The organism is Brumimicrobium salinarum (assembly GCF_002844555.1).
Lineage (GTDB): Bacteria > Bacteroidota > Bacteroidia > Flavobacteriales_D > Crocinitomicaceae > Brumimicrobium > Brumimicrobium salinarum.
On record NZ_PJNI01000012.1, the window covers coordinates 57,672 to 112,252 of the forward strand.

Genomic DNA, 54,581 nt, shown 5'->3' on the forward strand with positions numbered 1-54,581 from the left:
CCTTTCGTAATTGTTCCTGTTTTATCGAGAATAATAGCATCTACTTTATGTCCCAACTCCAAACTTTCAGCATCTTTGATCAGAATGTTGTTTTCGGCACCTTTCCCAATTCCTACCATAATAGCTGTAGGAGTGGCGAGTCCTAAAGCACAAGGACAGGCGACAATCAATACCGCAATAGCCGTGGTTAATCCATGAGAAAATGCTAAATCTCCTCCAATACTTAACCAAATAATAAAAGTTAAAACAGCAATTCCCATAACGGCAGGTACAAAAATACTGGCTATTTTATCTACCAGTTTTTGCACAGGAGCTTTACTTCCTTGGGCTTCTTGAACACGTTTAATGATCTGAGATAGCATCGTATCTTTCCCTACTTTTTTGGCTGTAAATTGAAAGCTTCCTTTTTGATTCACTGTTCCGGCGAAGACTTTTTCCCCTTCGCTTTTCTCAACAGGTACTGGTTCTCCTGTAATCATGCTTTCATCAACAAAAGAACTTCCTTTAATCACTTCTCCATCCACAGGAATTTTTTCACCTGGACGAATGATAATGGTATTTCCTTTTTCTACTGCCTCTATTGGAATTTCTTGCTCTTCTCCGTTGATGATGGCTCGTAACTTCTTGGGTTGTAATCCCATTAACTTTTTTAAGGCTGTTGATGTATTCGATTTCGCTTTTTCCTCGAAAACTTTACCCAACAAGATAAAAGTAATAATCACCGTAGCTGCTTCAAAATAAACGTGCGCTTCAATTCCGCGACTTTCAAAAAATGAAGGAAAAAAAGTGGTGAAAACACTAAATATAAAAGCAATCCCTGTACTCAGTGCAACCAATGTATCCATGTTGACTTGCTTGTTTTTGGCTTGTTTCCATGCATTGATGAAAAAACTACGACCAAAAATGAATAAAACAGGAACAGCAAAAGCTAAAGAGATATATTTTCCGGGTTCCCAGCTCATAAAAAACATCCCCAAAATAAAAACAGGTAAAGTTAGAATTCCCGCCCAAAGTGTTCGTTTTTTAACTTCTTGATATGCTTTATCGTGCAGTTCAGCTTGTTCTTCTTCGGCGTTATCACTGCTGATGATAATATCATATCCAGCACCTTCCAAGTTCGATTTTAATTCTTCTTTACTGACTCTTTCTGTGTCATAGGAAACCAATACTGTGTTTGATGCGAAATTTACTTCTGCACTTGAAACACCATCCGTTTTGTTGAGAATGTTCTCTACACTTGAAGCACAACCCGCACAAGACATCCCTGTCACTGGAAACGTTGATTTTTCTATCGTTTGTGTGCTCATAAATTTGAATTTTTGTTGAATTACAAAGTTCGATATATAATATAGGAAAAGTGTTACGTTATTTTGCGAAAAGAATATGATTTTTTGCTAGGGTGATTTGGTAGGGGCGGTTTGGTAAGGGCGGTTTGCGAACCGCCCCTACCAATCAATCCCCTTACGGTCTGGATCTCTTAACTCCTTAAACTGCGAAAGCGTCATTCCTGTTTCTTTTTTGAAAACTCCCGAAAGATATGCAACACTATTATAATTGAGTTGATGTGCAATCTCAGCTGTGGTCATTTCACCATAAAACAATAACTCCTTTACTTTTTCAATCTTTTGAATTATGATAAAACGATTAATGGTGATGCCTTCAACCTCGGAAAATAACCGACTCAAATAAGTGTAGTCATAATTTAATTCTGTACTTAAAAAATCAGAAAAGTTAATTGATAAAGGCTCTGAAGTGTGATGAATTTGTTGAATGATTGCTGTTTTAATTTCAGAAATCAACTGTGCTGTTGTTGAAGAGAGCAATTCAAATCCTAACTCATTTAGTTTTTGACTCAGTTCGTCTCGAACTTTATCAGTCAGATCTTCTTTTAGAAAAACCTGTCCCAACTGTACTTTTTCAGTTTGAATCTGCATTTCTTTTAAGGTGTTCTCTACCGCGGTAATGCACCGAGGACAAACCATGTTTTTTATGTGAAGCGTTTTTGACATTTGCTAGGGTTCAAAAATACAAAATCTATTGCTCAAAAGTGTTTTTAATCAAAATACAAGAAATAGTAAGCCTCAACATTGTCTAGGTATGCACCGTCAAATCCAGAATCGATAATTTTTTGGGTGTAAGAATTGCTGCCACTGTAAATAATTTCTTGCCATTCTTTTTTCCAAAATTTCACCCAAATTTCATCATCATATCCATCGTATTTCTTTTTCAGCCAACCTGGAGAATGTAATTTCCATTTGTCCTTCCAGTAATACCTATATTTCTCAGCTGCCCCGATATTCATGTAAGCAATTACCACTCTTTTTCCGCCATTTTGTTTCATTTTTAACGAATTGACTTCGCTTTTTGTAAGTTGTTCACCTTTGAAAAAAGCATCAATAAGAAGTACATCATAATTTGTTGTACGCAAAGCGTTCAGATAAGCAGTTTTTGAGGTAAACTCGCTATCATTAATTAAATAAAGATAGTTTTTCGCCTCAGAAAATGTAGCAATATGACTTGTATTCTCATTGATTAAGGATGATGGAATTTCTTGATAATCGTAATTCCCACTTTTTCGTGAAAAACAAATAAATCCATTGCTTTGATTTTTTTGAACAGCAGCAGAATAACTATCCGTATCATTTACATAATCTGCTACCAAAATTACTTTCTGCTCACTTACTTTCTGTGCCATTTCTAATGTTTCAGGATTAGAAACAGAAGTGGAGTTATAAAACAGTTCTTCGATTCCAAAGCCATCGATGGCGTTCAAGAATGCTTGGTTTACCCCGTCTTCTGGAGCTAAGTCATTAAATACCAATTCAATTCCATTTTGAGGGATGATTATGAAATTTGGAATTTGCTTTCGCGCATAATTTGAAATTTCTATGATGAATTCTTGCATTTTCAACCCTTTCTTGTCTGACCTTTTTTCTTTTGAGCAAGAAGATAGAATAAAGATGTAACTAATTAATACAAGAAATTTTGTAGGGATATTCATGGCGGTAAAAATAGTTATTTTCAACTTTGAATTCTTTTTACTTGTTTTTTCTTTTAAACCAGGAAATATCAATGTCAAAATTGATACCTTTCATCACATCTTAATCCGATTTATTTTGAAAAAAGATGATTTAGAATTACATTTAGCATTCACTTGCAATTAAAATTATGAAACCATTCTTAAAAAATTACGCTCTAATTGTGTTAACCTTTATTTTTTATAACACTTTTTTGGCGCAAGAGAGTAAAACTCAACTTCAGGCTATACTTCTTGAAAACATTGACAAATATGATTTAACACAAAAAGACATACAGTCTTGGGAAATCACAGACAATCATAAGGACAACTCTCTTGATATCAACTATTATTATTTAACGCAAACGTATAACAACCTACCCATACACAATGCTATATCTGTGATCGCAATAAAAGATCAGAAGATGTTTTTAACAGCTAATAATTTTATTGCTAATCTGGAACAAAAAATAGAAACTAGCACAGCTTCAATATCAGCTAAAGAAGCAATTATATCTGCTGCAAACGCATTAGACTTGGCATTTACGGGAGAAATCAAAGCAAAAAAGACTGAGAAAAATCATCAAGTTTTTAGTGCAAAAGGTTTATCGAAAGAAGATATTAATGCGCGACTAAAGCTTTTCCTGACTGCTAATGAACGGATAAAAATTGTTTGGGATTTAGACATTTACCAATTAAACCAAAAACACTGGTGGAATGTGCAGATTGATGCACAAACAGGAGCGCTTTTAAATAAAACAGATTGGGTTGCTCATTGTAACATCCGTTCGGGTTCTCATAAAGGACACAATCATGCATTAAAGGCTTCTTCCTCTACTCCTGCACCACCTTCATCTGTTCTAGGTGCGAGTTATAATGTATTTGCCATTCCTGTTGAAAGTCCAAATCATGGATTACGTTCAATAGTTGTAGATCCTGAAAACCTTTCTGCATCTCCTTACGGATGGCATGATACAGACGGAACACCAGGAGCAGAACACACAAATACTTTTGGAAATAATGTATATGCGAGTGAAGACCGTGCTGATCTTGACCAAATAGGATATGCCCCTGATGGAGGCACAACTTTAAACTTTGACTTTCCGCTCGACTTAACCTTGCAACCACAAGCCAATGAAGACGCAGTTATTACCAACCTATTTTATATGAATAACATTATGCATGATGTGTGGTATAACTATGGGTTTGATGAATCAAGCGGGAATTTTCAAAAAAACAATTATGGGAATGGTGGTTTAGGGGATGATCATGTTTTTGCCCAAGCTCAAGATGGTGGGGGAACCAATAACGCCAATTTTGCAACACCTCCAGATGGGAACAATCCTGTAATGCAAATGTATCTTTGGTCTGCACCTTCACCTGAATATCTTACTGTTAATTCTCCATCTACAGTAAACGGTCAATATACTTCCATACCTGCTAATTTTGGACCTGCCATTCCATCAACTCCTATTACCGCAGACTTAGTAATGTATGATGACAATACTGCTAATCCATTAGAAGCTTGTTCTCCAGCTGTAAACGGCAGTGCATTAAATAATAAAATTGCTATTATTCGCCGTGGAACATGTTCATTTGTCGATAAAGTAGCGAATGCTGAAGCTGCAGGTGCACTTGCAGTAATCATTGTCAATAATGTTGGAGGTACAATTACAATGGGAGGCACAGATCCTGGAATAGGAATTCCCTCGATTTCCGTAACTCAAGTTGATGGAGAAGCATTAATCACAGAAATTCAAAATGGTGCGACAATAAATGCAACCATTGTAGACGCTTCTCCTGTTCCACTAGACGGTGATTTTGACAACGGAATTATAGCTCATGAATACGGCCATGGAATTTCCAACCGGCTCACAGGTGGCGCATCTAATTCTTCCTGTTTAAATAATCGTGAACAAATGGGAGAAGGTTGGTCCGATTGGTTTGCACTCATGCTGACCATAGAACCAGGAGATCAACCAGAAGACATTAGAGGAATAGGGACTTACGCAACAGGTGAGCCAACAAACGGAGGAGGAATTCGTCCTCGACCGTACAGCACAGATTTTAATATTAATGAGGCAACCTATGCCATAACCAACAACACAGGTGCCATTTCAAGACCACATGGAATTGGATTTGTTTGGGCTACAATGTTGTGGGATTTAACTTGGGCATTGGTTGATAAACATGGAATGGATCCAGATGTCTATAACGGGTCTGGTGGAAATAATATCGCAATGCACCTTGTTATTCAAGGATTAAAACTTCAGGGATGTAACCCTGGGTTTATTGATGGTAGAGATGCAATAATTCAAGCTGACCAATTGTTATATGGTGGAGAAAATACATGTTTAATTTGGGAGGTTTTTGCCAATAGAGGTCTAGGGTATTCTGCAGATCAAGGTTCAAACGACAGCAGAACGGACCAAACGGAAGCTTTTGATTTACCTCCATATATTGGAACTACTTACGGAACAGAAACTATATCAGCTTGCGGAAGCTATATTTGGCCAACAAATAACCAAGAATATACAGCAAGTGGAACATACGATGAATATTTATTGAATGCGAACGGTTGTGATTCAATTGTCACCCTAAATCTAACCCTGAATACACCTAGCTCGTCAACTATTTCTGAAGAAGTCTGTAATAGTTATACTTGGCCAGCTAACGGTCAAACTTACGTGTCTTCGGGAACGTATACAGAAACATTAACTGCTACAAATGGTTGCGACTCAATAGTTACTTTAAACCTGACTGTTAACAATCAATCTACCTCATCTTCAATTACAGAAAATGTTTGTGAAAGTTTCACCTGGTCGGCAAACAGCCAAACTTATACAAGCTCAGGAACTTTTGTAGAAAATTTAACTTCAGTTAATGGTTGTGATTCAATTGTCACCCTGAACCTAACCGTAAATACACCTAGCTCTTCAACTATTTCTGAAGAAGTCTGTAATAGTTATACTTGGCCAGCTAACGGTCAAACTTACATGTCTTCGGGAACGTATTCAGAAACATTAACTGCTACAAATGGTTGCGACTCAACAGTTACTTTAAACCTGACTGTTGGAAGCACAATCACGAATGCAATTAATGAAAACGCATGCGAAAACTTTACTTGGCCAGTGAATGGACAAACATACACAACATCGGGAACTTATACGGAAACCCTCAATACAATTAACGGATGTGACTCCATTATCACCCTCAATTTAACCGTGAACAATGACATATCATTATCAGAAGTTGAAGAAGTTTGCGGAAGATACACTTGGCCTGTAAACGGACAAACATATACAGAATCCGGAATATACACTGAGGAGTTCACCACTGCAGCAGGATGTGATTCTTCAATCACATTAAATTTATCAGTTTCGAATATTGATGCACAAGTTATTATTGACTTTGATGACAAAACGCTAAAAACTGCTTCAGGATATGCAAATTATCAATGGGTAGACTGCAAGAATGGATTCACACCTATTATTGGTGAAACAAACGCTACTTTTTCACCAACAGAAAACGGTAGCTACGCTGTAATCATTAATAATGGAAACTGTGCTGACACTTCAGCATGCACGAACATTAATATCTTGGATGTCGAAAATCTAATTAAAAACGAAATAAAAGTGTATCCAAATCCAACAAATGGATGGGTTAAAATAGATTTCATGGAGAACTTAAACGGCTCTACTTTAAAAGTATTTGACATAACAGGAAAGTTAGTGCAACAGCTGAATATCCAAGATCAAAAACAAGTTCAATTTCACTTAGAAGGAGAAACTGGCATATATATTTTAGAAATATCCACAATAAATAATTCGATTTATAGAAAGAAGCTAAAGAAATTACAATAAATTAAAATCTAAAATATACATGGATAAAACCAGGTTAGGAATTCAACAATGGTAGAGTTCAATAAAAAAACAGCTTTTTTTACACGCAACGTTTGATTCGTATTTTCGTCTGCAGGTAAAACATAATATGTGAAGTTAATTTTAGGAATGGTGTGTTTAATGCTGACTACACTTGGATTGAGTCAAGCATCGAAAAAGGTTTTATTTATAGGCAATAGTTATACATCGGTAAATAATCTGCCCAATTTAATTTCCTCTCTTGCCGATGCTGCAGGGAATACCTTGACTTATGATGCGTATACTCCTGGAGGTTCACAGCTAAATCAATTGTGTTACCAAAAGGTGTGTATTTTATACGCACTAAAAATCAAAGTCAGAAAATAATCGTTTTATAAAGGTACTATAAACAAAAGCTAGTTTTGTAAAGTATTAATTCTGATTAATATTTTTTTCGCATTCGATTTCAAATAACTAAAAAGAGTTTAAACAATTTATATTAGTTTTGTTCTATTATTTATATCAATATTGAAGTATGCGATTCCTTAAAAAGCTTGGAAATTTTATTATTAGCAAAAAATTCATCTTTAATTTCATATTATTTGGATTGGTTTGGATATTGATAATTTGGGGAAGCACATCTTACTTTAACAGTTATACCAATCACGGAGATGCTGTTGAGGTTCCAAACTTACTCAATAATAACGTAAATGATGTTTCTCAACTAATTGGCGAAAAACCACTAAAATATGAGGTTTTGGATTCCATTTACAACCCAGATCTTGTTGAAGGAACTGTGATTTATCAAAATCCTATGCCTACAGATTCTTCAGGATTAAAAGTAAAATCTGATCGTGTAATTCAAATAAGAGTCTCCAAAAGATCAAGATTAGTTTACGTGCCTGTTGTGGTAAGTAAAAGTAACCGCTTTGCAGAAGCTGTATTAATGTCTAAAGGTCTCCGCACAAAAGTACGTTACGTGCCAAGTAATGAAGATCAAGGAAGTGTAATTGCTCAAAAATTTGAAGGGAAAAACATTATGACTGGGCAACAAGTACCTATCAATTCAGTGATTGAGCTAACTGTTGGAAAAAGGACTGTTGGAAAGATGATAGGTATTCCAGATCTATCGGGTTTAACAATAAATGAAGCAGAACAACGTTTTGTAGGCAGTTCAAGTTTGCGTTTGTATTCTGTTTGTTCAGGATGTGAAACAAAAAGTGATAGCCTAAATGCAAGGGTTATTCGACAAACTCCAGTTGCATCAGACAGTAGTAAAATCCCTGAAGGCTCTACTATTACTATTTTTGCTTCACCAAATGCAGACACTCAATAATAACTAATAAAATTTGGCTATGAAGTATTTACAACTACTCATTATTGTATGTATAACCCTAAATTTGAATGCGCAAGACGGTATAAGCAGAATAACTGTTAACCCAGATCTTTTTGATAAACAACCAACCGTAGAGAAAGCTTTAAGTAATAGTTTTGATAGCACCTTTCACTTCAGAACAGACACACTTACATTGCCTTTTTTCGATGATTTTTCTCGTAATAAATTCCAAAAATACAACGCGACGTTCGGCGATGCGAATGTATCAGAACAGCTATTTCATAGAATGCTAGACGAGAACACTTCCATTCCATTACCTCCAAATGCAAAATATACAACTACACGAACTTACAAGTTAAACTATGATCCCAATACAAGTTTAACCTCTAGAACTTACTTTGATTCTACGCGTTTCTTATATGATGACTTATCTGTTTTTGAGCCCAATCACATTCAAACCTATGGATATCCGCCTTATATAATTTATGACACAGTAGGTGCAAGCAGTATAGATACAGTTTGGATGGAAGACATAGAATATGAGCAAGATTCAGCACGAATTTTCATAGCAACCATATCAGAACCTGAAAAATTATGGTTAAATGAACAAGCTTATCACAATTATAGGTTTGCAAATAATCCCTGGTCTCTGGGAGTGGTTACTTTTGATGGTTTAGATGAATATGGATATCCTTATAATTTTGGAAGTGGAATGAGCAGTGGCGCAGATACCTTACTTTCAAAACCTATTGACTTATCCATTCACACACCTAGCGACTCAATTTATTTTAGTTTTTTATTCCAAATTGAAGGTTTTGGAGATCCTTCAGAACCAGAGGATGATTCATTATATGTTGATTTTTATTCGCCTGTAACAGAAACATGGAATCGGGTTTGGCGAAATGAAGGGGGAACTACTTCAAATTTTAAAGTAGCACACATTCCAATCAAAAACACTGAGTATCTCGGTAAAGGTTTTCAATTTAGATTTATAAACTACAGCTCTCCCGCAGGTGCTTTAGATCATTTCCATGTTGATTATGTTCACCTTAGAACATTATCTGGATACCAAGATACGCTCTTCAAGGATTTTGCAATTGTTTATCCTATTTCAACCTTACTAAAAGATTATATTAGTGTGCCTTGGAAACATTTTAGAAATCATCCTACAGGTAAGATGAGTGATGCTGTAGAAGTTAGTGTAAGGAACGGAAGTGAGCTCACAGAAAACAACCAAAATGGATCTGTCAATGTATATTATGATGGTAATTTAGAAGGTTCATACACACTAAATGCCTCACTCTTATCAGGTGGAAATATTAACTATGCACCACGTACAAATTACAGTAGTTTACATGACTTCTCAAATGGTTACACTTTTGACCATACAATTAGCAATGATACTTTGGCACATTTCGATTACGAAGGAATAGCAGAAGCTCAATTTCCAAACAACCCAATTAACGACTCTACTTTTGGTAAGCAAGTTTTTGAAAATTATTATGCGTATGATGATGGAACCGCAGAAAAAGCCTATGGTGTAACAGGCATTCAAGGTTTGTTAGCCCATAAATTTAAAGCGTATCAAGCAGACTCTTTAGTGGGAATACAAATTCATTTTGTACCAACAGTTACAGACGTATCTAACAACTTATTTTTATTAACAGTTTGGGACGACAACAATGGTGAGCCTGGAAATATTCTGTATGAAGATGAGTTCTTTAAACCGAAGCAACCCAAATATCTCAACGGAAGAAATAAATTTAAAACTTACTTTTTTGAAGATACAATGAAAGTCGCTGTAAACGAAACATTTTATATTGGAATGCGACAAATTGATGAACAACGGTTAAATATTGGATTTGATGCTAATCACCAACACTCTGATAAAATATTTTGGAGTATTGATGGTGGCGGATCATGGAATAACGCAAGTTTTTCAGGAGCATTGATGATGCGTCCCGTCATATCTAGTAAAATGGATTATCAATTAGGTATCCAACATTTTGAATCAAATGAGTTGCATTATGATTTCACAGTCTACCCGAATCCAGCGCGTTCATTCATAAACTTAAAATTAACGCATGAAGAAATGGAGTCGACATTTGAAATTAGGGACTTAAACGGAAGAATAGTGAAACAAATTTCGAGTACAACAAATAATATTGATATTTCAAATTTAAAAAAAGGACTTTATCTCATCCACAGATTAATTGATCAACAGGTGGTGAAAACAAGAAAACTAGTAGTACATTAAAAATGAAAATAGACAACACCGAAGGGAACCTCGAAGAAAATGAAAACGAGGAATTGTATGAACACCATAAGTTTATTGCAGATAAAGGTCAAGAAGTATTAAGAATAGATAAATTCTTGATGGATAGGCTAGCGAATTCTTCTCGTAATAAGATTCAAGTAGCTGCGAAAAGCGGAAATATTCTAGTTAATGGAGAGCCTGTTAAGCAAAACTACAAAGTAAAACCCAAAGATGAGATATCTATCGTATTGCCTTACCCAGTAAGAGAAACAGAGTTAATTCCAGAGGATATACCTATTGATATTCATTATGAGGACGACACATTAGTGGTAGTTAATAAGTCCGCAAACATGGTGGTTCATCCTGGATATGGAAACTATTCTGGCACATTGGTAAATGCACTTATTCACCACTTCGATCAACTACCAACCAAACCGAATGATTATTATGGTCGACCAGGTTTAGTTCATCGATTAGATAAGCATACAACGGGCCTTATGGTAATCGCGAAAACAGAAAATGCATTAACACATCTTGCCAAACAGTTTTACGACCGAACAACAGAGCGGCGCTACCAAGCTTTAGTCTGGGGGGATGTTAAAGAAGATGAAGGAACGATAACTGGCAACTTGGGGCGTTCTCCAAAAAACAGGAAATTAATGACTGTATTTCCTGATGGAGATTACGGAAAACATGCAGTCACCCATTACAAGGTTTTGAGAAGATATGGATACGTAACTTTGGTGGAGTGTAAATTAGAAACTGGAAGAACACACCAGATTCGTGCGCACATGAAATACATAGGTCATACCTTATTTAATGATTTAGAATATGGCGGTAATAAGATTTTAAAAGGAACAACTTTTACGAAATATAAACAATTCGTTCAAAACAATTTCGCACTGTTAACAGGCCAAGCTTTACACGCGAAAACCATTGGATTTACGCATCCTAAGACAAAAGAGTTTATGCGTTTCGAATCAGAATTACCTACGGATTTTAAAAATGTTCTAGCCCGTTGGGAAAATTACCTCTCAACTCGAAAAGAATAATTTTTACTATCAATAACAACCCCGTTTAATTTTACAAAACTCTGTTTACTATTTAATTTCTTTGGTTTAAAATAAATCGGCAACATAATTAATGTCAGATTTTTGCAAATTCTAACAATTTTGTGTTATTTTTATCGCTTATTATCATGTTTGATACAAATAACTCGTTTTATATTTGTTAATAAACTTTAGAATTACGTTATTTCGATAAAATTTCGACAAAAATTGCTTTTATGAAAAACATTTTACTATCAATCTCATTACTATTTTCAGTAGTAGTGTTAGCTCAACCCGCTGCTGTGGTAAAGGCGGATGCTGCTTTCAAAAGTGGAAAATACTATGAAGCCGCAGAATTAGCTGTAAAAGCTTACGAAAAAATATCTCCTAGAAATGAGCGCGCATTAGATTTAAAATCATCTTTAGCGTATAAAGCTGGTTATTCTTTCGAAAAAGCTTTTGATACAGAAAAAGCCATTGAATGGTATCAACGTGCAATTGATTTACGTCATTATGAGGAAAATCCTTATGTATACTTTAGAATAGCAAACAACTATAAGAAACAAGGATCCTACGACAAAGCAAGAGAAAATTACGAAGAATTTTTAACACTAGTTCCTATCGATAAACAAGCTCAAAATGCTTTGGCTTCTTTAGAGGAGGCTGTCGTTATGAAAGATAACCGAACACGATACACGGTAAAATCGGAGACAAAAATTAACGATGCAGGATTAGACATGGCACCATCCATTTCAAGTAGAAGAGGAAATGCAATTGTTTTTGGTTCTACACGTTCTTCTTCTGTTTCTGGAGGAACAGACCCAATTACTGGAGAAGGTTTTTTTAATATCTGGGAAGTCGAAAAGGAAAGAAGCGGAAACTGGACGGCTCCAAAACTTTTTGAAGCAGATAGTTTAAATACAGAGCATAACGAAGGAACAATGGTTTTTGACGGAAGATTTAGAAATATATTTTTCACCAGATGTCCGTCTGTACACAAAAAAGCATTGGGTTGTCAAATTTGGATGGCAGAAAAGAAAGGTCGTTCATTTGGTCTTCCTGAGAAATTACCTTTAGCACCAAGTGACACGATCAGTGTTGGTCATCCTTTACCAAACGAAAATGGAAGCGCTCTAATCTTTTCATCAGACATGCCTGGTGGATTTGGTGGTAGAGATCTTTGGTACACAGAATACGACAGAAGAGCGAAAACTTGGTCGAAACCAGAAAACTTAGGTGCTGCTGTAAACACAGCTGGAGACGAACTCTTTCCTACTTTTGCGCTGAATGGTGATTTATTTTTCGCTTCAAATGGACACAAAGGATTAGGTGGTTTGGACATATTCCGTGCAAAGAAATCGGACGATCCAAAAGTTTTTACAGCTCCAGAAAACTTAGGAACACCATTAAATTCTGATGCAAATGATTACCATTTAATAGAAATGGATGAAAGAAATGGTTTCTTCACTTCTAATCGTAGTGGTTCTGTAGGTTCAAAAAATCTACCAGATATTTGGTCGTATGAATTACCTCCCAATATTTTTGACCTAAAAGTAATCGTTACAGAAGTAGGAGGTGTTTCGAGAATTGAAGGTGCAACTGTTGAAGTTACTCCTGAAGGAGGAACTGCTTTCACAAAAGTTACCAACGAAAATGGTGAGGTATTCTGGGATAAAAAACCAGACGGAACACGATTCATTAATGAAGAGACTGATTTTGTGGTAAAAGTTCTTACGACAGAAGGTTACCACGAAAGTGATAACATTGAAGTGTTCTCAACAAAAGAACTGAAATATGATCAAAACTTTATTCTTGAAATGAATTTACTTCCAAAAACACCAATTGTACTTCCAGAGGTAAGATACGATTTAGGTTCATCTGTATTACAAGTTAAGGAAGGTGAAATCAACTCAAAAGATTCTTTAAACTATGTATACGATCTATTACAGGAATATCCTGGAATGGTTCTTAAACTTGTTTCACACACAGATGCACGTGGTTCTGCCAGAACCAACGAACGATTGGCAAAAGCTCGTGCACAATCTTGTGTTGACTATCTTGTTAATGAAAAAGGAGTGGATCCAAAAAGACTTATACCAACAGGAAAAGGAGAGAATAGTCCACGAATTATCTATAAACAAGACGGTAAATACCTTCCAAACAAACCAAGTGGTGAATTTGAAGCGATTGAATTGAAGGAAAGCTTTATTAATCAATTCAAATCTTCTGATAAAGAATTGTTTGAACAATTACACCAGTACAATAGACGTACTGAAGCAGAGGTTGTTAGGATGGACTTTAATGAATCAAAATCAGAGTAGACAATAGCAAAATTGTAACATAATTCAAAAAACCCCAAGTATGAAAAATAACTTGGGGTTTTTTATTTCGTTTCTTCAATAGTTTCTGTTACAACAAAGCAAACTTTAAAACCTGCTCCATGAACTCTTCTGGTGCTTCGGCATGAATCCAATGTCCAGCCGATTCAATACAATAAAATTCAGCAAGTGGAAAAATATTTCGGATAGACTGATGATCTTCAGCTAAAACATAATCCGATTGTCCACCAGAGATAAACAACACATCAAGCATAGTTTCGATATTCGGTAATGCTTTCACAATTTCAGGTAACTTTTCTTCAAGTACTGGCAAATTTATTTTCCATGAAAAGCTATTCTGGTCTTCCCTATTCAAATTTTTAAGTAAAAACTGACGAATTGCTCCCACCTTTATTGTACTCTCTAACTGTTTATTGGCTTCAGAACGAGAAGTGATTTTATCTAAATCTAATGATTTCAAACCGTCAATGATTCCATCGTGGGAAATAGGATATTCTTTAACCCCCATATCTACAACAATCAACTTTTCAACCATGTCAGGATAAAGTTGAGCAAAACGCATAGCTGTTTTTCCACCCATAGAGTGCCCCATTAGAATGATTTCTTCAAGGTTATGTTGTTGAACAAATTCATGCAAGTCCTCAGCCATCAAATCATAATTAAACTCATTGCTCCAATCAGAATCACCATGATTACGTTGATCTAAGAGATAAACGCTATAATAATCAGCAAGCCTTTTACCATGTGTATGCCAATTATCAGATGAGCCAAATAAGCCATGTAGAATGACAAATGGTTTCCCTTTTCCGTATTTCTTATAGTTTAATTTCATTCTATTTTAATAATTGTTTGTATTTAAAAATTGTTTGTTCGAGTCCAAAATACAATGCATCAGATATAAGAGCATGCCCGATACTTACCTCTTCTAACCCAGGGACAGAAGTCTTGAAAAAGGCCAAATTTTCTAAACTTAAATCATGACCTGCGTTTATGCCCAAGCCTAAATCATTAGCGAGTTTCGCAGCGACTACGTAATCTTTAACAGCCTTATCCTTATCTATATCATAAGCATCAGCATAAGGTCCTGTGTACAATTCAATGCGATCCACTCCAACCTCTTTAGCACCACTAATGTTTTCTAAATTGGTATCAACAAAAATTGAAGACCGCACCCCTATTTCACGTAACTGATTACAAATATCTGTTAGTTTCTCTTTGTGCTTTACCGTGTCCCAACCAGCATTTGATGTTAATACGTCTGGCCCATCTGGAACTAATGTTGCTTGAGTTGGTTCCGTTTCTCTTATTAAGTTCATGAAACGATCATTCGGATATCCTTCAATATTAAATTCTGTTGCTACTATTTTTTTCAAATCATAAACATCTTGGGTGGTAATGTGTCTTTCATCTGGTCGTGGATGAATTGTAATTCCATCAGCACCAAAACGTTCACAATCAATGGCTACTTGAGCAACATTCGGTGTATCTCCACCTCTAGCGTTTCTAATCGTGGCAATTTTATTAACATTAACGCTTAATTTCGTCATATTCTAATTATTTTTTACAAGCAAAGTTATATACATTAACGCAGAATTACTACTTTGGTCAATACAATGATAGGAATTGAATTAATTACAGAAGATATTCTCCCGTTAAAGCATTCGGATTTAGGAGAAAAAGCACTTTTATGGCTCGAAGAATTGAAGGTGAGTCATCTTCCAGTACTCAAGGGTGAAAGCTTTGTGGGCCTTGTTTCTGAAGATGATTTATTGGATCAATCTGATTTATCAAAATCTTTAACAGAACTATTTGACCATTTGCCTCGCCCTTATGTAAAGGGAACCTCTCATATTTATGAGATCCTTAATGTGGCATCAATAGAGCATATTTCTGTTGTTCCCGTCTTAGATGATGAAGAAAACTACCTAGGAAGCATACAAATTGCAGATCTAATGCAATCAATTGCTAATACAGGCAGCATAAAAGAAAAGGGTGGCATAATTGTTCTTGAAATGAGTGATTCTGACTATTCCTTAGCGCACATTTCGCAAGTCATAGAAAGTGAAAACGCTAAAATACTTAGCTCATTTATCACCTCAAATCCACAATCGAAGAAATTGGAGCTAACATTAAAAATAAATCGAATAGAATTGGGTGGAATTTTAAGATCTTTAGCCCGATACGATTACCATGTAAAAGCAAGTTTTCAAAGAAACAATCATGATGAAGACCTCAAAGATCGATACGACGAATTAATGAACTATCTTAATATATAAATATGAACGTAGCTGTATATTCAAGGAAAATACTCAAGCATGAGGTATCCTTTTTCAAACGTTTTTTCACACATTTAGAGCAAATTAACTGGAATGCGATAATTGAAAAGGACTTTTATGAACAACTCAAAGCTCAAGTGGGACTAAAAGAAGGGTATGACACTTTCAATAGTCATTCAGACTTTGTTTCAGGAATAGACATTGCAATAAGTATTGGTGGAGATGGAACATTTCTAAAATGTGTTAGTTATGTAAGATCAAGCGGTGTTCCAATTTTAGGAGTCAACACAGGTCGGTTAGGATTTTTAGCAGATACCAATACTGGTGATTTTGAATTAACGTTAAACCGTCTTCTAAAACAAGACTATGTTTATCAGCAACGCTCTTTAATTCGTGTAGAAACCGAAGAGAATATTTTTGGCGATCAAAATTTAGCATTAAATGAGCTCGCAGTCCACAAAAAAGATACCGCATCAATGATTACCGTAGAGGCATATTTAGGTGGAGAATATTTAAACTCATATTGGGCAGATGGACTTTTAGTAGGTACTCCAACAGGTTCAACTGCGTATAGTTTAAGTTGTGGCGGACCAATTATTAGTCCAGGTTGCAACGTTCATTTTCTAACTCCTATTGCAGCCCACAACTTGAATGTTCGTCCAGTTATTGTTCCAGATCACATTCCAATAACCTTAAAAGCGGTTGGAAGAGATAGAAATTTTTTATTAACCCTTGACTCATTGTCAAAACCTGTAAAAAATGGAACTGAAATAACTTTATACAAAAGCGATTTCAACATCAATGTTATAAAGTTCAAAGAGAATGATTTCTTTAAAATTATTCGTGAGAAAATGTTGTGGGGAATTGATCAAAGAAATGAATAACAATAAAACGGCAGAATTAGCGTTATTTTAATGTCCATGAAAAAAATGTTTAAATCAATAGTCTTTGTCTTTTTAATGCTTTTTGTCGTTGAAAACCTTAACGCCCAAAGTCAAAACTTTAGGTCCAGATCTTCTCTCGGATTTATGGTTGGTGGCAGTTACTATATTGGTGATTTAAATCAATATGAACATTTTAAAAACACAAATCTATCTGCTGGTATAATTTATCGCTATCACCTTAATTCCCGTTTAGAATTAAGAGGAGCGTTACGATATGGAAAGGTAGAAGGCTATGATAAAGAAGCGAGTGATCCACTTCAAAAAGCACGAAATCTATCATTCGAATCAGATATCTTTGAAGTTTCAGGAGGATTAGAATTTCATTACCTCAATTACAAATTGGGAAATGAGAAATACTTTTTTACACCTTATATGTTCATTGATTTAGGCGTGTTCAAAATGGATCCACAAACAGAATACAACGGTGAAATGGTGAGCTTACAATCAATAGGCACAGAAGGACAAGGAAGCAACTTGTCTGACAAAAACGCTTACTCGTTAATTCAATTGGCCATTCCTTTTGGAATCGGATTTAAAGTTAACCTAGGCGACCGCGCTGCACTCTCTCTAGAGTATGGAATACGAAAAACTTTTACAGATTATTTAGATGATGTAGGAGGAGGAAGTTATGTAAACAATGAGGCATTAGCTGCACAAAATGGAAACATTGCTGCAAGTTTATCAGATCGATCACCATCAGATGTTAACTTTACTGGAAGCAGAGGGAATGCTGAAACAAAAGATTGGTATTCTATGTTCGGTGTAATGTTTACCTTTTCACTTGGGAATCCAGATAAGTGTTTCTATCGTTAGTAGCAGCTGTATACTTCATGTCAATGTTTGCTTTTGCAGAAAAAAACAAAAACAATAACGACATGTAAGGCGCTTTAAATCTTACCAAAACGTTAAATAAACCAGAAGTATAACCAACGAAGAAGCCAAGAACGAGTGAAAATAGCAATGCATAAACTAAAAACTCTTGTTTACGGATAAATTTAAAGTGTTGAAGAAGGTTTCCTGAATTAAAAAAGAAAGTGAATGTAAAAAAGACCAGTAAAAGTCCCTCCAAGCCACTCACCAATAAAAATGCACTATTCGCTTCCCAAACAAAAGGTCTGTAGAATGCTGTTATTAATGAAATAGGAGCTGCTTTAATCATTCCCATAGGTGTATAATCCTCAATCCCTAAACTATAACGATAACCCGTATATAACTTATTCTGCTCAAAGTCTCTTTGTATAGTGGAAACTTCTTGGAGATATGGATTATCAAGTAAATTATCGGAGGGAATAGTTTGTAAATAAAAAACAACCACAATTCCGATTATTCCCACATTCAATAGACGTGTTGTCCATAATAGAACAGGTCGATTGCTCATTTTTTTGATAATCGAATGAGTAAAACAATCATAAAAGGTACGAATGTAGCAATCAACATAAAATCCCTTACTTTAAATAGTACAAAAACAGAGACGACAATCAAGAAGAATGAAAATAGATGCATTGGTTTTTTGTACAACAACTTAGAAAAAAGAAGTGCGACTATAATTTGAAAAGCAGCGACAACAAAAGTATCCTTTGAAATCCCAGTACACCAAAAAGCAACTGTAGGTATAAAAAGTGTAGCAAAAATGATTACCCACGGCTTACAAAATGTAAATCTTCGGGTAAGTTCAAAAAACTTCCATGAGCTAAACCCAGCTATCAAAGCACAAAACAAGGTCATAGCGATATAACTGTTAAAAGTAAAAAAGGTGAAAAAAGATAATATTTTACAAATAAAAAAACTCTCAGGCTCAAAGTAAATCCAACTCGGTGGGTAACCTGTTCGGTGATTAAAATTTTGAGAAATAGTTTCTCGTGAAGGAGTTTGAAACAGTTCTGCAAAGTAAGCCGATGGACTATCCCAAAATAAATTATTCAAATCTATTGCGCCTTCCCAATACGCTAAAGTATCCCCTCCTTCGGCTAATATCTTGGTATAAGTTAACGCAAATAATAACCCAAAACCAAGTTTAAACAACATGGCTGGCATAAACCATTTGTAGTGCGGTTTTTCAATGTTTTTCAATCGAATGGCCCACAATAAAACGATTAATAAGAACAGCCATCCTCCACCAATCATAAGATCAAAAACACCAAAGAATTCAGGCTTCAAAATTCAAGTCTCTAAAAGTTTATACAAATCGTTGATCTGCTTCCATAACTGTCCCACAGTTGTCACAGGTGCGCAATGATTCATCCGTGTAGAATGATTTAAATCGAGGTAAGAAGTCTTTTTCTATATCCTCCAACTTGAATTTATAAGTTTTTAAAGGATGGTTACAACTTTCACAAAACCACATTAGTCCATCTGTAAGATCGGTGCCTTTGCGAACCCTCTCAATAACTAAACCAACAGTATTTTCGCCACGAACAGGAGAGTGAGGTGTTTTAGCCGGCAGTAAAAATATTTCCCCTTCTTTTATGTGCACGTCTTTGGCTTTTCCATCCTCTTGAATGCGCACAAGAATATCTCCTTCAAGTTGAAAAAAGAACTCTTCCGACTCGTTGTAATGATAATCTTTTCTTGCATTCGGACCACCAACAATCATTACAATAAAATCTCCTGCTTCAACATACAAATTTTTATTACCTACAGGAGGTTTAAGAAGTTCTCTATTATCTTCTATCCACTTAAATAAATTGAACGGAGCTTTCATAAACAAAATTTTTATCTAAAATAAAGAATTTATACAACAACAAGAGAATAAACAAAAAAAACAGAGGAAAATCTTCTCCTCTGTCTTCAATACTTATGCTGTAAAATGTAACAAAGAACTATCCTTGTATCATTTTACCCAACTTTTGCTGTAATTCTTGATCTTGTTGAATGGCTTGATAAACTTCTTGATAACGTTGAACCGTTAGACCACGTTTTTTTATCATCTCTTGTACACGGCCTTGAAAGGCTTGCTGCAATTTTTGAATTTTAACGCTGATGGCTTGAATTTTTTCTTTTTCACCTTCTTTTACTTCCACTTCAGCTGAAGGATTGTTTTGAGCATTTGCCACTTCATTGAAGCGATCAACATCCATCCCTTCACTTTCGATAATTGTTACTGCTTCACTTTGCATTTCTTGACTTTCTGACTGAACTTCGGTATAAATCTTAGCAAATTTTTCAAGTTCTTCATTCGAAACATCATTTGAGGGCGCCTCTTGCGGTGCTATTTGAACGGGTTCTTGTCCGATTGCTGTTGAAGCTCCAACTAATAATCCTACTGATAAAATAATTGTTGTTAATTTCATATACATTCTATTTGATTAATCCTCAAACGTAAAGGTTCAGTCAGGATATAAAAAATAAATTCTGTAAAGTTCTGTTAAAATACATCTTTTCGTTATGACATCTGAAAATTTTGAATTAAAACGGAGCCTTGTACTTTATAATTAGAAAATGAATAGCAAGAACTTTCAAATAGTTTTAAAGGAAATTGAAAAAAGTTTGACAAATAAACAACCCTATCTTAATGAGCTTCGTTTCATTATCAGTTTGTTTGGGTTTTTATTGAAGGGGTTCAATTTATACAAACAAGCATTCTCTTGCAGAGTGGACTCAAGAAAGACTTAAAAATGCGGTCATAGGCCGATTCAACAGTTTTTTTTGAGTCTTTTTTTTGTCAAGTTTAACATGGATGCCAAATTTGACTAAATTTGTACTTTTATAACTTAATAAAACATGAAACAATCTATATTTATTTTCATTACAAGTTTACTTGCTACTTATTCATTTACTCAGCAGCAATTACAAAACCCAGGATTTGAAGATTGGGAGAATCTCGGAACTGCAACAGCAGAACCAACAAACTGGAGTTCTTTAAAAACAGGAGATGCTTTAGCTTCAGCTGCTCCAGAGGTTCTTAGTCAAGTTTCTGGTCGAAATGGTGGATTTGCTGCACAATTAAAAGTAATAGATTTTGGCTTCCCGTTTCCAACAGCTAATGGAATCATGACAAATGGACGTATTCATGCAGATCTGGATCCAGAAAATGGTTATGTATATACCATTGCCTCCGATCAAAAATGGCACACTTCTTTTACAAGTCGTCCTGATAGTATAGCAGGATGGTATAAGTATGCTCCACAATCGGGTGACCAAGGAAAAATAGAAATCATCCTACATACTGGTCCTAATGCTCGTTTACCTAGAACTGCTGGAGCAACAGCAAATGAAATTGGTAACGCTCGTTTTGATTTCACAACGACTCAAACTGACTGGACACGATTTAGTACTCCTTTTAGATACTACACTCAAGATGCACCAGAGTATGTGCTTACAACCATTACTGCTGGTGACAGTACACTATCCGAAAATGATACAAAGTTAATAATTGACGATTTAGAACTAATTTATAACCCTACTCTTCCAGGGGATACCATTCCGCCAAGCGACACTTCAGATCCATCAGCAGGACTACCAAACTACAATCTCAACAACGTGAGCATCAATGGTTCGCATGGTTACTTATACTTCGACCAAGCATTGGGTACTAATTCACGTTATAGCGTTGCAGATCTTACAGGTAAAATTGTTCAAGCTGGGAATACACAATCAAAAGTGTTATTTAGACATGAAGAAGGTATATATTTCATCTACGTAACTACGGAAAATAATTCCTTTAGACGTAAGCTTTATATCACTCAATAACAATATATATCAGCTTCTATGCGGATTTTCTTTTCTTCTTTCATCTTGATCATGCTTGCAGTTACCACTGTAACAGCCCAAGAAGGAACAGTTATCGGAAAGGTAAAAGACCAATCAGGTGAGCCTTTAATTGGTGCATCGATTATTTTTCGTGGAGACATTACGCGAGGTGCATCGACTGATTTAGAAGGAAATTACACCCTCAAATTGCCAGTTGGGGAACAAAGACTAATTTGTCGATTCACCAATATGGTTACCGATACTTTCCGGGTAATTATTTATGAGAATCAACTAACAGAGCATAACGTTACCTTAAAGCCTTATGGTGATGTTACAGAGCTTGAAGAAGTAGAAATAAAAGTTGGGAAGTTCGATAAACGTCCTGAAGACATAACGGTTTCTTTGGAAATTATTAAACCAGAATTAATTGAGAGTAAAAACACAAGAAGCATAGAAACGATTCTCGATCAAACACCAGGATTAAATATCATGGATGGTGAGCCACAAATTCGTGGAGGCAGTGGGTTTACCTTTGGTGTAGGAAGTAAAGTTGCTGTAATCGTTGATGATATGCCCTTGCTTTCTGGAGATGCTGGACGACCAGAGTGGAGCTTTATTCCTGTAGAGAATATCAAACAAATTGAAGTAATTAAAGGAGCAGGTTCTGTTTTATCGGGAAGTTCTGCTTTGTCTGGTGCAATTCATATCAGAACAAAATATCCTTCAAACAAACCATTAACGAAAGTAAATTTATACTCAGGAATATACAGCTATCCAGGAGATACAGCCCAAATTTGGCAAGAAAAACATCCATCAATTATTTCAGGAGCTAATTTTTTACACTCCAGAAAGATAGGAAACTGGGACATTACTTTTGGTGGGAACTTAAATTATGATGAAGGTTATATTGGTCCACCGATTCAAGATCCGTACATTGAAGAATCCTTCCCAGATACGATTTCTAATTTTACCAATGAACAGATGCGTTCAAAAAGAGCACGAATAAACTTTAACATTCGCCACCGATCTAAGAAAATGAGAGGTTTATCGTATGGTATAAATGGTAATGGAATGCTTAGTGAATCACCTATGACTTTTGCTTGGCTGAACGATTCGTCTGGTTTATATCAAGGCTATCCAATGGCTACTTTTTTACAAAAACAAACAATCTTCCATCTAGATCCTTATGTTCATTTAAATCTTGCTTCAGGTTCTAAACACAAGCTTAGGGGACGTTTCTTATATACTGATAATGACATCACGGCCAACCAAAGTAATCAATCGGAAGTGTACTACATGGATTATCAATTCCAGCGCTCCTATAAAATTCTAGCAGGGATAGAGTTTATTGGTGGAATATCATCTACCTATACGAATTCCTATGCTGAAATGTACGCGGGATCTGGAACTCCGGATAATAATTTACTTAATGTCTCTGGATATGGTCAAATTGAAAAAGGAATCTGGGAAATTGTTAATTTATCACTGGGCGGTCGTTTAGAATATTTTGAACTAAACAGAGATGAAACGGCGATCAAACCGGTATTTAGAGCGGGAGGAAACATAAAATTGCATCAAGAAACATATTTAAGAATGTCGTATGGACAGGGCTATCGTTTTCCTACCATTACTGAGCGATTCATTTCTACAAATGTTGGACACTTTGGCGTTTTTGCAAATCCAGAATTAAAACCAGAAACTTCTACTAATAGTGAAGTTGGTATAAAACAAGGAGTGAAAATAGGCGGTGTATACGGTTATATTGATGTTGCAGGATTTTGGCAAGAATATGACAATACTATAGAATATCTCTTTGGATTTTGGGATTTATCAACACCACTTGGTGCAGGTTTTAAATTTTTAAATACAGGAAAATCTAGAGTGATTGGCATCGATGCTTCTTTTCAAGGTAAAGCTGACCTAAATAAAAACAATCAATTAACCTTTGTTGTAGGATACAATTACATTCTTCCAAAAACATTAAATCCAGACCTAGTTTATGGCGTTGATCAAAATCCGATAAGTCCTACAGCGTACACCTACAATAATACCTCTTTAGATTCTTCTAATCAAATTTTGAAATATCGTTTCCTTCATAATGCTAAAGCTGATATTGCTTGGTCCTATAAAAATAAAATTGATATTGGGTTTACACTAAAATACTTCAGTAAAATGGAAAATATGGATGGTGTCATCGAAGATTTTGAAGGCATAACACAAGTGGTTAGTACCATGCAAAACATTCGTTATATGGATTACTTTAAATCAAACAATAATGGAACTTGGATTTTTGATGCGCGGGTAAGCTACGCTTTTAATGAAAAGCACAAACTCGCATTAATCGGAAATAACTTGTTCAACAATACATATTCCCTTCGTCCTTTAAAGATTGAAGCGCCTCGCTCAATTATGTTACAGTATTCTTTAAAACTCCAATAGAAAACATTACCAGAAATAAACTGTTAGTGGAGTTAGTAATTATTTAAAAATAACGGTATAGATTATGGATTCTTTGACTCAAATTGTGCTTGGTGCCGCAGTAGGCGAGGCTGTTCTTGGAAAAAAAGTAGGTAATCGCGCAATGTTTTACGGCGCAATTGCAGGAACAATTCCTGACTTAGATGTTATTTCATCATTCTTTGTTGATACGGTAACTGCACTCGAAGTGCATCGTGGATTTACGCATTCCATCTTATTTTCTATTTTGTTTGCGCCAATATTTGGGTTTATAATTGCAAAAATCGATAGCTATAAATCATTTAAAGGATGGACGCTCTTGTTTTTTTGGGGATTTTTTACTCATCCTATCCTTGATGCACATACCACTTGGGGAACACAGCTCTTTTGGCCTTTTGACATCCGTTTAGCATTCAAAACTATATTTGTCATTGATCCACTTTATACTTTACCGTTTCTAACGTTCCTTATTTTGGCGATGTTTCAAAAAAAGGACAGTCCAAAACGTCAATTTTACAACCGTACAGGACTAATTGTGAGCTCAAGTTACTTAGCCTTAACTTTTCTTTTAAAAGGTTTGGCTTTCGTCCAATTTACAAATGCTCTTGAACAACAAAAAATTTCTTATCAAGAAATCGAAACTAAGCCTGCGCCAATGAATACGGTTTTGTGGTCGGCAAATGTTAAAAGAGAAAACGACTTCTTGATTGGAAGCTACTCCTTTTTTGATCAAAGTGAAATAACATATTCAAGTTACCCAAAAAACCATGAGCTTATTGGTCATTTAATGGATAATGAGAAAATGCGACGCATGATTCATATTTCTAAAGGTTGGTTTACCATTACACAAAAAGAAGAAGAATTATTCTACAATGATTTAAGGTTTGGATTGTTAAGTACAAAAGAAAATGCTAACAACTTTGTTTTTCAATATAAAATAATTGAAAACAACGATGGTACAATTAATTTTGTGGAAACAAAGAAAGAAATAGCAGACGGAAAACAACTTCTGATTGAACTTTGGGATAGAGTCAAAGGAAATTAATCCGCAGTTTCATACTTCCTGCTAAATATGGGTTCTGCAAGACATTATCAAGTACGGACTAAATACAGAGTGAAAAAAAAAGAGCCAAGATTAAAAATCTTGGCCCTTCTGAGTAGCGGTTTATTATTTCTTCGGGTTACCTCTTAAAGCTTAAGTAACAATCTCACCATGAAATTTCTTCCTGCTTGTGGATAATAGAAATTCTCTTGAGTTCTCTCACCTCCACTTATGTAAGAAAATGTGAAACCATTGTTCTCATACATTTCATTGAACAGGTTATTAATTCTTCCTCCAACAGTGATTTCTTTAAATCCTAATGCGGCAAAACTGTAAGAAATATCTAAATGACTTACAAAATATGCATCTAAAGTTCTTGTTTCATTCGAAGTGTTGTCTAAATACTGTTTCCCGACATATTTATTCATTAAACTTACGCGTAAATCATCAATAGGCTCGTAATTCAAAGCCAAACCTGTGATGATATTCGGAGAGAATGCCAAATCAGTGGTTCCATGCTCAATTACAGTTTGACCAGCAATGTCGTAGTTGTCAACATACTCAACAAAATTATTGATCTTGTTCTGACTCAAACTTACATTGGCTGTTACACCAAATTTCTTGAGGATTTGGTATCCACCTTCCAACTCTATTCCCAGTCGGTAACTGTCTTCTACGTTGGTTCGGGTGTAACCACCAACATCGTTAATTTCTCCTGTAAGCACCAATTGATTATCATATAACATGTGATACACATTTGCATTTAAAAACGCTATACGTTTGTTGAGTCGGTAACCTGCTTCTAAGTTGTAAAGCACTTCGTGTGAAGGTCTGTTTCCTGCTGTTTTCTCACGGAAATCTTTTCTCACAGGTTCACGATTGGCAATGGCATAAGATGCATACACCGAATTTTTGGAATTGATTCTATACGACAATCCTGCTTTAGGATTAAAGAAATTATAAACCACTTGTTGATTCATTTCTTTGATTTCACCACTTACATCGTCGATTCCTAAGAAACTATAATCAATGTGACGATACTGTGCATCTGCGAAAAATGTAAACTTCTTCCAATCATAAGTTGCTTTGAGGTACACATTCCCATCGTATTTCACGGAATTGTTGTCGTAATACTTTTCATCTTTTTCATTTTCTGGCATATATTCTGCCCAAATGATGTATCCGTAATGATCACCATCGTATTTATTCAATCCACCACCTAATGTTACTTCAAAATTCTTTAAGTTGGTATAATTAAAGTTGAAAATACCGCCTCCGAAATGATTATCCAACCATTTCTGACGAATCATATCCATGCGATTGATAGAATCTCCGTCTACCACTATTGGATTAAACCCGTAAGTAGAAAACTTGTCATTGTTTCGGTAGTTTTCGTAATAACCACGACCTCTTGTATAATGTAAAGCCGCTTTCATGTTCCATTTACGGTTGAATTGATACGCATAATGCAATTGATAATGATCTTGCTGATAATTGTCTGTTTCATTTTCGTAGGTGTAAGCGTTATAAGTTCTACCGGCAGATAGCAATCGGTCTAGCTCTTCATTCGACAAACCATTTCTTGCTGCATAATCAATCATTCCCTGCTCGTCATTATTGATGCGGCTTTCCGGTGTTCCTTCCCAAGCTTGGTAGGTTTTCTGTAAACCGCTTGAGATATTTAATCTAATCGTTGATTTATCACCGTGATATGCCCCCGAAAGGAAATACGATTTTAAATCTGAGCTCGCGCGATTCAAATAACCATCAGAAACGATACGCGACAAACGACCGTCAACAGTAAATTTATCGTTGATTAATCCTGTTCCAATATTTACAGAATTTCTCAAAGTGTTAAATGAACCACCCGAATTGTCGATTACGGCATAAGGTTTTTGTTCTAATTTATTGGTTGCAATGTTGATACTCGCACCAAAAGCACTTCCTCCGTTTGAAGAAGTTCCTACACCTCGTTGAACTTGCATTGATTCAACAGAACTGGAGAAATCGGGCATATTTACCCAAAAAACACCTTGAGACTCTGCATCATTGAGTGGAATTCCATCTACGGTAACATTGGTTCTTGTAGGGTCTACACCTCTAATTCTAAACCCAGTGTATCCAACTCCAGAACCTCCATCAGAAGTCACTACGGTAGAAGGCATTGACTGCAGCAAATACGGCAAATCCTGTCCGTAATTTTGCTTTTCAATTTCTTCTGCATCGATGTTGGTGTAAGTAGTTGGCGTTTTCTTATCTGCCCGTACAGCTTTCACATCGATTCCTTCTTGCATAAAGAAAGTAGAGCTGAGTTTAAAATCAATTTCTTGATTTGTTCTTAAAACGATGGTTTTAGATAAGGTTTCGTAACCAAAGTACTTGGCCCTGATCTCATACTCCCCACTTTTTAAGTTTTTAATGAGGTATTTCCCATCAGCTTGGGTCATTGCTCCAACATTTTGTCCTTTAATGCTCACGGTAGCACCCACGAGTGCTTCGCCTTCATCATTTTGAACAATACCAGAGATTTGATGCTGCGCCAATGCGCTTGAGGACAACAACAAAGCCGTTGTCAAGGCTTTCATAACATTTCTTGCTTTCATGCTTTTAAACATTTAACAAGAACAAGGGGCTAATTCTTGGAATTAATAAAAATTTCGAATTAACACTATTGTTTTTTTGGTCATCTTCCCGCCGCAGGTACCAACCTGATCCGGTTCAATGGGTATAATCTCAGTCCGTCAGTTGACGGACACCCCTTAGAGACGCCGCAAAGATAAAGAGTATATTTTGATATATCGACAGTTATCATTGAAATTTTATTTTGGATCATTTGAACCTTTGGCAAGAAATAGCTAATTTTAATTAAATATATTCAGCGTATTATGCTATCACAATGAAAAAAATGTTTCATGAAAACCATATTAAGTATTTTTGATCTATTTCTTGGTGGAGACGGCTCATCCATCGCGTATTTCTTTGGAATTGGTTTTTCAGTAATTGGTGGAATATTAATTGCCAATGTTGAACAAACGAATCACCTGATTGCGGCATTTTTTCTTTGTTTAATGGGCGGGCTAATACTTTTCTTAAAAATTAGAAAAGATATTAAAGAATAGGCTTACCATTTAACTAACATACAAATATTTCTCCGCTCAATCATTCAAGACAGCTTTTAAACAAGCCTTGTAGCAAGAATTAGCTTCTTTTCTTTTTATTCACAAGTGTCTATTTTTTTGTGTTCATGAGCTCCCTTTGGTCGGTTCGCATTATTCATTCTTGTCTATCTTTTATTTGTATTCATGAGCTCCTTCGTCGGTTGTTCCAAAAAGAGAGAAAGCATCGCTTTTGAAGACGAAACAGTAAGAAGCGTTAGTGCCGAAACTGTTAGGAGAAAAAGATCTAGCGCCTGATATTTTTTATTCAACCTTTTATATTTTTCAATTGTTTTCATGAGCTTGCTTCGCTGCGGTTCTTGTCTCCACTCCTAAAAGTCGATAATGTCGGTGATCTCATCCGCAAGCTCCTGAGCTTCCGCCATTATTAGCGACTTTCACCGCGCTACACCTACTAAAAAATATAAAGCGCGTCCGAAGAAACTTACATTTTCTTTTACAATAGCTTGCATTAACAATTCATATTTACATTATGAGTTTAGCACATAAAAACTCTAAGCTCTTTGCTAGATAACTCACCTTAAACTAATTAAACAATCGTTTCTTTCCAATATATCTTTAAGGTATAATGAGATTTAAATGGGCATCACTATTAAATATATTAAAAAATGAAGGCAATTATTTCTCGAAATCACATCAGAAAAGTATAATCTTACTTAAAAATCTCCTCCACCTTTTTATTTCGGTATTCAAAAATTTCTTGAACTTTTGATTTTACAAACATAGTATGAGCAATTTTACCTAAAAACCCTAGTGGTAATTCGTAAGTGAGAATGTCCTCCATCTCTACTCCACCTTCAACAGCTTTGAAATGATGTTCGTGGTGCCATATTTTGTAAGGTCCTTTTCTTTGTTCGTCTACAAAATAGCGTTTATCGGTTACATGCGTGATTTCTGTAATCCAATTCATAGGGATTTTCATGATTGGCGTAACTGTATATTCAATCATTAACCCTTCATACATTTTTTCGGGAATTTGATTTTTCACGATGAATCCCATGTAATCGGGTGTAATTTCTTTGAGGTTTTTAGGAGAGGAGAAAAAATCCCAACACGTGTCTATATCCGTTGGAACGAATTGTTTATAGCGAATTTGATACATTTTAGTTCTGTTTTTCAATATAACAGATCCAAACCGTTTTTGTTTATAGCAAAACAACTACAGATAACGAGACGCTTTAACCCGTATTATTAACGTTAATAATCCCGGTTAATGAAGCAACAAATACTTATGGGTTAAAAAGTGAATCAATCAATTCTTTTAACGCATCCCCATGAATATCTTTAGCAATAATTTCCATTTCTTCGTTAATGACATAATTCATCGGCAAAGCGGTAACGGCATAATCATAAGCTGCTGGAGTTTTAAAACCTTCTAATGAAGAAACATTTGTGTATAGTCGCTGATCTTTCTGGGAAGCTTTTTCCCATTGATTTTTATTGCGATCTAAAGAAACTGCAAAAATTTCAAAACCTTGATCTTTATATTTTGAGTATAATTCATTTAAAATTGGACTTTCTCGTCTACATGGTCCACACCAACTTGCCCAAAATTCAATTATTGTATACTTTTTATGAATGTCTTTTAAATTCTTTGATGTGTCATCAAGATTTTTCATTTCAATATTTGAAGCTATTCCTCCCAAAGAGGTCTGTTGCAAACGCGTTAATTTCTCTCTTAATCGTTCAATAATTCGCAGATTACCATATTTCTCCTCTAGTTTAACTATAAAAGTATTGTACATCTCTAGATTTTCTTCTCCCTTCCAGCGAATGGAGGTCGGATAAAGCGCAAGACTTGCTCCTACTTTTTCTTTAAGGTATGAATTTAACTCAGCAAGGTGTTGATCATAATTACTAATTTCAAGTTTTCCTAAGGAATCAATTTTTACTTGACTTGGATTGGCTTTTGCTTGTTCTTTTGTTATTGCTTTCCGCACTGATTTCACCAATCTTTCTAGAGAAGAAGCACGGAATTTCTCATACGCCAAATACTTTTCTGTACTAGGACTTCCTTTAACGCTGTGGTCTTTATCATCAATCTTAATTGCAAGACTTTGACCTTCTTCAAGAATTAGAGGTAATACTTCTTTTTCACTGATTTTAAGTAAATAAAAATGGGGAGACAAGTTATATTGTTTTTCAAATTGTCCTTTTTCGTCCAAGAATATCGTGTCTTTAATTAAATATTCTTTTCTTTCAATATCGCTTTGCTCTTCTAAAATTAGATAATCTCTTTCAATATTATTAACCTTACCTTTTAAAATAAAAGTTGGAGTTGCAGACTCATCAGGAGTGCATGAAAATAAAAGAAAAGTGATCGTTATGAAAAATAGAAATCGCATAATATAAATTTTTAGCAAAACCGTAAAGTTAGTTATTTGTTCCTTGTTAAAGAGGTCAAAAAGATTCAAAATTAAATAACTCGATGAGTCAATCTTGGTTTCCTATGGCCTTAAATTATATATTATTCTTCACTAAAAACGATGCTAATGCGACTTTCAAAAAAAAGCGAGCTATTTCTAGTCTCGCTTTTCAAAAGATTTTATTATTAACTAATTCACTATCAACTTACGCACAATGTTGCCCACTTTAACAAAATAAACACCTGAAGAAAGATGATCAATCGTGAATTGAACCTTTTCCTCCTCTCCTACTATAGGTATTTGTTTTATAAGATTACCTTGAAAAGATAAAATAGTTATTTCTTCTACTTTTATACCACTCCACATTATATTTAACTGATCTTGGGCAGGGTTTGGATAAACATTTACTTCACCTTCATAAAGTTCAAAGCTAGAAGAAGCAGCAACCTCATCATAAGGTATAGCGTCCCATGAAAACATTGGTTTTCCATCATTCTGATTTGAAAGAATACGTGTTTTAAATTCTTTATTTATACGAACCTCAAGACGTGCATCAGATGCATTAAGCTGTTTACCAGGTCTTAGCAAAGGTTGCATTACCCATGATAAGTTTTCATATACATTTCTAAATCCTGAAACCGTTTCTAAAGATAGCTCCTGACGAATGTATTCTCCCTCATCATAATTAGGCATATCGTGTTTTTCACTTCCGAATACATAAATTGTATGTTGCCCACCTAAAACATAATTCCCGTTATTATCCATAAGTCGTTCAGATGGGTTCCAAATCATATCGTCTCCATTATCATCAATCATTGTTGAGTTTTCACAAAAAGCAATATTCAACCTTCTTCCTGTTTCTACATCAATTGCATAACCAGGAAACCATCCCATTCCAGTTCCAGTTCCATCAGGGTTTCCTTGCTTGTCAACAGAATTACTTTTACGTAAAAATCCTGCCTTACCTCCATCCAAAGAAGTAAGATCATTCTTATTCAATTCAATCACAGGACTTCTTGTCCATTTTGAGGTGTCTGAAGTAAATACTATGTCTACGCTAGGCTGATAAGCAGTTGACAAATCCATTGTTACAAGGGCGTTAAATATACTATTAGATGCAACTGAACTAGAGATTGCAAGTGGTGTTAGATCACAATCGCTATATCGGGCCAAATTACCTGGAGAAACAATACCATCAGCAAGATTAGTGAATAAATTTTCTTGGTCAACAAAAGCAGAATTGTAACAAGCCGGATTATGAATACTATCACCAGGGATAGCAGCTCCATTAAAGACTCCTGACATTATCCAATTTATTGGTGCTAATCCATTTGTGTTTCTCACACCTGTTAACCAATTGTTGTTATTATCTTCAAAGCTCAGCGTTGTTTCTAATGGTTTAGCAACAAGGCTTGAAGTTGGGCAAGTATATGCTCCGTCAAAACAAAAATAATTTTCTTGTTTAATTTTTATAGCCATTCCCCATTGAGAAATAATTTGTTCACCTCCTACATTAATTGCGGCTGCTGAATTCACAGAATCAATTAAAGATCCACCAATGGTATCGTAATGATAAACTGTCCAATTAGCGGTATCAATGTGAGAATCATACTCGCGGAATTTAAGAACAAAATGTCCCTCAGCATGATTTACTGTATCTGTTAAACGAACATCAATAGGTCCATATCCTCTTTTGTATTTAACTTTTTCTACAAAATTATTATCAAGAATACGTTGTTCTGTGTTGGGATCGATTTTTACCGATCTTGACATATTTCCTTCACCATCAAGTCGTGTGATTTCAAAATTAAGCCTATGATTATCTGGAGTTAAATCAAAATCATCAGCTACTCCTGTCCCTGATTGATTACATGCTAAATTGGTAGTATCGAAATATTGCTGAACAGAGTCTGCGTAACCTATTAGTCTATTAACGTTTTCCAAATTAGACGTATAATCTTCTGCAATAATGGCGTAGTTATATGTCAACACATCTCCAGGAGCAAAGCTTTCCTCAACCGTCGTTACAAAGAAACGCCTATCTCCCGCTGGGTTTTGTGTTCCATTACCATCTATATTAAGCTCTGTCCAACCTGTTCCCAAGTACGGATTTCCATCATAAACGTGTTTCGTAGGCAATGAGGTTGCTCCAAGTGAACCAGGCAGACCACTGCCACCGATCACCCAATCAGAACCATCTAACCATCTACCATTCATGTAGTTCCAATAATCTTGTGAAGTATGCGGTCGTCCATTTTGAGGGCCTGCAAAATCAGATCTATTATAATAACCAAAATATTCAAAGTTCCTATTTAAGCTAACGATACCAACAGCGGGAGGAGTATTATCATATCCTGGTGCTCCATGTTGACCTGGATCATAATTGAGACCATTATAGGCATACATTAAATTCTTAGAAGGCGAAGAGCCTATTAAATCGTCCTCAGAAAAACCAACGTCTGGATCTAAAAGTATTGAAGCTTTGAAGTCAGTAAATGAATTTTGTCCTCGATTAAAAACCTTAACATCTATAAAAGTTGTGGAGTTGATAAAATTAGAAGCTTCAATATGATATAACATAATGTGAATTTCAGCTCCTATTCTTTCTCCATCACTCTCAGTATGGAGTCGATCATCGTTCATTATTTGATATACAGCTTCATCTCCTTTTATGCATGGATATTCTCCTTTGTGAGGTTCATAAATGCCATTATTATTTAGATCCACATAAGGTGCTAATTGCGCAGCAACACCTATTGAAGCATTTCCATTCCCAGGCCAATCAGCAATACCATTTGGAGCAACATAACCTGCTTGATTATAATTGTCAATATGATAAATAATATCGGATTTTTTAACCTTCCAAATAGCACTCTCGTAATTATAAATATAAGCGGTATCATAGTAGTCATTTGTTGATGAATAAGGACCCGGATTGAAATCTTTTCCTACTCCATATAAAGTGGCTGCCAATTTTAAATCCGCATTTTGGTTCGTTCCGCCAAACCAAAATCCGCCTGAATAAATTAAGTGATTCGAACTACCTGCAGGAATTTCATATCCAGCAGAAGCTGTGGATGGATTGTTAAACAATCTACCAACATCATTAACGGTGGCAGCAACCTTGTTTCCATTAAGTACATATTGATTTTGCTGACTTTTTATAGATTGATAAACAAAGAGTGAGCAAATAAACAAAATTAAATTTAGTAGTTTCATAAGGAAAATAATTAGTTAAACGTACAAAGCAAATGGCTTTCTGTAAAGATACAACACAAATTTGTTTGAACACCTCAAATTTATTTAGAAGTATTAGTTATTGATTAATCAGGCATTACCATCATTTTTCCTGTACTTTTTCAATCAATTTCCAATTCAAGTTAAAATAGCGCTAAAAAGACCATTATTTCGCAAATCAATAGTATTTTTGAGGAAAATTTAATGAAATGACGAAAAACTTCATCGAAGAACTAAAATGGAGAGGCATGATTCATGACAGTATGCCTGGAGTAGAGGAACATTTGCAAGAAAAAATGCGTACTGCTTATGTAGGAATTGATCCTACTGCTGATTCTTTGCATATCGGGCATTTAGTTGGTGTGATGATGTTACGTCATTTTCAAAAAGCTGGTCACCAACCTATCGCTTTATTAGGTGGAGCAACAGGAATGATTGGAGACCCTTCAATGAAATCGCAAGAGCGAAACTTATTGAATGAAGAAGAATTGAAACACAATCAAACCGCAATTAAAACTCAATTGAGTCGTTTTTTAGCTTTTGATTCTAATGAAGAAAATAAAGCAATCCTGGTAAACAATCATGATTGGATGAAGGACTTTTCATTTCTTGATTTTATCCGTGATGTAGGTAAACATATTACAGTAAACTACATGATGGCAAAAGACTCTGTAAAGAAAAGATTGACTGGAGAAAACGCTGAAGGAATGTCTTTTACTGAATTTTCTTACCAATTGGTACAAGGATATGATTTCTTGCATTTATATAAAAACAATGAGGCTACCATCCAAATGGGAGGATCTGACCAATGGGGGAATATTACTACGGGAACAGAAATGATTCGTCGCGTAGAAGGAGGAAAAGCATTTGCTGTAACGTGTCCATTAATTACAAAAGCTGATGGTACTAAATTCGGGAAAACAGAAGGAGGAAACATTTGGTTAGATGCGGAACGTACATCGCCTTACGAATTCTACCAATATTGGTTAAATACCTCGGATGAGGATGCAGAAAAATTCATCAAGATATTTACATTTTTACCACAAGAAGAAATCGACAAATTAGTTACACAACATAAAGAAGCACCTCATCAACGTCAATTACAAAAAAATTGGCTGAAGAAATCACCATTGCTGTTCACTCTGAGGCCGATCTAAAAGTTGCGATTGCTGCTTCCAACATTTTATTTGGAAAATCTACAGAAGAGGATTTAAGGTCACTTTCAACTAAAGATTTTCTGACTGTTTTCGATGGTGTTCCTCAAGCAAAATTAACAAGAGCAGAACTAAAAGAAGGAATTGGAATTATTGACGCATTGTCTGCAAAAACAGGGTTCCTATCTTCGAATGGTCAGGCCAGAAGAGAACTAAAAGGGAATGCAATCAGTGTTAATAAAACAAAGGTAAAAGAGGACTTTATTTTAACTGAGGATCAACTGATTAATGAAATGTTCATTTTATTAGGAAAAGGCAAAAAAACAAACTATCTTATTGTAATAGATTAATTATAAAACTTAAGACAATTATGAAAGAGTTAAAATTTAAAACTACCCTAAAATGTGGAGGTTGCGAAGAAAAAGTTACACCTGGTTTGAACGCAATTGAAGCGATTAAAGAATGGAATGTAGATTTAGAAAGCACGCAAAAAACATTAACCGTTAAGGCCGACAAAGATGTAAGCAAAGAGGTTAAAGCCGCTGTAGAAAAAGTTGGTTTTGAAATTGAAGTAATTTAATCTTTCATTATTTCTACGTTAAAATTGATAATGCATTAAAAGGCTAAGACTAGTGTGATACTGCCCTTTATTTAAAAGTTGTTGATGCCAGTTTCCGAAGATAAAAAGCGCTGGTGCGATTACTTGATTTCCTTTGTGTGAACGCACGGGAATTAAATCGTTTTGGAAACGCAGCGTGAGTCCCCATTTTTCATGAAATGCATACTTTAAATCAACTAACCCACCCATTGTTAGACTCTTGAAAGCATGTTCGGGTTCAACAGCTCCAAAGCTTGTCCTTTCTTTTTGATTGATTTTAACGCCAAGATACAAGCCTCCACCCACACTAAGTCGATCAAACTGATATTGAATGTGTACAGGCACTTCGATGTAATTCACCCGTAATCGATAAACTACAGATGTCTGCTTGGATGGATAAGTACGCGCTCCTTTTTGATTAAATTGCAATCCAAAATTCGCCGACCAATCTGTATTGATTTGATAATTGAGGTTCAACCCAGTATTCAAACCAAACTGAGCAAACCCATAGTGACCATCACCACTTATCTGACTCGATGTTGCTCCTCCAAACATTTCCAAAGAAAACTGTTGGCTAAAAGTCGTTGTTACTGAGATTACACATCCAATAAAAAAGAGAAAGCTACCTTTTTGAATCATAACAAACTAAATTTAAAAAATTTGAGACAGCTCAACACCTTATCGCTAAACTTTTTGATCTTTCCCTACTCCTATTCCCATAACAAGTTTTATAACCGCAATGAAAATCAACAATCCCAAAGCATAGTTCCACACCTCTGTGAGATCATAAATCAATCCGACAAGAAATGGGCCTGTTGCAGCTATAAAATACCCAATAGATTGTACAATTCCCGATAGTTCGGCTGCAGTTTCAGCATCTCCAGCCCTCAACACAATAAGTAATAATGCTAAACCAAAAGTTCCGCCCAATACCATTCCAATCATTCCTACCCATAATTCGACCAACCCTAAACCTGGAATCATTAAAGCAACTGTTGCAATTACTTCAACAACAATTAAAATAAATATAACTAAACGTTGGTCTTTGCGGGCTCCTGCCCAAACGGGAATAAGAATGGCTCCTAATATTCCGGTTGCTTGCGATAGAGATAACATCCAACCTGCATAAGAAGCTTCATATCCTCTTGAAATGAGTATTGCGGGTAACCAGGCTAGAATTGTGTAAAAAGCGAAAGATTGCAACCCCATATACAAGGCTAATTTCCAAACCAGTAGAGATCCACTTAACTTTTTCATGGCTTCTTTGAAGCTTCGTCTTGGAGGTGTTCTGTTAATCCTTTTTATATTGGGTATCCAAATAATAAGTGCAAAAAGTGAAAGGATTGCCCATACGACTAACGAACCTCTCCAACCTAAGTTAAGCTCAATGGCTAAAGGAACACTTAATCCAGCCGCGACCGTAGCTCCCAATGACATAATCCCAGAATATAAACTCGTTACGATACCCGCTTTATGCGGAAAGTTTCTTTTTATGAGGGCCGGAATCAAAACATTTCCAAAAGCAATAGCAATTCCCAACATTGTTGTTCCTAAGTAAAGAGAGAAAACATCTCCAAAAGACCGAATTATAATTCCAGATGTTAATAATACTAATGCACCCAATAAGGTATTACCAATTCCGAAACGTTTTGTAAACAATGGCGTTATTGTAGAAACAACACCAAAGGCGAGTAAAGGCAAGGTAGTTAATAAACCTAATAGGGTTTCTGAAAGACCAATATCAGCTCGAATAAGATCTACGAGTGGACCTATACCCGAAAGTGCAGGACGCAAATTAATGGCCACAAAGAGAATTCCCACCAAAAGAAGTACTCTCGCGTTTTTAGAAAGTCCGTTTTCGTCTAATTTTTCCATTTAAAAATATTACGCATGCAAAAGTAGGGTTTTATTATGAGCATCCCTGTCCCCTTCGATTTTTAACAATTAAGAATTCCATAAACCATTTCTAGCTTTTGTTGTTAAATCTATGCGAACCTAAAGTTTACAAATTACATGACGACAAGAGAAAAAGACAGAATTATTGAGATGGCATGGGAGGACAGAACACCTTTTGAAGCCATAGAATTTCAGTTTGGTTATGCAGAATCGGATGTGATCAAACTCATGCGAAAAACCTTGAAAAGAAGTTCTTTTAATCTTTGGAGAAAACGTGTGAACAGTAAAGTGAGCAAGAAGCACAGGAAAAAACGCAGCGGTGACATTGAGCGTTTCAAATGTTCTAGACAAAAACATATTTCTAACAATAAAATATCAAAACGATAGACTTTCCAACTCAAATATCCGCAATAGAAGAAAGGATTAAGCAAATTAATCCCGAAAAATATACTGCCACAAGAAATTTTCAAAATGGCGCAGTTTCTTATTTAAGTCCTTACATTTCTAGAGGATATGAAGCTTCTTATGATTGTGTTGGTGTTTCAGGATTAGGAACTTATTATGCATTAGACAAAATTAATGCTTTTGGTCATATAAAAACGAACGAAATTCCAAAGTTCAAATGAAAAAACAGCATTTACCCACGAAGATTTGTCCAGTTTGTGGTTTGCCCTTCACTTGGAGAAAGAAATGGGAAAAGAATTGGGAGAGTGTGAAGTATTGCAGCGAGCGCTGCAGAAGAAACAAAAATAAGACTGTTAATACTACTTAATCCGAAATTATTCATTTAATCTGTTAGTCATCAAAAAGTAAACTTTTTACTTTATTTTTTTCGACCTGTAACTCTTTAAGGGTATCTTTTCTGTCTACCATTAACAACATATAACGCCATTTATAGCTAATATGTTTTAAATATTTAAAAAACCAATAGGCAAAAATTCCAGTTATTGGCATAAGAAGAACATAAATGATCATGCCAATCCACGTCAATTGAAAGATTTCATAAAAACCAAATGCAAAAACAGTATATGAAATTGGATACAAAATGATACCTACTAAAATTGCTAGAGGAGCGTAATATTCAATATCTTTTGAAAGTATAGGCACCAGCCAATCTGTAAACAAATACTGAACGATATTATGCACTATTCCAAAAAGAGCGAGTGGCAAAGCTACTAAAATAAAGAGCAAAGAAATTAGTATTTGTCTAAAGAACATCAAAGAACGAAACTTTCTATCTAAAAAATCTGATCGAATATGCATTTTTTCAAGCTTCCAATTGATAGATTTCATTTTTTGACGTATTTCATCTACTCTCCACGGCTGTATAAGTTTTTTTTCGTCTAATTGATTTTTAATATCTTTCATTTCTTTCACCTGACGCTCAACCCCTTTTTGGTCAGAAGAAATATACCGTGTATTCAACACTTTGTAAATTTCATCAAGCAACTCCTCTTCTTCTTTAGTTTCTGTTGTCACTAACACTTTTTCTAGGCGTGTACGGAATTCATCTGTCAAGAGGTGAACTGCTTTTCTGGGATCAGTTAAATATAAGTTATAATGATTCATTACCCTTTTCGGCGCATCGATATCAATGTAAATATTACTACGAAATCTTTCAGGTTGAGAATAGTTAATTCCAACAGCAACAACCTGAACATCAAGTTGACCATCATTTCTTTTTTCACTTTCTAAAGCAATTCTAGCCGTCCCCGTTTTCAATTCTCTTAAAACTTTTTCTTTATACGAGGTACCTTCAGGAAAAATGACTAAGGTTTTTCCATCACTCAACAAATCATAACAAGCGCTTAATGAATCGTCATTATCAACTCCTTTTGTGATTCCTTCTCCTCTTCTATTAATGGGAATCATATTTAAAGAAGTCAATAATTTTAATTTAAACTTGGAATCAAAAAGTGTTGCTTTAGCCATATAATATATGGGTTGTTTACATATCATTCCAATCACCCAGGCATCCATTAGCGTATTGGGATGATTAGCTATAATGATTGTTGGTTTTGTACCATCACCTAGAAATTGCTTGTTATTTACACGTATTTCATTGTAATACAAACGGATTCCTAATCCAATAATAAATTTCAAAATTCGATAGAGCATAAATTCAATATCTGTTCATATACATTTAATATACTATTAATTTTTAAGCAACAAGAAAGGTTCGATTCATCAGCATCTTTGTCTAAAATTAAAAAATAAAAACAAATGAAAACAAAAAAGTTGAGTTATGCGGGTGTATTTTTACTGTTGACTATCGGTCTTACAGCTACATCGTGCAGAAAAGAAGGTTGTACTGATGAAACTGCAATCAACTACAGTGAAAAAGCAAAAAAAGATGATGGTTCATGCCAGTATGAAAAGGAAAAAGGAAATAGCAGTTCAACTATTATGGTTTCGCAGAACATCACTGAAAATACTACCTGGACAAATGACAAAGTTTATGTATTAAATACGAGAGTAACTGTTGAAGCAGGAGTGACTTTAACTATTGAGCCAGGAACAATAATAAAAGGTGAAGTTGGAACAGGGCCAAATGCAACAGTATTAATTATCGCAAGAGGAGCTAAGTTAATGGCTGAAGGCACAGCGACATCTCCAATTATATTTACAACAATAGCAGACGAAATCACACCAGGACAAATTGATAGTCCAAACATGAGTTCTGATTTAGATGGACTTTGGGGAGGACTTATCGTTTTGGGAAATGCTCCGATATCGGCAGATAACCCATCCATTCAAATAGAAGGCATTCCACCATCAGATCAAAATGGACTGTATGGAGGTTCAAACCCATCTGATAACTCTGGAGTTCTCAAATATATTTCCATTCGGCATGGAGGTGCAAACATTGGAGAAGGCAACGAAATAAATGGGCTTACCCTTGGTGGTGTTGGAACTGGAACTGTAATTGAAAACATTGAAGTTGTTTCTAATCAAGATGACGGTGTTGAATGGTTTGGAGGAACAGTAAACACTAAAAACGTGATAGTTTGGAATGCAGGAGATGATGCAATAGATACGGACCAAGCATGGAGTGGAACTTTAGATAACTTTATAGTGATATCTGGAGAAAGTACAGACCACGCATTAGAGGTTGATGGACCAGAAGGATCATTCCTAGCAGCTCATACCTTAAAAAATGGTTCGATCAAAGGAGGAGCTAATACAGAATTAGCAGACTTTAGAGATGGAGCAAGAACAAATGTAGAGAATATATACTTCTTTGGATTCCCTGACCCATCAACTGATGGTAGAGGAGATTTCTCATTGAGTGGTCAGCTATCAATTGATAACTACACTAATGGAGATTTAAACTTCACAAATATTGAGGTTACACTTCCAAATGGGGTAGCATTAACGGAGGTATTTAAAAATGGAACAGATTCAGATGCTACAAGTGTTGCAGAAGGCGCAAATACGGTTGGTGCAGATGCATCTGTATTTGTAGGATGGACACTTTGTGATAAGAGAGGTGAACTCACAAACTTTTAATACTATTTACACTAAAGCGGCCTAAGAGAAACACTCTTGGGTTTCGCTTTTTATATTTATATAATGCCATGATTTTAAAACGATTAAATTTATTTTTTGTTTTTTCAGTATTTTTAGGGTTATCTGGATTTGTACTGTCTCAGAAAGGGAGTATAACCGGAGAGATTGCAGATGAAACCACCGGAGAGAAATTACCTGGTGTTCGGATAATGGTTAAAAATCATAAAATTGGAGCCTATTCTGATTTAGATGGTAAATTTTCTATATCCGTTGAAGCAGGAATATATGATTTAAAATTAACATATATGGGATATGACAGTTTAATCATTAATAAAATAGAGGTTAAATCAGGTAATAAAACAGAGTTAGGAAACCTGAATATTAGTGCTGATATAAGTGATTTCGAAGAAGTTGTTATTTCAGGAAGTCGAAAAACAAACACCGAAAATGCAATTCTTTCGTTGAAACAAAAATCAACGAACATGATTGATGGAATGTCTTCTGCAAAATTCAAGAAAACTGGAGATTCAGATGCAGGAGCTGCAATGAGAAGAATACCCGGTGTTTCATTAAGTGATGGTAAATATATTTTTATTCGCGGAATAGGAGATCGTTATAGTAAGACATTATTAAACGGATTAGAAGTTCCAGGTTTAGATCCAGATAGAAATACAGTTCAAATGGATATTTTCCCTACAAAAATCATTGACAACATAGTGGTTTACAAATCATCATCAGCAGATTTGCCAGCAGATTTCACAGGTGGTTTAATTGATGTTTCTTTAAATGGTGCTGCAACAAAGAGAACAAGAAGCATTTCTATGAGTACAGCTTTTAATCCAAATTATCATTTTAAAGACAACTATTTAACATATGAAAAAAGTAGTGCTGATGTTATTGCTTTTGGGAATAGTTCACGTGAAATTCCAGCAGAAAATAATATTCCATTCTTTGCAGAGAGTGTTTCTAATCCAGATGGACAAGAAGGGCAACGTTATCAAGAAATCCTAAGGTCTTTCGACCCTCAATTATCAGCTATGGAGTCGAATTCTTTAATGGATATAGGCATTGATGCTAATGTAGGTGACTTTTTTAAGAAGAAAGGATACAATATAGGTTACAACTTTAATGTGTCATATAAAAATGAGACAAAATTCTATGAAGATGCCGTTTTTTCGAGATACGGTTTAGCAAATGATAGAGAAGTTAATGAAATGGAGGTTAGAGAACTTCAAGAAGGAAATTATGGCGAAAACAATGTTTTATTGAGTGGGATGTTAGGTTTAACTTTAAATACAGATAAATCAAAGTATAACTTCAATATCATGCATTTACAAAATGGAACTTCAACCGCAGGGATCTTTGATTATGACAAAACTGATCAAGGCGCAGTTTTTTCAGGTTTTCAGCATAACTTAGAATATACTCAACGTTCGTTATCAAATGTTATTTTATCTGGAAATCATAAATTCACTGATAAGAATTGGGAGTTAGATTGGGCTTCATCAATATCCCTTTCATCCATTGATCATCCAGATATTCGTTTTACACGTTATGAGGAAAGAAATGATGGCAGTTTTAATATTGGAACAGAATCTGGTTTTCCAGAAAGAATTTGGAGGGAATTAGACGAAATGAATACCTCAGCAAAAATAGATTTAACAAAAACTTTAAGCATTTTTGGAAATGAAGGTAGATTCAAGCTCGGAGGAATGCAAACCTATAAAAAGCGTGATTTCACAATTCGATCATTTTCAATCAACGTTCGAAATGTAGATTTAACAGGTGATCCAAATGAGTTGTTTGCTGAAGAAAATTTATGGCCATATAATGGCGACATCTCTAAAGGAACTACATTTGAAACGCCATTTATTCCGGTAAATCCAAATCAATTTGAATCTTCTGTTATGTCATCAGGAATATATGCATTAACAGAGATCACTCCTGTTCAACAACTAAAAATAATTTTAGGGGTGAGAAGTGAATTATACGCTCAAAGATACACAGGAAGAGACCAATTAGGAACTAAGGTGCTGAATAACGATGTTGTATTACAAGAATTAGGGTTTTTCCCTTCAATGAATCTTGTATACTCAGTTTCTGAAAAACAAAACATAAGAATGTCTTATGGGAAGACTACTGCAAGACCTTCATTTAAAGAATTATCATATTCTGAGATTTTAGATCCGATAACAGGAAGAACCTTTATCGGAGGATTGTTTAGAGATGCTAACGATGTCCTAGGAGTAGAATATTGGGATGGAAATTTGGTGAGTACAACTATTCATAACTTTGATTTAAGATGGGAAATGTTCCATGGAAGAGGTCAAACATTTTCGATCAGTGGATTTTACAAAATGTTTAATAACCCAATCGAAGTAGTACAATTTGCATCACAAGCTGGTTCATTTCAACCAAGAAATGTTGGAAACGGAACCGTTTTAGGGATAGAGTTAGAGGCCAGACAATCTCTAGAGTTCATATCGAAGCGATTAGATAACTTTAATTTAGCTTTTAATGTAACAATCACGGAGTCAAAAATAGAGTTGAGTAAGACTGAATATGACTCTAGAGTGACCAATGCCCGAGTAGGACAAGAAATAAGTGAATATAGAGACATGGCAGGTCAAGCACCTTGGATTATTAACGGGGGCATTGAGTACAGTGGGTCGAAAGGATTTGGTAAAAACCTAAACTTAGGTGTTTATTACAATGTACAAGGAGAAACACTTCTTTTTTCAGGCATTGCAGATCGTCCAGATATATATACCGTTCCTTTTCATGGGTTAAACCTTAATGCTTCGAAACGTTTTGGAAAGAAGGACCAATTTAATGCTGGAATCATGTTGAAAAACGTATTAAACACTAAAAAAGAAGCTATATTCAAATCATATAAATCTCAAGATGAATACTTCTTTTCTATACGCCAAGGAACAACTGTAAGCTTGAAAATGAGTTATAGTTTTTAATCTACTTAGTTTCTTTAGAGAAGATTCAAAACAGTTAGCAACAAAAGAAGGTACGTATGTCTAAATGATGTACGTATTTTCTTTTTTCACAGTATGATTAAGGAAAACTCAAAATAATTTTATAAGAATTAGGCAATGAAAAAAGACAATAAGTGGAAGCAAAACAGAAGGTCAACAACAAAACAACCTAAATTATTAACTCCTTTAGTCGTTGAGCTCGCAGGCTCGGTTCATGCGTTTAATTTTAAATCAAAATCTTACAAATACACAAGTACCCATAATGGGTTTCTCAAACTTTACAGGAAATACAGCTAAAAACTTGACTTACAAATGTTATCATTTTTAAAGATTAAAGTTGATGAATAATTTGGGATAAGTCTAGTTTTTCGAAGCAAACAAAAACATTCTAAAGCTAGAGAGAAAATAATTAAACCGGTTTAGAACCTAGTTTAAGAGAAAAAGAAAAAGTACTTCCCTTTTCGAACTCACTCTTAACGGTTATGGTTTCATTATGAGATTCAATAATATGTTTACAAATAGCCAAACCTAAACCAGAACCACCGTCATTCCTATTTCTGCTTTGTTCTACACGATAAAATCTTTCAAACAATCGAGGTAAATCTTTTTCTCGGATACCAATTCCATTGTCGGATACTTCTGTAATTAAAGATTGGTTAACAATCTCAAAACGAATTACAGTTGCTCCATTTTCTTTAGAGTAATTAATAGAGTTGGCAATTAAATTCGAAAAAACCTGAGCTATTTTTGGCCGATCAGCCAAAACGTAAATAGGATCATATTTTCTTTCCAACTTTACAATAATTGATTTATTTTCGAACTGTTCTTCAAACGAATTAATAATATCTTGGGTGAGTTTAACAATATCAAAAGATGTTATTTTCAAAGCAACTTTATTGACCTCTAAATTCATAATTTGATCGAGATCTTCAAGAATTTCTGTCATTCTTTCTGTTGCAAAAGAAGCCCTTTCTAGAAATTTCCTATTTACTTTTTCATCTTCTAATCCTCCTTCTAAAAGCGTTAAAATATATCCTTGAATACTAAACACCGGAGTTTTCAACTCGTGGGCAAGATTTCCCAAAAATTCTCTTCGAAATGCGGCTTGTTCCTTAAGCTTTAATATTTCTTTATTTCGCTCTTCCGCCCAAAGCATAGATTCGTCAGCTACTTTATCAATAATATCTTCATTCAGATTTATTTTTGGTTTAGCAACCTGAACAGTACTACCATGGTCAATGATTTTATAAATACTTTGGATTCGGTCTTCAATAAAGTATTTCAATAAAATATACCCCAAGCCAAACGATAATAAGCCACTAGCTACAGCAATAATTAACTGATAAAAAAAAGACACTTCAACAACGTATGTGCTATAAACCATAAGCAGTACAGCAACGAATACGATTTGAGCAATCGCCCCAATCAATAGAATGTGAACTGGTTTAATATTTCTCATCTTTCATCAAATGTATATCCCACGCCTTTAATTGTATGGATATAGTTATTACCTATTTTTTCTCTTAGTCTCCTAATATGTACATCAACAGTTCTTTCACCTACAATGGTGTCATCTCCCCAAACTTCATTTAAGATTTGATCCCTATTGAAAACAATTCCTGGGTTTTTCATTAAATACCCCAATAATTCAAATTCTTTTTTGGGTAAATATAATTCATCTCCTTTGAAAAACACTAAATACCGATCCGAATCTAACCTTAAATCTACTTCTAGTTGCTTAGCTTCAACAGTTGGTTTTCGCCTTAAAAGTGCTTCTATCCTACTCGTTAACACCTTTGGTCTTATGGGTTTATTGATATAATCATCTCCTCCGGCAGAAAAACCTGCAATTTGAGAGTAATCTTCTGCCCTAGAGGTTAGAAAAGCAACTATAGGTTGAAAAGGCAAATCTAAATTTCGGATAGTTTCACAAACTAAAACGCCATCCATCTTTGGCATCATAACATCTAATAAAACTAAATCGGGATGAAATTCCTTACATAGGTTTACTGCATTTTCGCCATCTCCAGCAGTAAAAACGTTATATCCTTCTTTTTTTAAGTTATAAGATATCATTTCTAAAATATCCACGTCATCATCCGCTAATAGAATGGTTGCTTTAGTTATCATATTATTTGTTTTTATACCCAACAAAGTTAAGTGGTTGTGCACCCATCAGGATTAACGATATTTTACGATTAGGTTAACAATATAAGATGAATGTTAAATTAACATTAACTTTCAAATAAATCAATGTGAATTTATTACCATAACTGTATATTTGGCACATAATTATGGGAAATGTGATTTAATATGAACGTCATTAATTCATTAATTTTCATCACATCAACTGTTATGAAAAATAAAAACATGAAAAATATTAAAGTCTTATTAATTCTTTGGTTTGCTATAGTTTTAAATAACACTGTGTTTTCACAGCTTTCAGATTATACTTTTGGTGAAGGACTTACCTATAAAGCAAAAGATTCATCATTTTCAATGAACGCTTCGGTAAGGTTTCAAACTTTATTTATTAGTGATTGGAGTGTTAGGAATGATGATTTCAATAATATAGGTGATTTATCTAGCAATTTTCTCATTCGTCGTGCACGTGTAAAGTTTGACGGATTTGCCTATTCTCCAAAATTAAAATACAAAATAGAATTAGCGTTGGCTAATCGCGATACTGACCACTCTGGCGAAAGTTATTACGGTGAGGGCGGAAATATTGTTTTGGATGCCTATTTAAAATGGAATTTTTACAAACCCTTTTCTCTAAAAGTAGGGCAATTCAAATTAGCGGGAAATAGAGAACGTCTATTATCTTCTGCCAATTTACAATTTGTGGATCGTTCTTTATTAAATAGCCGATTCACATTGGACAGAGACATTGGAGCGAGTTTACATTTTGACAAAACACTTGGAGATCAATTTGGAATTGAGCTTAGTGCAGCTTTCACACAAGGAGAAGGCAGAAATATAATTTCGGGCAATCTTGGTGGCTATCAAACTACTTTTAAAGCTGAAATCATGCCTTTTGGACAATTTAAAAACGGCGGAGCCTACGTAGGTGCAGATGTTTACAGAGAAGAAACTCCTAAATTAGCTTACGCTATTGCTTTCGATAAAAACACTGGGGTTTCACGTAGTCGAGGTAATACAGGTCTTTTCTTTCCGAATAATGTTGTTTTAAAAGACTTGATGACAATTTATACAGACCTAATGTTTAAGTATAACGGATTTTCTTTGATGGGAGAATATGTTTATAGAAAAACATCAGATAATAATCCTCGAATTTTTGATAACAATGGTGCCATGACAATATATTCCTACTTCACAGGAAGCGCAGTTAATTTGCAATCTGGTTATTTATTCAAAAATAATTTTGAAGTATCTTTACGATACACCGCTTTAAGGCCTTATTCGGCTACAATTTCTCCTAATCTTAATCATTATTTAATAGGGTTTTCAAAATATATTAAAAACCACAGTTTAAAAGTTCAAACTGATTTAGGATATCTTGAGAACGAGTTCTTTGATGATGGTCTAACATGGAGAATGCAAATAGAATTCGGATTTTAATACAGATTAGAAGATGGTTAAGGTAAACCCATCATAACTATACGAAAGGTTTAACTCCCCTCTATTGTACATGTTAAAAAAGCTTCAAATATACTTTGAAGCAAAATTCACTGCCTGAGTTTATTTTAAAATTTGAAAAGCTTAACACCAACCGACTGTCATTTCAATCATCTTTAAAGTCTTTGATTTTAGAGATGGAGAAATCTTATTAAAACCAAACTGGTATAATTATGGGAATTCAAATAAAACACTATTAATCTAAAAACTGTAGTCGCGAACATGCGAAATTCTAAAAGTAAACCAACCACTAACATAGAGGTATAGTATTTAGCATTTCCCTCCTTTTCATCTATTGACGACCAATAAAAGTAACACCATAAAAAAAGCCCAAACATTTCTGTTTGGGCTTTTCTATTTTAATATTTAACTCATTATTGCTTTACAACTTTAAAGGTTCTCTGACCTTCACCATTATAAATTCTTAGCGTATAAACACCTTTTTCTAAATGGTCAATCGCTAAAGTAGCTTTAGTTGAGTTGTTAAGTGCCTTATCCTCAAACAATACTACTCTACCATTCATGTCTAACATTTCAGCCTTTAAAGCTGATGCGTTAAACGGATTAACGATATTCAATAAATCTGTCGCAGGGTTTGGATGAACTGAGATTTTTTCGAATTCCTCTTCAGTTACCGAAACATACGTACATGTCGGATCAACATTAACAACTAAAAGCGCTGTATCTGCTGGACATGCAGCGTTGGCTACAACATAATAATAATTGTATTGTGCTGGTATCTGTGGTGCAATCGGGTAAGAAGTAGACAATGGAGCGTTATTATAATCGATCCAAGTACCGCCTAAATCTACTGTTCCACCTAAACCTGCTAACAAATCAATTGGCTCTTCCTTACAAACTGTAATGGTAGAATCTCTACCTGCAGAAGAAGCATTATACAAATTAATTGTTGCTATTGTAGTATCTGCTTGACATAATCCTTGAACAATATATGTCAGGTCATACGATCCACTTGTGACATAATCCACATTCAGTAGAGAGTCTTGTTCAATAGATGCTTGGTTTTGCGGGAAGATCCATTCACCATATATATTTGTGAAATTATATAAATCTTCCATCAGGTTAACGGTTCCATCAGTTCTACACAAATCTTTTTCAAAGTCTGCAACAGGAGTTGGAATACATTCACCAAAACACACGTCATCTATATACATATCATCTGCGTTTGGATCTGAATCAGGCATATGGAATGCAATATAAACGGTACCTGTGTATCCAGTAAGATCAATCGTTGTATCAAGATAATTAGTGTTAGTGTACACATTGAAATGCATCAAAGTATCAGTAAAATCAGCAACCTCACTACCTGATGTAGACAATAAAACTTGGAATCCATTAGGGTTTGAAGCACTTTCAACACTGTAATAGAAATTCATATACTCAATCCCCTGCATGTTCAACTCTGGTGTAATTAAGTAATCATCATTTTCTCCTGTATTAGAGAAACCTGGAGAAAAGATTGCAGAGTATGCACCTGTATTAGGGTTAGCAGTACTCACTTGCCAGTTGTCTCCATCTAAATTACTGTTACGAACTCTCCAACATCCAATATATGGAGAATTGTCGATATCAAAACCTTCACAGAAACCATTTGCTTCATAAATAAGACATTCTGTTAAGATACTACCTGATGAAGCTGACCAATCACTTTGCTCATTTCCACCACAGTCAGCCTGAACATAAAATTCATATCGTGTATTTGCATTTAGTCCTGTAACTGTATATGGGTTAGAAGTTATCCCTGTCAAAACAGTACCTGTTCCCTGAACGAAACCTTCTTCACCGTACTCAATATTCCAAGTTGTTGCACCTGAACCTTGCTGCGTCCAACCAATTTCAATAGCAGTAGACATTTGATTGAGCACTATTATGTCGAAAGGAGTTGGACAAGTAGGTAATGTTGTAAACGAATAAGGACCTGATAAAGTACTTACATCTCCACTACCACAATCAGCTTGTACATAAAAATCGTAATCTGTTTCTGGTGTCAAACCAGAGATAGAGTATGGATTAGTTGTAACAGAGGTTCCTGTTCCAGGAGTAAATCCTGCAGGACCATACTCAACATTCCATGTTGTTGCCGAACCATTTTCTGTCCATGCTAGATCTACGGTGGTGGCATCAATATTTTGAATTGATAAATCTGTAGGTTCTGGACAAGAAGGACTCGTCTCAACAACTACGCTATCAATATATAATCTCCATCCATCCAAACCACCTGCTGGAACATGAAACGCAATATTCACATCTCCTGTAAAAGAATGTAAATAAATTATTTCCTCTTCATAAGTAGTGTTATCAGCTTCCTTTAGAGGCATTATGGTATCTGTAAAGTTACTGGAACCAATACCTGAGGTAGACAACAATACTTGAAAATCATTAGGTTCACCAGCACTTTGTACCCTGTAGTGAAATCTTAATCGTTCGTTTCCAGTCAAGGTAAGTGTTGGTGAAATTAAGTAATCATCATTTGCTCCACCATTAAAGTCGGTATTCATGGCAGCTACTTCATCACCTGAAAGCGAGTTTGAGGAATAATCCATGTCCCATGTATCCCCATCATTATTATCATCTAATACCGTCCAACAGTTTTGAGTTGTCGATGTTGAGGCAAAGTTTTCTGAAAAAGGAATAGAAAGTGGAGCACAAGCAGTAGTAAAACTAAAAGGTCCTACCCAAGTACTTTCATCTCCACTTCCACAATCTGCTTGAACGTAAAAGTCATAACTTGTATTTGGTGTCAAACCTGTTACATTGAAAGGATTTGAAGTTACTCCGGCACTAGTTGGGGTTCCAGTTGGTGTAAAGCCAGCGGCCCCAAGTTCGATATTCCAAGTTGTTGCCGTACCACGTTCAGTCCACTCTAAATCAGCGGAAGTGGATAACAGATTCGAAACAGAAAGGTTTGAAGGAGACAAGCAACTAGGAGCTGGCAGAATATTAAAAGTATAATCTTCAAATTCCCCATACGTAAATCCAGTCTCACATGTGTTAACATCACCAGAAGATGAAAGCCAATGACTCACAATTCGCATTCTTGTTGCTCCTACAGCCGCCCCAGTAGGAACAGTTATAGTACCTGTATGACTTGATTCATAAGTTGAGCTTTGATAAGCAACATCAAAAGTTCCAGACTGACTCCAATCAATCCAAATTCTAAACCCAGCAGTTCCACCAACTACTGTGGTATTAAAAGTGAAACTTTCACCTATCTGAACATCCAATGTTTGTGCTGTAAAGTCACCATAACCATTAGATGAGAATCCCGTACCCATATTGTTGATATTCTGCACACCGTTACTTGTGGAAAAGTCATCGATATATCTGTTAGAATTTGTTGCTTGTGGAACACAATATGTTTGTGCCCTTAGGCTTGTTCCAAAAAGTATCGTCAAGAACGATAAGATTGGAATAATTAGTAAATTTCTTTTCATAATTTTAAGTTTAAAATAATTATTCACAATTAAATATTAGTAATGGATATCCATAAACAGAACATCCTATTTAAATACTAATTTGAATTGTAGCTTTCCATAAAAACTATCTTTAGAACGGACATCTTCATTTTAAGAAGACGTCCGTTTAAATTTTATTTATTTGAACAGTAATTTTATTAATTTACTGCTTCACTACTTTAAATGTTTTCTGACCTTGGTCATTAAAAACACGTAGCGTATAAATTCCTTTTTCTAGGAACCCAATTGACAAAGTAGCTTCAGATGCGTTATTAAGCGCTTTATCTTCAGTTAATACTACACGTCCATTCATATCAAACATTTCAACTTTTAAAGATGAAGTATTCGACGGATTCACAACATTAAGTTGATTTTTTGTAGGGTTTGGATATACAGAAATATCTGTAAAAGTTTCACTATCCAAAGAAACACTACAATTAAGATCAACAGTCACTTCAACTATTGCTGTATCCGCTGGACAAACGCCATTAGACACTACATATAAATATTCGAAAGGACCTTCAGTTCCTGGAGAAGTTGGTTTAGCATTCGGCAATAAATTACCGTTGTAATCATACCAATCTCCTCCCATATCAACATTTCCTGAAAGATGGCTAAATAACTCCAACATTTCAAATTTACATGCAGTAATTGAAGAACCAGTTCCAGCTGAAGATTCGTTATAAACATTAATCAAAGCTGTTGTTGTGTCGTAACACACATCGTAACGATCGAAATACCTTGCTTCATACGTACCTGCTGGTAAAGAAGTATAAGTAAATATAGAATCATTTGTTAGATAAGGATCATAGCCATCAATTGACCAGAAACCATTATTACTAGGTCGTGTAACGACATCATTTAAATCAATTGATTCCGACGTACGACAAACATCCTGAGTTCCATCTTGACCAAACCCAACAACACAATTATCAATGGTTACTTCATCCACAAGGATGTCATTATAATGAGCGCTATTAGATGTAACAGTCTGATCAGTCATGAATCGAACCTTAATTGTACCACCTGCATAAGCGCTTAAATCGTAACTTGCAAATTGCCATTTAGCAGAATCTCCACTTAAGACATCTAACAAGTTCCAAGTTGAGCCATCATATACAGAAACATACAAAGGAACATTATCCCCAGGGTAATCTTCGTTGTTACTGAACCATTCGAAACCTAAAAATGGTGTCGTTAATGGTGAGATATCAATTTCTGGAGTTATCAACATCATACTGTCTGGAGTAGGTGATGAACCGTCAGACCATGCAAAGGTACCTGCTGCTCTACCATTGTTCGCCGCTGCGTAACCAGCCTGTCCTGAAAACTTCCAAAAGTTATTTGAACTAGTGCTTGATGTATTTGAAGATAAGTTCTCCCAACAACGAGGTTCATCACCACTATTAAACCCTTCATAGAATGGTGCAACAGCAGTACCACATCTTGTGTATACAGAAATCGGTCCTGCGAAAGAACTAAAATCTCCTCCTCCACAATCTGATCTTACATAAAAATCGTAGCTTGCGCTTGGGTTAAGACCCGTTACATCAAAAGGATTTGTACCTGCAGTAACGGTTGTTCCGCTTCCTGGCGTAAATCCAGACATTCCATATTCAATCTCCCAAGAAGTAGCACTATTTTGCTCTACCCATGTTAATTCAACAGAGGTAGTTGTTGTACTTATGGTATCTAAACTCAAAGGCTCGAAACACGTTGGCATTTCAATAACAGAAATATCATCAATTGCTACATCCCCCTCATAAGAAGCTCCTTTAACTACCGAAAATCGAATTTGAATATCATTAGAATATGCACTAATATCAACATATTCTACAATCCAATCATCGCTACTAGCTGTTAATTGAGGACCAGTAATTGTTAACTCATTATTCCACGTAACTCCTGCATCATCAGTAACTTCAATTGATAAATTATCAATATCGTCACCATACATATGGTGATGGAATTTAAGTGCGGGTGCAGTTAAACCTGTAACATCAATTGTAGGTGTATACAATTCAGCAATATCTCCAGTACTTCCTGAAGAGGCTTCTACGTAGAAATAAGATTGACCACTTTTAGGACCACTTGGACCAGTGTTTGAAGAAATTGTTCCGCCTCCGCTTCCTTCTACGTCCCATCTAAAATCAGATGAAGTATAACTTGGTACAGATGACCAACAGTCTTCTATTTCTGAATCTGTAGTTTCCATTGCTGTTTCTACATCATAAAAGAATGGTGCTGTAAAAACATCACATAATGTTGTAAAACTAAATGGACCTGTCCAAATACTTTCATCGCCTCCACAATCAGCTTGCACATAAAAATCGTAATCAGTATTTTGTGTCAAGCCTGTTGCATTAAAAGGGTTTGAGGTTACACCAGAATTTGTAGGTGTTCCAGTTGGTGTAAATCCAGCTGCACCTATTTCAATATTCCAAGTTGTTGCTGAACCGTTTTCTGTCCAACCTAAATCTGCAGAATTTGATGTTATGTTAGCAACAGTCAAACTAGAAACTGGCATACATGGAGGTGTGTATGTTTCGATTATATAATCTTCAAACTCACCACTTGAATATCCAGTTGCACAAGGATCAGCTGGTCCAGAACTTGGTGTAAACGAGTTACCAATTCTCATACGATAAATTCCATCGGTATTCGGAACAGTAAATTGTCCAGAATGTGATCCCGAATAACTTGAAGTTTGAAAAGCTACTTCAGAAGACTCAAAATCAAGGTTACTATTTGCATCAATCCAAATTTTGAATCCGTAAGTACCCGAACTAAAGTTAGCGGTAAAATCCACATTTGTTCCTCTAATAGCGTAAATAGTATCTGTAGTATATGTACTATAACCATTTGAAGCAAACCCAGACCCCATATTACTAACATTAACATCTGCACCTGTTGTTTCGAAGTCGTCTATATAACGGCTATTATTGGTTGCTGAAGGTTGACAATATCCAGTATAAAAATTTAAAGGACCTACCCACGTACTAACATCACCGCTTCCACAATCCGCTTGAACGTATAAATCGTAATCGGTATCTGGTGTTAATCCAGTTAAAGTGTATGGATTAGTACCAACGGATGTCCCTGTTCCTGTAGGTGTAAACCCAGCTGGACCATATTCAATATTCCATGCTGTTGCTGAACCATTTTCAGTCCACGTAATTCCAGCAGAGGTTGTTGATAAAGAAGACAATTCAAGATTCGTAGGCTGAATACAAGAAGGGGCTTCAGTAATAGAAATATCATCAATTGCTATATCACC

General features: G+C 35.2%; 39 protein-coding genes, 1 pseudogene and 1 riboswitch (1 of these 41 only partly in view). Of the genes and pseudogenes, 20 read left to right on the forward strand and 20 right to left on the reverse strand.

Features of this window, described 5'->3' with window-relative positions; translation table 11 throughout:
- From CW751_RS11110 to CW751_RS11120, 3 genes are all read right to left on the reverse strand, one after another.
- A protein-coding gene (locus CW751_RS11110) for a heavy metal translocating P-type ATPase (protein ID WP_449495005.1) crosses the window boundary here: on the reverse strand, positions 1-1,307 show its 5' portion. It extends 238 nt beyond the left edge of the window; 1,307 of the gene's 1,545 nt are visible here — the first part of the coding sequence; the start codon lies at positions 1,305-1,307; its stop codon lies beyond the left edge, outside the window.
- A 138-nt stretch (positions 1,308-1,445) separates the two neighbouring features.
- Positions 1,446-2,009, reverse strand: coding sequence for an AraC family transcriptional regulator (locus CW751_RS11115; protein WP_101335107.1), 564 nt, complete (start codon positions 2,007-2,009; stop codon positions 1,446-1,448).
- Positions 2,010-2,053: 44 nt separating this feature from the next.
- Entirely contained in the window at positions 2,054-2,905 is an 852-nt protein-coding gene (locus CW751_RS11120; RefSeq protein ID WP_165779289.1) for an endo alpha-1,4 polygalactosaminidase, read from the reverse strand.
- Between the two features lie 263 nt (positions 2,906-3,168).
- Between CW751_RS11120 and CW751_RS11125 the strand changes: the two genes are divergently transcribed.
- The 6 genes from CW751_RS11125 (at position 3,169) to CW751_RS11150 (ending at position 13,839) form a co-directional block, all read left to right on the forward strand.
- Positions 3,169-6,879 carry a T9SS-dependent M36 family metallopeptidase gene (locus CW751_RS11125; protein ID WP_101335109.1) on the forward strand — a complete coding sequence of 1,237 codons (3,711 nt, stop codon included), beginning with the start codon at positions 3,169-3,171 and terminating at the stop codon, positions 6,877-6,879.
- A 129-nt stretch (positions 6,880-7,008) separates the two neighbouring features.
- Entirely contained in the window at positions 7,009-7,263 is a 255-nt protein-coding gene (locus tag CW751_RS11130) for a hypothetical protein (RefSeq protein WP_101335110.1), read from the forward strand.
- 220 nt (positions 7,264-7,483) lie between these two features.
- Complete coding sequence (locus CW751_RS11135; protein ID WP_165779290.1) at positions 7,484-8,212, forward strand: PASTA domain-containing protein; 729 nt, start codon at positions 7,484-7,486, stop codon at positions 8,210-8,212.
- 19 nt (positions 8,213-8,231) lie between these two features.
- Positions 8,232-10,469 carry a T9SS type A sorting domain-containing protein gene (locus CW751_RS11140; RefSeq protein ID WP_101335112.1) on the forward strand — a complete coding sequence of 746 codons (2,238 nt, stop codon included), beginning with the start codon at positions 8,232-8,234 and terminating at the stop codon, positions 10,467-10,469.
- A 2-nt stretch (positions 10,470-10,471) separates the two neighbouring features.
- Positions 10,472-11,521 carry an RluA family pseudouridine synthase gene (locus CW751_RS11145; protein WP_101335113.1) on the forward strand — a complete coding sequence of 350 codons (1,050 nt, stop codon included), beginning with the start codon at positions 10,472-10,474 and terminating at the stop codon, positions 11,519-11,521.
- Between the two features lie 233 nt (positions 11,522-11,754).
- Positions 11,755-13,839 carry an OmpA family protein gene (locus CW751_RS11150; RefSeq protein ID WP_101335114.1) on the forward strand — a complete coding sequence of 695 codons (2,085 nt, stop codon included), beginning with the start codon at positions 11,755-11,757 and terminating at the stop codon, positions 13,837-13,839.
- Between the two features lie 88 nt (positions 13,840-13,927).
- Here the strand turns inward: CW751_RS11150 and CW751_RS11155 are convergent, their stop codons facing one another.
- On the reverse strand, positions 13,928-14,689 hold the full coding sequence (locus tag CW751_RS11155) for an alpha/beta fold hydrolase (protein WP_101335115.1): 762 nt from the start codon (positions 14,687-14,689) through the stop codon (positions 13,928-13,930).
- Position 14,690: 1 nt separating this feature from the next.
- A complete protein-coding gene (locus tag CW751_RS11160) occupies positions 14,691-15,404 on the reverse strand; it encodes a pyridoxine 5'-phosphate synthase (protein WP_101335116.1) in 714 nt (237 codons plus the stop codon).
- Between the two features lie 66 nt (positions 15,405-15,470).
- On the opposite strand from CW751_RS11160, the gene CW751_RS11165 reads away from it, so the two are divergent.
- The 3 genes from CW751_RS11165 to porG are packed head-to-tail and all read left to right on the forward strand — an operon-like array spanning position 15,471 to position 17,890.
- Positions 15,471-16,133, forward strand: a complete 663-nt coding sequence (locus tag CW751_RS11165) for a CBS domain-containing protein (protein ID WP_101335117.1) — start codon at positions 15,471-15,473, stop codon at positions 16,131-16,133.
- Between the two features lie 2 nt (positions 16,134-16,135).
- A complete protein-coding gene (locus tag CW751_RS11170) occupies positions 16,136-17,017 on the forward strand; it encodes an NAD kinase (protein ID WP_101335118.1) in 882 nt (293 codons plus the stop codon).
- A gap of 45 nt (positions 17,018-17,062) precedes the next feature.
- The gene (porG, locus tag CW751_RS11175; protein WP_165779291.1) at positions 17,063-17,890 is read left to right on the forward strand and encodes a type IX secretion system protein PorG; all 828 of its coding nucleotides are present in this window, start codon (positions 17,063-17,065) and stop codon (positions 17,888-17,890) included.
- Here the strand turns inward: porG and CW751_RS11180 are convergent.
- The 4 genes from CW751_RS11180 to CW751_RS11195 all read right to left on the reverse strand — a co-directional run bounded on the left by CW751_RS11180 (position 17,847) and on the right by CW751_RS11195 (position 20,367).
- Positions 17,847-18,455 carry a hypothetical protein gene (locus tag CW751_RS11180; RefSeq protein ID WP_101335120.1) on the reverse strand — a complete coding sequence of 203 codons (609 nt, stop codon included), beginning with the start codon at positions 18,453-18,455 and terminating at the stop codon, positions 17,847-17,849. The two genes, porG and CW751_RS11180, sit on opposite strands and share 44 nt — an antisense overlap.
- Complete coding sequence (locus tag CW751_RS11185) at positions 18,452-19,234, reverse strand: hypothetical protein (RefSeq protein WP_101335121.1); 783 nt, start codon at positions 19,232-19,234, stop codon at positions 18,452-18,454. Before CW751_RS11185 ends, CW751_RS11180 begins: the two co-directional genes overlap by 4 nt.
- A gap of 19 nt (positions 19,235-19,253) precedes the next feature.
- Entirely contained in the window at positions 19,254-19,784 is a 531-nt protein-coding gene (locus CW751_RS11190) for a 3-hydroxyanthranilate 3,4-dioxygenase (protein ID WP_101335122.1), read from the reverse strand.
- Between the two features lie 112 nt (positions 19,785-19,896).
- Positions 19,897-20,367, reverse strand: coding sequence for a DUF4168 domain-containing protein (locus CW751_RS11195; RefSeq protein WP_165779292.1), 471 nt, complete (start codon positions 20,365-20,367; stop codon positions 19,897-19,899).
- A gap of 430 nt (positions 20,368-20,797) precedes the next feature.
- On the opposite strand from CW751_RS11195, the gene CW751_RS11200 reads away from it, so the two are divergent.
- The 3 genes from CW751_RS11200 (at position 20,798) to CW751_RS11210 (ending at position 25,268) form a co-directional block, all read left to right on the forward strand.
- Complete coding sequence (locus CW751_RS11200) at positions 20,798-21,766, forward strand: PCMD domain-containing protein (RefSeq protein ID WP_101335124.1); 969 nt, start codon at positions 20,798-20,800, stop codon at positions 21,764-21,766.
- Between the two features lie 51 nt (positions 21,767-21,817).
- A complete protein-coding gene (locus CW751_RS11205) occupies positions 21,818-24,205 on the forward strand; it encodes a TonB-dependent receptor (RefSeq protein ID WP_165779293.1) in 2,388 nt (795 codons plus the stop codon).
- Positions 24,206-24,269: 64 nt separating this feature from the next.
- Complete coding sequence (locus CW751_RS11210; protein WP_101335126.1) at positions 24,270-25,268, forward strand: metal-dependent hydrolase; 999 nt, start codon at positions 24,270-24,272, stop codon at positions 25,266-25,268.
- A 143-nt stretch (positions 25,269-25,411) separates the two neighbouring features.
- On the opposite strand, the gene CW751_RS11215 is transcribed toward CW751_RS11210, so the two are convergent.
- A complete protein-coding gene (locus tag CW751_RS11215) occupies positions 25,412-27,868 on the reverse strand; it encodes a TonB-dependent receptor (RefSeq protein WP_205677826.1) in 2,457 nt (818 codons plus the stop codon).
- A 69-nt stretch (positions 27,869-27,937) separates the two neighbouring features.
- Positions 27,938-28,035: riboswitch (TPP riboswitch) on the reverse strand.
- Between the two features lie 142 nt (positions 28,036-28,177).
- Between CW751_RS11215 and CW751_RS11220 the strand changes: the two genes are divergently transcribed.
- The gene (locus tag CW751_RS11220) at positions 28,178-28,384 is read left to right on the forward strand and encodes a hypothetical protein (protein WP_101335127.1); all 207 of its coding nucleotides are present in this window, start codon (positions 28,178-28,180) and stop codon (positions 28,382-28,384) included.
- A gap of 709 nt (positions 28,385-29,093) precedes the next feature.
- Here the strand turns inward: CW751_RS11220 and CW751_RS11225 are convergent.
- The 3 genes from CW751_RS11225 to CW751_RS11235 all read right to left on the reverse strand — a co-directional run bounded on the left by CW751_RS11225 (position 29,094) and on the right by CW751_RS11235 (position 34,026).
- The gene (locus CW751_RS11225) at positions 29,094-29,543 is read right to left on the reverse strand and encodes an SRPBCC family protein (RefSeq protein ID WP_101335128.1); all 450 of its coding nucleotides are present in this window, start codon (positions 29,541-29,543) and stop codon (positions 29,094-29,096) included.
- 127 nt (positions 29,544-29,670) lie between these two features.
- Positions 29,671-30,786, reverse strand: a complete 1,116-nt coding sequence (locus tag CW751_RS11230) for a TlpA family protein disulfide reductase (protein WP_101335129.1) — start codon at positions 30,784-30,786, stop codon at positions 29,671-29,673.
- A gap of 210 nt (positions 30,787-30,996) precedes the next feature.
- Complete coding sequence (locus tag CW751_RS11235) at positions 30,997-34,026, reverse strand: T9SS type A sorting domain-containing protein (RefSeq protein WP_101335130.1); 3,030 nt, start codon at positions 34,024-34,026, stop codon at positions 30,997-30,999.
- 227 nt (positions 34,027-34,253) lie between these two features.
- Here CW751_RS11235 and tyrS point away from each other — a divergent pair.
- Together tyrS and CW751_RS11245 are read left to right on the forward strand one after the other, a co-directional pair.
- Positions 34,254-35,548 (forward strand): annotated as a pseudogene (gene tyrS / locus CW751_RS11240) (tyrosine--tRNA ligase).
- Between the two features lie 20 nt (positions 35,549-35,568).
- The gene (locus CW751_RS11245; protein ID WP_101335131.1) at positions 35,569-35,778 is read left to right on the forward strand and encodes a heavy-metal-associated domain-containing protein; all 210 of its coding nucleotides are present in this window, start codon (positions 35,569-35,571) and stop codon (positions 35,776-35,778) included.
- 18 nt (positions 35,779-35,796) lie between these two features.
- Here CW751_RS11245 and CW751_RS11250 read toward each other — a convergent pair whose 3' ends face one another.
- Together CW751_RS11250 and CW751_RS11255 are read right to left on the reverse strand one after the other, a co-directional pair.
- The gene (locus CW751_RS11250; protein ID WP_101335132.1) at positions 35,797-36,435 is read right to left on the reverse strand and encodes an outer membrane beta-barrel protein; all 639 of its coding nucleotides are present in this window, start codon (positions 36,433-36,435) and stop codon (positions 35,797-35,799) included.
- Between the two features lie 45 nt (positions 36,436-36,480).
- The gene (locus CW751_RS11255) at positions 36,481-37,671 is read right to left on the reverse strand and encodes a CynX/NimT family MFS transporter (protein WP_101335133.1); all 1,191 of its coding nucleotides are present in this window, start codon (positions 37,669-37,671) and stop codon (positions 36,481-36,483) included.
- Positions 37,672-37,809: 138 nt separating this feature from the next.
- On the opposite strand from CW751_RS11255, the gene CW751_RS11260 reads away from it, so the two are divergent.
- Both CW751_RS11260 and CW751_RS11265 read left to right on the forward strand, forming a co-directional pair.
- The gene (locus tag CW751_RS11260) at positions 37,810-38,079 is read left to right on the forward strand and encodes a TIGR03643 family protein (RefSeq protein WP_101335134.1); all 270 of its coding nucleotides are present in this window, start codon (positions 37,810-37,812) and stop codon (positions 38,077-38,079) included.
- A 235-nt stretch (positions 38,080-38,314) separates the two neighbouring features.
- Positions 38,315-38,464 (forward strand): DUF2256 domain-containing protein, encoded by a 150-nt coding sequence (locus CW751_RS11265; protein WP_101335135.1) that lies wholly within the window; start codon positions 38,315-38,317, stop codon positions 38,462-38,464.
- A 23-nt stretch (positions 38,465-38,487) separates the two neighbouring features.
- On the opposite strand, the gene CW751_RS11270 is transcribed toward CW751_RS11265, so the two are convergent.
- Entirely contained in the window at positions 38,488-39,810 is a 1,323-nt protein-coding gene (locus tag CW751_RS11270) for a 1-acyl-sn-glycerol-3-phosphate acyltransferase (RefSeq protein ID WP_101335136.1), read from the reverse strand.
- A 105-nt stretch (positions 39,811-39,915) separates the two neighbouring features.
- Here CW751_RS11270 and CW751_RS11275 point away from each other — a divergent pair, with 105 nt between their 5' ends.
- Together CW751_RS11275 and CW751_RS11280 are read left to right on the forward strand one after the other, a co-directional pair.
- On the forward strand, positions 39,916-41,202 hold the full coding sequence (locus CW751_RS11275; protein ID WP_101335137.1) for a hypothetical protein: 1,287 nt from the start codon (positions 39,916-39,918) through the stop codon (positions 41,200-41,202).
- A 68-nt stretch (positions 41,203-41,270) separates the two neighbouring features.
- Positions 41,271-44,171 carry a TonB-dependent receptor gene (locus CW751_RS11280; RefSeq protein ID WP_101335138.1) on the forward strand — a complete coding sequence of 967 codons (2,901 nt, stop codon included), beginning with the start codon at positions 41,271-41,273 and terminating at the stop codon, positions 44,169-44,171.
- A 427-nt stretch (positions 44,172-44,598) separates the two neighbouring features.
- Here the strand turns inward: CW751_RS11280 and CW751_RS11285 are convergent, their stop codons facing one another.
- Together CW751_RS11285 and CW751_RS11290 are read right to left on the reverse strand one after the other, a co-directional pair.
- Positions 44,599-45,648: a sensor histidine kinase gene (locus CW751_RS11285; protein WP_101335139.1), complete on the reverse strand. Its 1,050-nt coding sequence runs from the start codon at positions 45,646-45,648 to the stop codon at positions 44,599-44,601.
- Positions 45,645-46,319 carry a response regulator transcription factor gene (locus CW751_RS11290; protein WP_101335140.1) on the reverse strand — a complete coding sequence of 225 codons (675 nt, stop codon included), beginning with the start codon at positions 46,317-46,319 and terminating at the stop codon, positions 45,645-45,647. Before CW751_RS11290 ends, CW751_RS11285 begins: the two co-directional genes overlap by 4 nt.
- A gap of 240 nt (positions 46,320-46,559) precedes the next feature.
- Between CW751_RS11290 and CW751_RS11295 the strand changes: the two genes are divergently transcribed.
- Positions 46,560-47,771 (forward strand): porin, encoded by a 1,212-nt coding sequence (locus tag CW751_RS11295; RefSeq protein WP_165779294.1) that lies wholly within the window; start codon positions 46,560-46,562, stop codon positions 47,769-47,771.
- A 431-nt stretch (positions 47,772-48,202) separates the two neighbouring features.
- Here CW751_RS11295 and CW751_RS11300 read toward each other — a convergent pair whose 3' ends face one another.
- Both CW751_RS11300 and CW751_RS11305 read right to left on the reverse strand, forming a co-directional pair.
- A complete protein-coding gene (locus CW751_RS11300; protein WP_101335142.1) occupies positions 48,203-51,283 on the reverse strand; it encodes a T9SS-dependent choice-of-anchor J family protein in 3,081 nt (1,026 codons plus the stop codon).
- Between the two features lie 184 nt (positions 51,284-51,467).
- A partial coding sequence (locus CW751_RS11305) for a fibronectin type III domain-containing protein (protein WP_119782964.1) occupies positions 51,468-54,581 on the reverse strand: 3,114 nt, incomplete at its 5' end.

Bases quoted from the DNA above. Each gene is read 5' to 3' on its own strand.
- CW751_RS11115 (WP_101335107.1), bottom strand. From the start codon at position 2,009: ATGTCAAAAACGCTTCACATAAAAAACATGGTTTGTCCTCGGTGCATT.
- CW751_RS11120 (WP_165779289.1), bottom strand. From the start codon at position 2,905: ATGCAAGAATTCATCATAGAAATTTCAAATTATGCGCGAAAGCAAATT.
- CW751_RS11125 (WP_101335109.1), top strand. From the start codon at position 3,169: ATGAAACCATTCTTAAAAAATTACGCTCTAATTGTGTTAACCTTTATT.
- CW751_RS11140 (WP_101335112.1), top strand. From the start codon at position 8,232: ATGAAGTATTTACAACTACTCATTATTGTATGTATAACCCTAAATTTG.
- CW751_RS11145 (WP_101335113.1), top strand. From the start codon at position 10,472: ATGAAAATAGACAACACCGAAGGGAACCTCGAAGAAAATGAAAACGAG.
- CW751_RS11150 (WP_101335114.1), top strand. From the start codon at position 11,755: ATGAAAAACATTTTACTATCAATCTCATTACTATTTTCAGTAGTAGTG.
- CW751_RS11155 (WP_101335115.1), bottom strand. From the start codon at position 14,689: ATGAAATTAAACTATAAGAAATACGGAAAAGGGAAACCATTTGTCATT.
- CW751_RS11160 (WP_101335116.1), bottom strand. From the start codon at position 15,404: ATGACGAAATTAAGCGTTAATGTTAATAAAATTGCCACGATTAGAAAC.
- CW751_RS11165 (WP_101335117.1), top strand. From the start codon at position 15,471: ATGATAGGAATTGAATTAATTACAGAAGATATTCTCCCGTTAAAGCAT.
- CW751_RS11170 (WP_101335118.1), top strand. From the start codon at position 16,136: ATGAACGTAGCTGTATATTCAAGGAAAATACTCAAGCATGAGGTATCC.
- porG (WP_165779291.1), top strand. From the start codon at position 17,063: ATGTTTAAATCAATAGTCTTTGTCTTTTTAATGCTTTTTGTCGTTGAA.
- CW751_RS11180 (WP_101335120.1), bottom strand. From the start codon at position 18,455: ATGAGCAATCGACCTGTTCTATTATGGACAACACGTCTATTGAATGTG.
- CW751_RS11195 (WP_165779292.1), bottom strand. From the start codon at position 20,367: ATGAAATTAACAACAATTATTTTATCAGTAGGATTATTAGTTGGAGCT.
- CW751_RS11200 (WP_101335124.1), top strand. From the start codon at position 20,798: ATGAAACAATCTATATTTATTTTCATTACAAGTTTACTTGCTACTTAT.
- CW751_RS11205 (WP_165779293.1), top strand. From the start codon at position 21,818: ATGCTTGCAGTTACCACTGTAACAGCCCAAGAAGGAACAGTTATCGGA.
- CW751_RS11210 (WP_101335126.1), top strand. From the start codon at position 24,270: ATGGATTCTTTGACTCAAATTGTGCTTGGTGCCGCAGTAGGCGAGGCT.
- CW751_RS11215 (WP_205677826.1), bottom strand. From the start codon at position 27,868: ATGAAAGCAAGAAATGTTATGAAAGCCTTGACAACGGCTTTGTTGTTG.
- CW751_RS11220 (WP_101335127.1), top strand. From the start codon at position 28,178: ATGAAAACCATATTAAGTATTTTTGATCTATTTCTTGGTGGAGACGGC.
- CW751_RS11225 (WP_101335128.1), bottom strand. From the start codon at position 29,543: ATGTATCAAATTCGCTATAAACAATTCGTTCCAACGGATATAGACACG.
- CW751_RS11230 (WP_101335129.1), bottom strand. From the start codon at position 30,786: ATGCGATTTCTATTTTTCATAACGATCACTTTTCTTTTATTTTCATGC.
- CW751_RS11235 (WP_101335130.1), bottom strand. From the start codon at position 34,026: ATGAAACTACTAAATTTAATTTTGTTTATTTGCTCACTCTTTGTTTAT.
- CW751_RS11245 (WP_101335131.1), top strand. From the start codon at position 35,569: ATGAAAGAGTTAAAATTTAAAACTACCCTAAAATGTGGAGGTTGCGAA.
- CW751_RS11250 (WP_101335132.1), bottom strand. From the start codon at position 36,435: ATGATTCAAAAAGGTAGCTTTCTCTTTTTTATTGGATGTGTAATCTCA.
- CW751_RS11255 (WP_101335133.1), bottom strand. From the start codon at position 37,671: ATGGAAAAATTAGACGAAAACGGACTTTCTAAAAACGCGAGAGTACTT.
- CW751_RS11260 (WP_101335134.1), top strand. From the start codon at position 37,810: ATGACGACAAGAGAAAAAGACAGAATTATTGAGATGGCATGGGAGGAC.
- CW751_RS11265 (WP_101335135.1), top strand. From the start codon at position 38,315: ATGAAAAAACAGCATTTACCCACGAAGATTTGTCCAGTTTGTGGTTTG.
- CW751_RS11270 (WP_101335136.1), bottom strand. From the start codon at position 39,810: ATGCTCTATCGAATTTTGAAATTTATTATTGGATTAGGAATCCGTTTG.
- CW751_RS11275 (WP_101335137.1), top strand. From the start codon at position 39,916: ATGAAAACAAAAAAGTTGAGTTATGCGGGTGTATTTTTACTGTTGACT.
- CW751_RS11280 (WP_101335138.1), top strand. From the start codon at position 41,271: ATGATTTTAAAACGATTAAATTTATTTTTTGTTTTTTCAGTATTTTTA.
- CW751_RS11285 (WP_101335139.1), bottom strand. From the start codon at position 45,648: ATGAGAAATATTAAACCAGTTCACATTCTATTGATTGGGGCGATTGCT.
- CW751_RS11290 (WP_101335140.1), bottom strand. From the start codon at position 46,319: ATGATAACTAAAGCAACCATTCTATTAGCGGATGATGACGTGGATATT.
- CW751_RS11295 (WP_165779294.1), top strand. From the start codon at position 46,560: ATGAAAAATATTAAAGTCTTATTAATTCTTTGGTTTGCTATAGTTTTA.
- CW751_RS11300 (WP_101335142.1), bottom strand. From the start codon at position 51,283: ATGAAAAGAAATTTACTAATTATTCCAATCTTATCGTTCTTGACGATA.